Below are 57671 nucleotides of genomic sequence, written 5' to 3'. Positions count from 1 at the left end.
TGCACGCAGAGGTCGTGGTGCTCAAAACCGCGCCCGCTAAGCCGGGAAAAAACGCCTACCGTTTCCTGAACCGTCAACTTATACGCCGCATTGGGCAGAGAATCATTCCGGCAATACTGGGGTTGGTGGTGCTGTTAGCCATTTGGCAGATTGCGGCGCTAAGCAGTAAGGGTTTTCCCACTCCGCTGAAAAGCCTGGCAGCGGCGAAGGTCATTTTTGCCGATCCGTTTTACATTGCCGGGCCTAACGACATGGGGATTGGCTGGAACCTGTTGGCGTCACTGAGGCGCGTGGCCACCGGCTTCGGATTAGCGGCGATGGTGGGTATTCCTGCCGGTTTCCTTATCGGCCGCTTTCATTTTATCGCCAATATGTTTAATCCGATCATTTCGCTGCTGCGCCCGGTGAGTCCGTTGGCGTGGCTGCCTATCGGTCTTCTGTTGTTCCAGCGCGCAGAACCCGCGTCGGCGTGGACCATTTTCATCTGCTCAATCTGGCCGATGATCCTTAATACCGCTGAGGGCGTCAAACGCATCCCGCAAGATTATCTCAACGTGGCACGGGTGCTGAACCTCAGCGAATTCACCGTGATGCGCAAAATTCTTTTCCCGGCGGTATTACCTTACATCCTCACCGGGGTGCGCCTGTCCATCGGTATTGCATGGCTAGTTATCGTCGCGGCAGAAATGCTGACCGGCGGCGTGGGGATTGGTTTCTGGATCTGGAACGAATGGAACAACCTCAATGTGGAAAACATCATTATTGCCATTGTACTCATTGGCGTAGTGGGCATGGTGCTTGAGCAGGGGCTTATGGCTATTGCCCGCCGTTTTAGTTACGACAACCGCTAGGAAAAGCCGGATATGACAAATATAAAATCCATTATTCGCGTTGAAAACGTCAGTCAGAGCTTCAGCACGGCAAAAGGGCCATTTCTGGCACTCGACAATGTGAGTTTTTCTATCGCTGAAGGCGAGACCGTCAGCCTTATCGGTCATTCTGGCTGCGGGAAATCCACCTTACTAAACCTGATAGCCGGGCTAAGTCGTCCGAGTGAGGGGGTGCTGCTTTGCGACAATCGGGAAATTACCGATCCTGGTCCTGAACGCGGCGTGGTCTTTCAGAATCACTCGCTGCTGCCCTGGCTATCGACCTACAACAACGTTGCACTGGCCGTCAACCAGGTCTTTAAGGGGGTGATGAGCAAAAGTGAAATGCATGACTGGATAGTACACAACCTGGAACTGGTGCATATGGGCCACGCGCTGGACAAGCGCCCCGGCGAGATTTCGGGCGGCATGAAGCAGCGGGTAGGTATAGCCCGCGCGTTAGCGATGAAGCCGAAAGTGCTGTTGATGGATGAACCCTTTGGCGCATTAGACGCTTTGACCCGTGCCCATTTGCAGGATGCGGTGATGAATATCCAGATGCGTCTTAAGACAACCATTCTGCTTATCACCCATGACGTCGATGAAGCCGTGCTGCTATCAGATCGGGTCATGATGATGACCAACGGCCCTGCGGCGAAGGTTGGCGAGATTTTACAGGTTGACCTGGTGCGCCCACGCTCCAGGTTAGCGCTGGCGAACGACCCACTATTTCACCAATATCGTCAGCAGGTACTGCAATTCCTGTATGAAAAACATCAGGCGGTCGCCTGACATACCCGGCGGGAAATGTGCGATGGATAAACCCACTTTGATTGTGATTGGCAATGGGATGGCGGGAATAAGGCTGGTTGAAAGGCTGTGCGAGCTGGCCCCTGAACGCTATCGCATTCAGATTATTGGTGATGAGCCGCAGGGAGCCTATAACCGTATCCTGTTAACGCCGGTGCTCTCGGGGGAGAAATCTTTTGCCGAGATCGTCACGCACGAGCCTTCGTGGTATCAGCAGCATAACGTAACGTTTATCGCGGATACGCTGGTGGCAGAAATTTGCCGTGAGGAGCGCACCGTCAGGGCGGGAGATAAAACGCTATCGTACGACCATCTGCTGATTGCCACGGGGTCACTCCCTTTTATGCCACCACTGCCGGGTGACAACTTAGCCGGTATTCATGGTTTTCGTACTCAGCAGGACGTAGAGCGCATTCTTCATCAGCATTATCGCGGGCAGCCGACCGTGGTGATCGGCGGCGGCGTGTTGGGGATTGAAGCCGCAGCAGCGCTGGCGCTGCGCGGCATGGCGGTGACGTTGCTGCACCAGGGAACGTATTTAATGGATCGGCAGCTCGACCCCCAGGCCGCGGAACTGTTGCTTAGCAGCCTGTTGGCACGCGGCATCAACATCTTATTGCAGGCAAAAACCGCCGGATATGTCGGGGATGCGGCAGGCAACGTGCAGGCGGTTAGGTTAGACGATGGACGTGAAATTCGTGCCCAACGGGTGGTGATTGCCGTCGGCGTGCGTCCTAATATCGCGCTGGCCAGGGCCGCCGGATTGCGGTGCGAACGCGGGATCAGGGTTAATGGCGAGATGCAGACTTCCGACCCGTATATTTCGGCCATTGGTGAATGTTGTCAGCTGGGGGAAACGACCTTTGGCCTGCTGGCACCGTGCTGGCAGCAGGCCGGGGCGCTCGCCGCCCGGCTTGCGGGTGTGGTGACCGTTCCTCCTGACGGTGGCATCGTGCCGCTGCGGCTCAAGGTGACCGGCCTCAATTTATTCTGCGCCGGGGAGCTGAATGGCAATGACGACATCCAGATCCACAGCACGTTTGATCCTGTAAACGGCGATTATCGTCGTCTGCTGTTTCGCAAAAACCAGCTGGCGGGCGTGCTGCTGTGGGGAGATATCGGCGATGGCCCGCGCTATTTATCGTCTTTAGGCCCTGGCCACACCGACCCCGCTCGGGTCAGCGTATTTAGCCCTGTTGAAGAGCCAGTCCCCTCACAGCGTCAGCCTGTTACCCCAGAACAGTTACCCATCAAGGTGACGAGGAGTCTCGTAATGTCAAAACCCGTATTAGTGATGGCCGGACACGGTATGGTCGGTCATCATTTCCTCCAGCAGCTGGTCAAACGTGAACTGCATTTGCAGTATCAGGTGATCGTATTTGCAGAAGAAACGTCACCGGCCTACGACCGCGTTCATCTCTCAGAACTGTTCTCCGGGCGCAGTGCCCAATCGCTGTCGATGGTTGAAGACGGCTTCTTTGAGTCGAACGGCATTGAACTGCGGCTGGGGCGCGGCGTCGACCGCGTGGATACCCGACATCGTTTTGTGGTCGACAGGTTCGGCCATCAAACCGCCTATGACCTGCTGGTGCTGGCGACGGGCTCTTATCCGTTTGTTCCCGCCATTCCGGGTAACGATGCCCCGGGCTGCCTGGTATACCGCACGCTCGACGATTTGGCCTCGATTAAAGCCTGCGCTCAACAAGGCAAGGTGGGGGTAGTGGTCGGCGGTGGTCTGCTGGGGCTGGAGGCCGCTAACGCGCTTAAGCATCTTGGATTGCAAACGCACGTTGTTGAATTTGCGCCCCGGCTCATGGGCGTGCAGCTTGATGAGGAGGGGGCAGGCATGCTGCGCCGAAAAATCGAGGCGCTGGGCGTGCAGGTACATACCGGGAAGGAAACGCGGCGCATTGTGGCGGGTGAAACGTCCGGTTACCGGATGGAGTTTGCCGATGGTGGCCATCTTGACACTGACCTGGTGCTGTTCTCGGCGGGGATCCGCCCCAACGACCGGTTGGCTAGAGAGAGCGGGCTGGAGGTCGGGCCTCGCGGCGGTATAGTGATTAACGATCGCTGTCAGACATCCGATCCTGCCGTGTTTGCCATCGGCGAATGCGCGCTGTGGAACGGTCAGACTTTCGGTCTGGTCGCGCCAGGATATCAGATGGCACGCACGCTGGCAGACACCTTATCTGGAAGCGAGGTCACTTTCAGAGGGGCTGATATGAGCACCAAACTGAAGCTGCTGGGCGTCGAGGTCGCCTCGATCGGCGATGCGCACGGTCGTGCTGCCGGCAGCCAAAGCTACAGCTGGAACAATGGCCCGGAAGGCGTGTACAAAAAAATCGTTGTCTCACAGGATCGCAAGCGCTTGCTCGGTGCGGTGCTGGTTGGGGATAGCCGTGAATACAGTGCGCTGCTACAGATGATGCTTAACGATATGCCGCTCCCTGCCAGTCCCGAAGGGTTGATTCTACCTGTCGCGGCAGGCACGGCATCACCGGGCCTGGGGGTTGCCGCGCTGCCGGACGGAGCACAAATATGCTCTTGTCATCATGTCAGCAAGGCCGATATCTGCAATGCGGTGAAGGAAGGTAACGCGGATATGGCGGCGATAAAGGCCTGCACCCAGGCGGCGACCGGCTGTGGTGGCTGCGCGGCGCTGACGAAACAGGTGATGGAGTTCGCGCTCGCCGGACTGGGCGTTGAGGTGAAAAAGGATATCTGCGAGCACTACGCCTATTCACGGCAAGAACTTTATCATCTGGTACGCATCGGCAATATTCGTAGCTGGGAAGAGCTTCTGGGCAAACACGGGCAGGGGCAGGGTTGCGAGATCTGCAAGCCGCTGGTTGGGTCGATCCTCGCCTCATGTTGGAATGAATATCTGCTTAAACCGCAGCACCTGCCGCTACAGGATACTAACGACCGCTATTTTGCCAACATTCAGAAAGACGGAACTTACTCCGTCGTGCCGCGCGTTCCCGCCGGAGAAATTACCCCGGATGGATTAATCGCCATCGGCCGGGTCGCCCGGCGCTACAACCTTTACAGCAAAATCACCGGCGGGCAGCGCGTGGATCTGTTCGGCGCTCGTCTTGAACAGCTGCCGGAAATCTGGCAGCAGCTGGTTGAGGCCGGGTTTGAAACCGGCCACGCCTACGGTAAATCACTGCGGACGGTGAAATCCTGCGTCGGCTCCAGCTGGTGTCGCTACGGCGTACAGGACTCGACCTCGCTGGCGCTGATACTGGAGAACCGTTACAAGGGGCTGCGCGCACCACACAAAATAAAGATGGCGGTCTCTGGATGCACGCGCGAATGCGCCGAGGCACAAAGTAAAGATGTCGGCGTGATAGCGACCGATAAAGGATGGAACCTGTATGTCTGCGGCAACGGTGGGATGAAACCACGTCATGGCGATCTTCTGGCACAGGACATGAGCACCGATGAGGTCATTCGCACGGTCGATCGCTTCCTTATGTTTTACATCCGCACCGCCGATCGACTGCAACGCACCAGCACGTGGAGGGATAATCTGGAAGGCGGCATGGACTATTTGCGTCAGGTGGTGCTGGAAGACAGCCTTCACATCGCCGCCGAACTGGAAAGCGAGATGAACCTGGTCGTCGACACCTACCAGTGTGAGTGGCAAACGACCCTCGCCGACCCCGATCGTCTGGCGTTTTTCAAACCCTTTGTCAACAGCGACCAGCCGGATGAGTCAGTAGTGATGGTGTCAGAGCGGCAGCAGATCCGCCCGGCGACTTATGAGGAACGTCAGGCATTTTCACCGGCGGCAGCGGTACAGCCACAGGATGTTGGTGAAGGTTGGGTAGACGTCTGCGAACTTAGCCGTATCCCCGCAAACGCCGGCGTGGCGGCGCGTCTGGCCGGCCAGCAGATTGCACTGTTTCACCTGCCTGACCACCCTCAGCGGGTATTCGCCCTGAGTAACCATGAGCCTGGCAGCGACGCTAACGTATTAGCACGCGGATTAGTCGGCGATGTAAAAGGCGAGCCGGTGGTCATTTCTCCGCTCTACAAACGGCGCTTTCGCCTGGAGGACGGTTGCAGCATCGATGATGCCGATACCGCATTGCGTGTTTGGCCGGTAAAAATCGACAATGGCCGCGTTTGGGTGGGGAAAGGGCCGGTAGCGAAGGCCGATAATACCGCGACTATCATTCAGACGGTCAGCTTATGAGATGTTATCCAACTGCGGTTTCAACCACCTGCGCTTACTGCGGCGTGGGGTGCGGTGTCAGGATGCAGCCACAGGCTGAAGGCTTCACGGCCAGCGGCGAGATGTCACACCCTGCCAATCTGGGAAAACTGTGCGTTAAAGGCGCAGCCCTGGGGGAAACCCTGAACCTGACCGGGCGTCTGTTGCAGCCAGAAATCCGGCGCGTGCCGGTGAGCTGGTCACAGGCGCTGGATGCCGTGGCGCAGGGGCTACAGGATACCATTCGCCAACATGGCCCGCAGTCCGTTGCCTTCTATGGTTCCGGTCAACTGCTGACGGAAGATTATTATGTCGCTAATAAACTGATGAAAGGATTTATCGGTAGCGGAAACATGGATACCAACTCGCGGCTGTGTATGGCTTCTGCGGTCGTCGGGTATAAACGTGCCTTTGGTGCCGATGCTGTACCTTGCTGCTATCAGGATCTTGATAAGGCCGATTGCGTGATTATCACCGGCTCCAATACCGCCTGGGCGCATCCGGTCGTGTATCAGCGCATCGCTCAGGCGAAAAAAGAGCGGCCGGAGATGCAGATAATCGTTATCGATCCCCGGCACACCGCCACCTGTGATATTGCCGATCTGCATCTTCCGCTGCGCCCCGGCAGCGATGCGGCACTGTTTTGCGGCGCGCTGAATGCCATGAGAGAGCATAACAAAATCGATAGCGATTTTTTGCAGCAGCATACCCAGGGGGCAGAAGACACGCTATCAGCGGCACAACGCTGGACCCTGGCGGCGACCGCAGATTTTTGCGGGCTGTCGGTGGAACGGCTACAGGCTTTTTATCAGATAATTTTGGCATGCGAACGCCTGATCACGCTCTTTTCGATGGGCATTAACCAGTCCAGCTCCGGTGTGGATAAGTGCAATGCAATCATTAATCTCCATCTGGCCAGCGGCAGGATAGGGCGCGAAGGCTGTGGGCCGTTTTCGATAACCGGTCAGCCAAACGCGATGGGGGGAAGGGAAGTTGGAGGACTGGCCAATCAGTTGGCGGCACATATGGGTTTCTTGCCAGAGGACGTTGAGCGCGTGGGCCGTTTTTGGGGGAGCAACCGCGTTGCCACCGCGCCGGGGCTGAATGCCGTGGACATGTTCCGTGCTATCGAAGAAGGGCAAATAAAAGCGATATGGATTATGGGTACTAACCCCGTAGTGTCGCTTCCCGATGCCGACCGCGTGCGCACGGCATTGGCCCGCTGCCCGCTGGTGATTGTCTCCGATATCGTGCGCGATACCGACACCACGCAGGTTGCGCATATTTGCCTGCCCGCGCTGGGATGGGGTGAAAAGAGCGGCACGGTGACAAACTCCGAGCGCTGCATTTCGCGCCAGCGGGCTTTTTTGCCGCCGCCCGGTGAAGCAAAACCGGACTGGTGGATAATCAGTCAGGTCGCGCAGCGTCTTGGATTCGAAGAAGCATTTTCCTATCAGCATCCCGCCGATATTTTTCGCGAACACGCGCGGCTGTCAGGGTATGAAAATGAAGGAACGCGCGCTTTTGATATCAGTGGGCTGGCACAGCTATCCAACCAGCAGTGGCACGAGATGCGCCCGATCCAGTGGCCGGTGAATGCCAACGCGCCGCTGGGAACGTTGCGCCTGTTCAGCGATGGTAAATTCTATCACCCTGACGGCAAGGCACGACTGATCCCCATTACGCCACGGCTGCCGGTAAACCTGCCGACGATATTCTACCCGCTGGTGATGAACACCGGCAGGGTGCGCGATCAGTGGCATACCATGACCCGGACGGGTAAATCAGCACGCCTGATGCAGCACATCAGCGAGCCTTTTTGCCAGTATCATCCTGACGACTGTCCCACTGCGCAGCAGGGCGATGTGCTGCGCGTTTCCTCTGCCTACGGCTGGCTGCTGCTGCGTGCCCAGCCGGACAGCCTGCAAGCGCGCGGGAGTGTCTTTGTGCCGATGCACTGGAATAATCAGTTCAGCCAGCAGGCCCGCGTAGATTCTCTTATCGCCGCCTGCACCGATCCGCTTTCCGGACAGCCGGAGAGTAAGCAGATGCCCGTGCGTATTCAGCGCTGGAATGCGGCGTGGCAGGGCGAGATTTTTTTGCGTGACCAGCATGCCATGCCCCCGGCAACGGCCTACTGGAGCAGGATAACGCAGCAGGGCGTGACGCACTTTACGTTGGCTGACTCAGCAAAACCGACAGACTGGTATGACTGGCTCAACCAACGGTTTGCCATCGAAAAATGGCAGAGTCAGACGGCGCGTTTAGGTGAGCACGGTTTTAACCTGTTGGCATGGAAAAACGGTGAGCTGCAACTGGCCTTTTACGCTCACCGTGACCGGCCAGTACCCGACCGCCAGGCGGTTATCTCGGCATTCTCCAGCCCGCCGGGCGGCGCGCAACGGCGGCTGGCCCTGCTGGGAGGACGCGCAGGGGAAGGGAAAGCGGCCCGTGGCGCGATAATCTGTAGCTGTTTTGCGATAGATGAAATAGCCATCGGCGATGCGGTAAAGCAGGGATGTCACAGCGTGCAACAGCTGGGGGGCAAACTGAAGTGTGGAACTCACTGTGGTTCATGCGTTCCTGAACTAAAAAAACTGATTACCCGACAGCTCAACACGCTGGCGGTGGGAGATAACCGATGAACAGGCTTAAGCAACCTCTGGCAATACCGCAATGGACCCACACTTTTGCGCAAATCATAACCGTGGCAAACCAGAAGGATCCGGTTTGTTATGGTGAAGTCTGGCTGGTTGGGGCCGGGCCGGGAGACGTCGAGCTGTTGACCTTAAAAGCGTTGCGGGTGATCCAACAGGCTGATGTCGTCGTCTTTGACCGGCTGGTATCCGACCCGATTATGGCGCTGGTTCCCAAGAATGCGCAGCGCATTGACGTGGGGAAATCGATGCAAAACCATACGTTAGGGCAGGAGGAAATCAATCAGCTGCTGGTCAGTCTGGCGCAGAGCGGCCATCGCGTGGTGCGTCTTAAAGGAGGCGATCCGTTTATTTTTGGTCGCGGTGGTGAAGAAATGATCCATTGCCAGCAGCATAACGTGGTATGCCATATCGTGCCCGGCATCACTGCGGCAATGGGTTGTGCCGCCGCCAGCGGTATTTCCCTAACACATCGTGGATTGGCGCAGTCGGTGAGATTTATTACCGGCCACAGTGCCCAGGGTGGATCGGAGCCTGACTGGTCAACACTGGTGGAAAGCCGTCAAACGCTGGTGTTTTACATGGGCATTGCCAATATAAGTCAAATTAGCCAGCAGTTAATCGCTCATGGCTTACGTAAAGCGACGCCAGCCGCCGTTATTGAGCGAGGAACTCGTCCCGATCAGCGGACGGTCGCCGGGCGGCTTGATGAGTTAGCGCAGCTGGTGACAGATAATAAGGTGGAAGCCCCGGCATTACTGATTATCGGAGAGGTGGTCAGTATGTACCGGGGAAAGGATGCTGGGGAAAATGCTCACCGGGATAGGCCAACTGTTACGGAGCTATGCTCACTGAGTGAGTAGGGGCCTGAGGGCGATTTTTCAATCGTTAGCTCATCTCCTTATTGAATAAATGATAAATTTTGTTAATATTTAGCCCCTACCGATCGGGGCTGACGCATCTGAGGGCGGTAGCTTATTTAATTCGGAAGTAACCTCAAAAATTCATGTACTTTCCCTGTCGAACAAACCATGTCTTTCGATAACTGCATTTACCGTGCGGTAATCTCAAAAGCTAACTTATGAGACCAGTATGAAAATATTTATTTCACCCTACTCAAACAGAATTATTGATAAGCCAGAAGGAGAGTGTCTTTTATTTATTCAGAGTAAATGGGATGATTACGGGTTTAAAACAACCTATTCTGTATACTATTATGATGTGAATGGAGAAAGAAACACAAACTTTGGAGAGGTTAAAATAATATCCATAGACTCTACAGGTTACGACGAAAATGGATTCCTTACCCTTTCCGGTGAGTTTAAAAAAATCCCAGATAATTGTGCATCACTTGGGCAGTCAGATGAGTTTTACAGCAGGTTTCTAAACAAGTTTGATGATAAAGCAGAAGATATACTGGCACTATGAACGATTTATCGATATATTTTGGTTTAAGAGATCAATTTGAATCATTAGACATTTTCAAAAGCTCTTTAATCAGATTTAGTGATGCCGAGCGAGCCGTAAAGTCAGGGTATTTTATAATCAATAAATCAACTTATACCGGTTCGTTTTCATTTGCATTTCAGAATGGAGATGATGGTATTAAAACAAAATGTAATTTTGATTTCGATAGTCAAAAACCGATTCACTCAAGGGTTAATGTGATAATTGGTGAAAATGGCACAGGGAAAACAACGTATCTGGCCGATCTGGCTCTTAGCATGAGCGGGCGTGAAAATCGAGGTGAGCTCTCACCATCCAGGCCTCCCTTTAGTAAAATAATAGCAGTTTCATTTAGTGCATTCGATACCTTCGAAATCCCCAAAGAAAAAAAAGAGTTTTAGTTATAAATATTGTGGACTCCGAGATAAAGATGGCTTTATGAGTCGGACAAGAATGTTAGAGGTGTATAAAGCCAGCTGTGACAAAATTATAAATAAAGACATGATTTTTCACTGGGAGGAGGCGTTAAGTCATTTTATCAAAAAAGACAAGTTGGATATCATTAAGGGTTATTTTTTCACTGACAAAGTATACTCTAACATAATCAATGATTCGTTCCTAAGCTCGGGGGAAAGCATAATTATATATTCCTTCACTCAAATTATAGCAGAGGCAAATAAGGATTCTTTGATTTTATTTGATGAGCCTGAGCTGCACCTTCACCCACAGGCAATATCAAAGCTAATCCCTGCTATTAATGAGCTTCTGAAGTATCTAGACTCCTATGCCATTATAGCAACCCACTCGCCAATCATACTTCAACAAATACCGTCGAAATACACCAGGGTGTTTGACACAAGCAGTGGGCGGGTGCAGTCAAGGATACTTGAGATAGAAACGCTGGGTGAGAACCTGGACTCTATAACATCAAATGTATTCAGGACTATACAGGAAGAACCGGAATATAAAAAAATATTAAAATCGCTTCACTCACGTTATGGCGCTGACGAAACGAATAAAATTTTTAGTGACAGGCTTGGTCTCGGCGCACAGCTTTACCTTGAGAGTTTAGGAAACAATGAAAAGTAGAAAAACAAATCAATTTAATGACGTATTGATTTTTGAAAGTTGTGTATCCGCCATGAAGGATACATATAAAGGCGTGCCATCTTAAAAAAAAGAAACCCTTAATGGAATCAAAAGTTCAATTTCAAAAAGGTACACTGAATACGAAAGTCTATATGGTAAAAAACAATTAATAAACATTTCCAACTCAACTATCAGTTCGGATGAAAAATCCGCATTAATTTATCTTTTTGACAGTCAAAGCAAAGGTGTTAAAAAATTAAGAGAGGATGTAAGAAAAAACCAGGATGAGCATCTTCAATACATTTGTCCCAATTGCGGCTTACTCCCGTCTGACACAGTTGATCACTACATACCTAAAAATGAACATCCTGACTTTGTTCTGCTCTCAAAAAATTTAATATGGATCTGTGGAACATGTAACGAAAGGAAATTAGAATACTGGAGAGAAGGCGGATGTGGTGGTATTATAAATTTCTACACTGATAAAATACCTAAATTCAGATTTATTAATTGTGAAATAACATTCAGCAATAACAAACCAAAAGCCATTTGGAAGATATTTGAAGACAAGCTGACGCACCACCCTACCATTATAAAGCATTATAAGAGACTGGGGATTATAAAGCTTTATAATGATCATAGCCCAGCAAAACTGAAAGAAATTATTGATGACATATCATCATTTAAAGGGGTTGTGTCTAACGAAGAAGTCAAGACTATATTAATTCGTCAATATATCAGAAGGGTCAAGGATTTTGGTAAAAATGAATGGAAGGCTTCGTTGCTTCGCGCTTTTATCACCAGTGAGTTATATAATAATTATTTATAATTTAATGTCTGCTGAAGCTGTTACCATTCCCGTATAATATCGCCATTCACTTTTAGAAATCTTCAGGCATACTGATAAATTTACCAGGGAGTCGCTATGCTAAAATCACTTTTTGCAGAACCGTATCCCACCGAAGCCGGTTTCACCGATATTATCCTTGCGATACACACTACATTCAGAGCGTTAAATGACTCTTTTGACCACTGCTCTTACCGAAATAAGCAGTATCTATGACCTCAACCTGCATGGGCTGCTCCTTTCAATCACCACAGATGGGGTTACAGGCAAAACAACTTTGGATTTAGAAAAAGGCTCCGGTTGTACAGGCTATTGGAAATTGGATGCGAAAAGAAAAATCGACCGTGTCGTTCTGCGCATTAAACAACAGGACGGTAGCTATCTGGTCTATACAGGTTTATTAACGGCCCAAAAAGCGCTAAAAGCAGTACGCGGAAAATCGTCTTGATGGATCATGTTACGTTGGCCGGAGTTTCCTGGGCGATCCCCAAGCAATTTAACGGCAAAACGGGGAGGGGTGACGTATATTGATTTACCGAAGCAACAATCTCAACACCGCGCATATAGAGAGGGAGTGAAGACAACCTCGATGACTCGTCCTGACCAGTCGCCGTTCGCCAACGAAGTAAGAGAAAACTGTCACCATCGCTGTGTTGTTACGGGTGCCAGCCTGCGTTGTATTACCGAAGCGGCACATCTCACGCCACACTGTGATCGGGGAATTCCCGAAAAAACCAATGGACTTTTGCTGCGCAGGGATATCCACGCACTGTTTGACAGTCACGAATTCGCCATCAATCCAGATACGCTAAGGCTGTACTTCACTAAAGCGGCGAGAGGCTGCCTGAACACGGCTGATTTAACCGTAAGAATTTTGAACAAGGACGCGCTAAAAACCTTTATCAATCCCGAAAATCTCCGTGCCAGGTGGGAAAAGTTCAGGCGTCTTCATCACGCAGAGCTTGCCTGCGAAAGCGGGATGAACAATGCTGATTGAAATTATCGAGTATTTATCAATAACACGAGGCACAACTCAATGAGCTGTCAGCACTGCCAGGAGCTATGTGTTAAATACATTATCAGGACACCGGATCAATTACGAAAGGCCATTCGTGTCGCTAAAGCCGCGCTTAGTGATAAGACGTTGTCCGAAATTCACACGGCCGATAACTGGAACCAATACAGCTTCAATGAGTGCGCTGAAAAGATGGTATGGGGTGACATCGTCGATTATCACTTTGCATGCAATCGTTGCGAAACCCAATTCGTCCTGGGAGCAGAAACCTATCATGGAAGCGGCGGCTATTGGTCACCCGAAAATGAAAAACCTTCTTCGATAATCGATCATTAGCAATAATTGAAGAAATTCAAAAACAGGGTTCGACCACAGGATTGCAAGCTGTTCAACGAAAGCAGTTCACAAAAAGAAGACAACGCTGAGCAGCGAAATGATATGGGGGAGGTCAGTAGTTTGAGCACCGTCTGCGAAAGGTATATCAACTAAGTACTCATAATATGCAATTTAACATAATATACATTATACGCACCAAGATAGCGGTACGTGAAATCTGGCTTTGCTGGCCTTGTCATGACCTTATCTAGACAGCCCCTATCCGGTTCGATATTGAGCCCATACTGGAATACCAAATCACTATGTATGACTTAAAAAGCAGCCTGAACGGCTGCTTTGCGTGAGGCTGTTAGTCTGGTCCGGTTGCCGGGTCACAGTAAATCCCCCCCCAGGGATGCGGACAGCATAGGTAACCTGTATCAGGATCTTTCCAACAACTCGATCCAGCAGCAGTAGACGAAGAAATGGCGACCAAAAGCGCAACCAGCATGAATGAAGCCGCAATGATTTTCATATATCCCTCTATGAATTAAAGTACATTCGGGCGTTGAGTGACATAAACTCTCGACCCTATCAATGATGAAATCTGATGCCTTATCGCTCTGATTTCATCCTCGTGAGCTACCCTTATACCGCTGGCGGTTGTCGCTGCACTCAATAAAATGCAAAATGTCACCTTAATCAAACGCTCACCAGAAAAAGAGATTGCTATGCAACACATTGTTGAAGGTTTCCTGAACTTCCAGAAAGATATTTTCCCGGAGCAAAAAGAGCTGTTCCGCAGCCTTGCCTCTAGCCAGAATCCCAAAGCGCTGTTTATCTCATGTTCAGATAGCCGGCTGGTGCCAGAGCTGGTTACCCAGCAAGACCCGGGACAGCTATTTGTTATCCGTAATGCCGGAAATATCGTGCCTTCCTTTGGCCCTGAACCCGGCGGTGTGTCTGCCACGATCGAGTATGCCGTCGTGGCGCTGGGCGTCAGTGATATCGTGATTTGTGGTCATTCAAACTGCGGTGCCATGAAGGCTATCGCAACCTGCCAGTGCCTGGCCCCCATGCCTGCGGTGGAACACTGGCTGCGCTATGCGGATGCCGCTAAAGCGGTAGTTGAGAAAAAAAACTACGACACTGAAGAAGATAAAGTCAATGCGATGGTGCAGGAAAACGTTATTGCTCAGCTGAACAATATCAAAACGCACCCTTCTGTTGCCGTTGGCCTGCGCAACAACGCGCTGCGTCTGCATGGCTGGGTATATGATATTGAAAGCGGTGCGATCCGTGCGCTGGATAAAGACAGCAAAAAGTTCGTTCTGCTGTCTGATAATCCACAGGTTCATTTCGAGTAATCTTGGTGGCACGGATGCCCCATCTTACGCCATCAACGGTATATTTAAGGTAAACATGCGCCCTGTCTCGCCTAACCGAACTGCTGCTGATGTTTTTTCTTACGTGTCAGATAGTCTTTATCCGCACGTATCAGATCCCAGCTGGCCTTGAAAATAGCGGCAGCTTCGGCTTTCTCTTCGTCAAGCTGAAAAGGCAGGATCTTACGTTGCGCATCATATTTTCTCCCACCAGGATGATTCGCATATCGGCGTGCTCTCGTATACCCCATCTGGATGAATTTGCGCGCCATATCCATGCCGACAAAGTCATCATCATCGCGGTAGGATTCAAATAGCTGCATGATTTTTTTGGCTGAAATGTCAGCCATAGCGGCAGTTTTGAAACGCCAGTAAGGAAGGATCTCACTTTTATAGGGCTCGACGGTTAAAACCCCCTGCTCTCCGCGGCCCACCCGGTACTTTTCAGGATGCTGGCGAAAATCAGTGTTCTCAAAATCCAGCTGGTAATCAAATTCCTTCATCACGGCCTGCTCCTTAGGTGGCATCTCACTTAATCCTGGCACATCAAAAGCGAAAACGTTACCAGATAGAAAGAGGCCTTCTCAACGCTTTCCCGGACGAGTAGCGCCGTATAGGCGGGGAACGTTAAGCCGTTAGGTGGCATTCTGTGCGTTTTTTATATCTGAAGTTGCGTATCAGAAGATATACACTTATTTTATGTAAGGTTTTACAGGTGTTTTAACCCTGTTTTTTTTATGGAATAGCTGAATTAAATAGAAAAAAACATATTTTTTTGACTAATTCGACAATATCTCACATCACTTATTAAATTAAATAAACCACAAAAGCAATTAAAGTAATTGGTCAATAACTAAAAAAGATTGAGATTTCACTTAAGATGTGAAAATAGTTCTTAACTTAAGGGTGAATTGCGTTAAAATATTTTCTCATTTCTTTAACTAATATTGATATTCTATATGTCTAACATCAGAAAAACGATCCCCCTTCTCTCTTTGTCCGCTTTACTGGTTTGCTCCAGCAGCTGGGCTGAAACTCCTGCCACTGAAAAAACGGATGTACTCCTGATTGGTGGCGGCATAATGAGTGCTTCCCTGGGGACCTGGCTTCAGGAATTACAGCCGGGCTGGAAGCAACTGATGGTGGAAAAACTCGACGGCGTGGCGCTGGAATCTTCTAACGGCTGGAATAATGCCGGTACAGGACATTCGGCAAACATGGAACTGAACTACACGCCTCAGCGTGCAGACGGCTCTATTGATTTCAGTAAAGCGCTGGATATTAACGAGCAGTTCATGATTTCCCGCCAGTTCTGGACCTCTCAGGTGAAGCGCGGCATTCTTAACAATCCGCATTCTTTTATTAACTCCACGCCGCATATGAGCTTTGTCTGGGGTGATGACAACGTCAACTACCTCACCAAGCGCTACGAAGCTTTGCAGCAGACTACCCTGTTCCAGGGGATGAAGTTCTCTACCGATCAAAACCAGATCAAGCAATGGTCACCGCTGATCATTGAAGGCCGCGACCCGCAGCAGAAGGTAGCGGCGACCTGGACGCCGGTAGGCACCGATGTGAACTACGGCGAGATCACCCGTCAGCTCATCGGAAGCCTGAAGAAAGACAAAAACTTTACGCTGGAAACCTCTGCCGAAGCCACTGAATTCAAACGTAATGCTGATAACTCATGGCACGTTACTATCTCTGATGTCAAAAGCGGTAAAGAGCACAGCGTTGATGCAAAATACGTGTTTATCGGTGCTGGCGGCGGCGCGTTGAAACTGCTGCAAAAAACCGGTATCCCGGAGGCGGATAACTATGCAGGCTTCCCGGTGGGAGGTTCATTCCTGGTGAGTGAAAACCCTGAAGTGACCAGCCAGCATACGGAAAAAGTGTATGGTCAGGCTTCGGTTGGCGCTCCGCCAATGTCCGTACCGCACCTGGACGCCCGCTTTATTGACGGTAAGCGTGTGGTGCTGTTTGGCCCATTTGCGACCTTCTCAACTAAGTTCTTGAAAAATGGCTCCCTGTTTGATCTACTCAGCACCACGACTGCCAGCAACTTTATGCCGATGACCCATGTTGGCATGGATAACTTTGATCTGGTTAAATATCTGGTTGGCCAGGTCATGCTGACCGATGACGACCGCTTCGCTGCGCTGAAAGAGTACTATCCGAATGCGCGTAAAGAAGACTGGAAACTGATTCAGGCTGGCCAGCGTGTGCAGATCATCAAGAAAGATGCCGACAAGGGCGGCGTGCTGAAACTGGGCACCGAAATTGTTACCGATGAGCAGAAAACCATCGCGGCCCTGCTGGGCGCATCGCCAGGCGCATCAACCGCGGCTCCTATCGCGCTTAATGTCATTAAGAAGCTGTTCCCGCAGGAGTTCAACTCTCCAGAGTGGCAGAGCAAAATCCATGCTATCGTGCCAAGCTATGGCCAGCAGCTGAACGGTAACGTGTCGTTGACCCAGCAAGTTTGGGATGATACCGCCGCCACGCTGCAACTCACCAAGCCACCGGTGATTGACAGCAAAACGGGTAAAGCCATCAACGCACCAGAACAGCATGAAAAACGTGCTGAAAGCGCGCAGCATGATATGGCGCTGTAATATCAGCTGATTTAACGGCAAAAGCCCGGTGATAATCACCGGGCTTTTTTTATGGGAAAAAACGTTGCTGGCCCAATTCAGGCACTAACGGGAGTGATAAGTCGCTATTAGCCGGCCTTGGTGTTTGTTAGCGCAAAGGCGGGTTTGTTTTTGGTGACTGAATAGGCAACGTGGACCGCCTGATCCGCTTCTGTTGTGACGTCGACAGACGGAATACTTACGCGCCCGAGGCCGAACAACGTTTGCACGTAGCCTCCGACCTTATGTTTGCCAGCAGGAACAAACAGCGATTTGCTGTCTCCACGACCCAGCGTTCCCGCCTCTTTATCATCAATAGTCAGGATCACCGTTGAGCCATCATCGGCGCGAGTGATGACGTGCGAGACATCGATCTGCGTTGGCCCTGCGGCAAATTCAGATACGGCAGGAGTGGGTTCGGCGGCGCTGATCTCTACGGCAGCAGGAGCTTCTGCCGCTTTATGGCTACAGCCGGTAAGCGCCAGGGTGACGGCGACAGTGGCGAGAGTCGAACGATACAACATAATGCGGGTATTTCCTCGGCGTGGTTTCAGCCTGATATCATAGCGCCCCAGCCTGATAAAAACAGCGTTTCCCGCTTAGGCTTGTTCCGAATTTACGGCAACTTTACACATTGCTGGGCCAGCCAGAGCTTATTGATGCCGTAACACGAGATATGTTAGCGCGCATAGGGGAAAATTAGCGCATCTTTGTATGTGCTAATTTTCCCCTATATTTATGCCTTACCTGCGGCTGCTAGCAGCGCGTTTTTTGGCGCTTTTCTTAAGAAAATTTGTTGATTGTACGATTTTTATTTTTGAGGGGTTTTTATCGATGCTTTCTGACTTAAGTATTTGAATAAGAATAAGATACTATCTTTTAACGGGCGGCGGTTTATTTCATCAAAAACAGAATACTTTCCTCATGTGGAAAGCCTCTGGATTTAATTTTCTCATCAAAGGTCTCCTCTGAATATTTCTTTTAGGGCCGCCGCATCAGTCAGAATGCGCCGCACAACGGTTTGTAACGACTGAACAGGCTGGCCTTTCCCACGAGCGAATAAGCGATAACGATGGACTGTCCTTGCCCACCTCGGTTCTATGCCCGAAGTAGCGGACTAATTTAGGGTTTGTTTGCTCATTTGGTTTAAGTCGAACGGCACTAAAGTAGCCTGCTATGACCCGTCTGTAACCTTCAAACCCGACTATAAGGCATTTTGCGTGGCAAAAATCTTCTTACGCAGTGGAAATCTTAATGCGCTTCTTGCTCTTGGTGAAAACGGACAACCGGTTTACCTCTCCGCTTTGCAGCTGCGCGAAACCCTGCGCCTGAGAAAACAGTCACAGATTGCTGACTGCCTGGCGATCCCCCAGCTGAACGACGCTGGCGACCGCATCGACTGGTACTCTCCGCTGGCTGGTAAGGTGACCACCTGGGCCGCCGCCAGCAACAGCGCACGCAGCGCCGCACTGAATCAGCTGCTAATTTGCCAGAGTGCTTTTTCGGAGATCGGAAAACGCGCCCTGAACTCGGATAAGCCAAGCCAGAAGCTATTCGGTGCCCTGCTCGCTAAGGCGCTTCAGTTTCCCGATCAAAATTATGTTTATCTTGTCGATGGCAAGCCGGTCATCACCTTTTGGGGCTTTGTCTCATTGGATAAAAAGTTCCGTCAGGATGCTTTCGACTGTTTGACTCCCGATGAGGTTGACCCGCCGCTTGCCCTGTCGCGTCTGGCGCCGGTCACTGCACCAGCGGCAAGTCGTCCTGCCGCTGCTGTTGAACCACAGTTGAGCGCCGCCCCGGCGATCGTCCCTGTGCCAGAGCAGACGAGTGAAAAACGCGAAGTGCCTACTCAACCTGTCGGCGATGCCGCTCCTCCGGCCGCGCCTGTAAAATCCCCCGCCGCAGCCTGGTTGCGCTACGGCTGGCTGGTCCCGGCTGCCGTGTTGATGTTCACGGCTGGCGTACAGCTAAAAGGCTGTGGCGAAAACGATGCCGCGACGGCACCTCCCTCTCAGTCCGTGCAGCCTACCGCGTCAGTCCCCGTCACGCCTGTGATTAGCCTGGCGGAAATAAAACTGCCGCTGGCGGCGGCCACCGTTGCCCCCCCTTCTCAGCCTGTTCGCGTTGCTGAACCCGCGCCGGCTCCCGTGGCGACGGCGGAGGTACGTCCGGCACAGAAAGACGATTTGGTCATGCCGCAAGATTCCATCAAGAATGGTTCGGTCAAGTTCCTCAACGGCAGCTGGCGCGTGAAGGTGCAGATGAAGGTTCCGTTAACCGGTACGCCGCCCATGCTCAGATACCAGCTGCAAAATGGTAAAGGCAGCGCGCGTATGACTCAGGGTGATGGCGTCAGCTGTCGGGTTGAGGTGTTCGCCGGGCTGATGAAGTCGGGTAATCTGGTCATTAACAGCCGTAACAAAGCGCGCTGTAGCGACGGTTCTCGCTATCAGATGCCGGAGCTGGTCTGCAAACAGGATGCGATCGGCGCTGCCGAGTGCAGCGGCCGCTACAACGATGACACGGTGCTGCCAATGACCATGAAGCGTGAGAATAAATAATGATGCTGGCGAAAATGACAGACTTTAAGCCCAATATGACGCTGATACAGGATAGTGGCATTCAGTTTCTCGACTTTGCTTTGACGCCGGACCTGGCCGCAGACTGGCCGGGAAAGTTTGTGCGCCAGACGGCAAACGGCCCGCTGCTTCGGCTTAACTACCATCCGCAAAGCGGCAAGTACCTGTTGCCTCAGGCTGCGGGTACGCCAGAAGAAGTGGTTAAGCCGGAGTTTAGCTTTCCACTGGAGCAGTCGCTGACGCTGCTTAACGGCCAGTGGCTGCCGTTACCCTTTTTCCGTTTTAATCCACCCTGTACCTTTATTGGCGGCCCGGATAACTGGGCACGTGTGCAGATCGTCGCGTTGGATGAGGCGGATGCTGGCGGCAATACGCATCAGGTTGTGCTGGCGTTTGATACCAAAGTCTGGCCCGATGGCGAAGACGAATCGCTGGCGCTTAATGAAAATGACGTGAAGAATGGCGTCAGTTTTTCGCTGGCGCACCACAGCAACGACCTGGCCGAATTTCTCGATCACACCTGGGTGGATGGCTGGCTGCGTGAAGCCTTCAGTGAAAGCGCTTCTCTGCTGGAACAGCGCCCGCAGGTCAATATCAAAACGGCCCTGCGCGAATTTGAGTATCAGGCGCACTATCTGAATATCCTGCATCTTCTCGCCCACCAGCTGCCGCTGCCTGAATTAAAAATCAGCACCGCCACGTTGCAACAACCGGCAATAAGCGTCGATCTGATCCTTGATGTTGGGAACTCGCATACGTGCGGCATCATGGTTGAAGATCATACGGACGATCATCAGGGGCTCAGGCACACCTATGAACTACAGATGCGTAACCTCAGCCATCCGCATCAACTGTATAACGAACTGTTTGAAAGCCGCGTTGAGTTCGCCCAGGCCAGTTTCGGTAAACAAAATTTCTCGCTGGAAAGCGGGCGCGATGATGCGTTTATCTGGCCGTCAATCACGCGCGTAGGCCGCGAAGCCGCTCAGCTGGCGCTACAGCGCCTCGGTACTGAGGGCGCAACCGGCCTCTCCAGTCCGCGCCGCTATCTGTGGGATGAGGAGAGCTATACGCCGGGTTGGCGCTTTAGCCGTATGCCGGGCAAGCTGATGCAGGAATCGCTCGCCATCGCCGCGCCGCTCACCAATTTGATTAACGACGAGGGGCAGCCGCTGTACCGCATCGCGCTGGAGGATCGTCTTCCGGTATTTGCCGCGCATTACAGCCGCAGCTCGCTGATGAGCCTGATGCTGTCCGAACTGTTGGCGCAGGCGCTGCTACAGATGAACAGTCCGTTACAACGTCACAAAATGCTGCACAGCAGCGCGCCGCGCCAGCTGCGCAATATTATCCTCACCCTGCCTTCGGCGATGCCCAAACCCGAACGCGAAATATTCCGTCGCCGTATGCAGGAAGCGATTGCGCTGGTATGGAAAGCGATGGGCTGGCACCCACAGGACGATGATTTTACCCATATGCAGGACCAGGCAAAAAGCAGCGTGCCCGTTCCTCAGGTGCAGATGGAATGGGATGAGGCCACCTGTGGCCAAATGGTGTATCTCTATAACGAAACACAGGTCAACTTTGGCGGTCGTGCGGAGGCTTTCTTTGCCAGCATGGCGCGCCCTGACCGCGCCCGATCGGCCGATGAACCCGCAGGTAAAACGCTGCGCATCGCCTCAATCGATATTGGCGGCGGCACCACCGATTTAGCCATCACCCAGTATCGGCTGGACGACGGCGTGGGTAACAACGTGAAGATTTCACCACGCCTGCTGTTTCGCGAAGGCTTCAAGCTGGCGGGAGATGATATCCTGCTGGACGTGATCCAGCTGTACGTGCTCCCCGCGTTACAGGCCGCGTTTAAACAGGCCGGAATGGTTAATCCGGAAGCCGTGATGACCCGCCTTTTTGGTCATGAAGGCTATATGGACGGTCACTCTACGCTGCGCCAGCAGGTTACGTTGCAGCTGTTTATGCCATTGGGCCAGGCCATCCTTGCCGCCTACGAAAATTTCGATCCGCTCGATATCAATGCAGAAATTGATGCACGTCTGGGGGAATTACTGGCACAGGCACCGACCGAAAAGCTGCTCGATTATATTAATCGAGAAATACAGGGCGAGCTGCCCGGCGATTCGCCGGCGTTTAACATTCTGGACGTTGTGCTGATCGTTCGGCTCAGTAAGCTGCATGCGGAATTCCTGTCGCCGCGCATGAATATCACCCACAGCCTGCGTTCGATGTCTGAAGTCGTGGCCGTTTATGACTGTGACGTGCTGCTGTTAACCGGCCGCCCCTCTCGTTTTCCCGGCGTACAGGCGCTGTTCCGTCATTTGCAGCCGCTGCCGGTTAGCCGTATTTTATCTCTGGATGGCTATCACACTAACGACTGGTATCCGTTTAACAAACAGGGAAAAATCGAAAATCCGAAATCTACCGCGGCGGTTGGGGCAATGCTGTGCCTGCTTTCGCTGGATCTGCGTCTTGGCAACTTTTGGTTTAAGGCCGGTGATTTCCAGCCCTATTCCACCATTCGCTATCTGGGTATGCTTGATGGAACGGGCGCGCTGACGGCAGATAACGTCTGGTACAGCGATATTGATCTCGACCAACAGCATTTTAATCTGGATGTGCGCAGCCGCTTTCAGGTACGTGGCGCGCTAACGCTCGGTTTCCGCCAGCTGGATAATGACCGCTGGCCCGCGTCGCCACTGTATACACTGACGATTATCGACCCGCAGCTGGCACGTAGCGTGGCTGGCGATAAGGTACTGCGTATCAAGCTGGCGGTAAGCCGTCCGTTCGGCGACTTCGGCCCGGAACGTTTTGCGATTGCCGATGCCACTCTGGATGACGGTAGCCAGGTTCCGCTGGAACACCTGCATCTGAAGCTCAATACGCTGGCCGGCAGCGGTTCGGGCACGACGCATTACTGGATTGACAGCGGGAGCGTCTACAAAAAATGAAATCTCTTCATAATATTCTTTCCGCGCAGGTGAATAACCGACGTGATGCCCTTAACAGAGGCATTGGCAAAGCGCTGGAATGGCTGGAGGTCACTCGCCAGCAGTCACGCCGTCTGGATCGCGAAGCAGACCGTCTGGCAATCAAGCTGGTGCGCCAGCACAACCGCGCCAGCGTGCTGACTCGCCAGGCCGAACTTCCTTGCGCCATTGGCCTGTTTGGCCTGGCGCAGGCCGGCAAGTCTTATCTTATTGGCGCGCTGGCAGCCAGCGACAAAGGGCGCGTCGAGTGTGCACTGGGCAACAGCGTACTCGACTACGCCGGACAGCTTAACCCACAGCAGCAAACGGCTAACCTGGTTCTGCGCTTCAGTGGGCAGCAACACGTCGGCGACAGCGGTTGGCCGGTTCAGCTGGAGCTGCTCACCGAATGCGAACTGGTGGCGGTTCTGGCGCTGCAATATCATCAGACTAGCGGTCAACGTGTTGAAGAAAAAGCGGCGCTTGACGAACATCAGCTTGAAGATAAGCTAAAAAACGTGGCGATGTATCGCCAGCCAGAGGGGATCGACGGTATCGACCGTGCTCAAATGGTCGCGCTGTGGGATACCCTTCACCAGAGCTTGCCAACTCGCGCGGCGCTGGAGAGCCACTTCTGGCCGCAGGCGGTCGAGCTGGCCCCGCAGCTGGGCGTGGATGACCGCGCCCGTCTGTTTTCTCTGCTGTGGGGCGAAGATCGCCAGCTCACCGCGCTATACCGCCAGCTGGCGCACGTGTTGCATCATCTTTCCTGCGTGGGTCAGGTGCGTGCTCCGCTGAGCATAGTGGATGAACCCTGTTACAGCCTGCTCTACCGTTCCGGCGTCAGTCAGTTTAACGCCTCGTCAGACCTGACATTACAGGTACAGCCGCGCCACAACGGGCGCGCGCTACCCGCCGTCAGCGTAGCGTTGGCAGAACTCACGCTGTTGAGCCGGGAGATCCTGTTGCCCTTGTACAGCGCGCCGCGTGAAGATTTGTTTAGCGAAGTCGATCTCCTTGATTATCCGGGATTTGACGCATCTGCGGTACTGCCGGACGATGAACAGCATGCCCTGGCGCTGGATTTTTTACAGGCGCGACGTCCGTTCCTGCTTCAGCGCGCCGCACAGCAGCAGGATATCACTCATCTGCTGGTGTGCAGTGCCGCGGCACGGCGAGATGAGATCCGCCCCGTAGGGCGCTTGCTGGACTTCTGGGTTAAACAGACCCAGGGAGAAACCAGTGCACTACGCAACGGGCGCAAGCCGGGGCTAATCTGGGCCATGACACCGTTCGACCAGCGCATTACTCATGGCCATCATTGTGATGCGGCAGTGCAGCGTTTTGTCGGCAATCCGGGCGACGCCTGGGGCGCGATGCTGGCGATGGATGCGAAAGGCGTGCAGCGCATGGCTGGCTACCTGGTCAATGAGGTGCGTCTTGAGGGCAAACTGCAACGCATTGCCAGTCAGCGAACGGAGATCCAGCGTGAGCTAAGAGAAAATCTGCTGGGCCGCTGGTATCAGGCGGCAGAGGGCGAAGATCCGGCGCAGCGGATACGCATTGCTGAAACGCTGCTGAAAGCCTTGCAGACGCGTACAGGCGTCCACGGTGAACTGCTGGAACGGCTGGTTCCGGATCGCGACACCTTGCGTCATCTTTTTCTGCAACGCCAGCATCTTCAACATCGCACCACGGCAGATGAATACAGTCTTAGTGAAGCCGATCCGTTTGGTATCGGCATGACCATCGATCTCCTTAGCGACCAGCCGCTCACGGCGGTGCAAACCAGTTACCAAAGCGCGCCCCAGACAAACCCAGAAGCCGAGTTTGCGCAAACCGTCTATCGCCACTGGATCAACCAGCTGCGCCTGCTGCCGGACCACGGTGCGCTGCTGGAGTTGCTGGGCGTCAGTAAACCGACGCTGGAGATGCTGACCGAGGAGCTGATTACCGCCAGCGTTCGTCTGGAATTGGAAAATGCGCTGATAAAGATGTTGGCCGACGACGACACCCAGGGGTTACCCGCCGAACAGATCGCCGACCGTCAGGTTTCGCGTGCGCTAAGCGTGTTGGGCGATTTTGTTGCCTGGCTTGGTTTTCAGCAGCGGCCAGAGGAGCAGCGCCCCGAAAGCCGGATCAATCGTGGACAGAAAATTTTTGCCAAACCGGAAGCGCAGACCGTGGATCTCGGCCCCGGGCAGCGTTTGAGCCGTCTGGCACTAAAGCCGAACAACCATGCCGCCTTCTATATCTACGACTGGCTGGTAGGCCTGAACGAAACGATTGTGCAGAATGCCGGATATGCAGCCTCTGGCGAAATTAGCGGAGAACAGCGGGAAAAGCTGGCGCAGATATTAGCGTTGATCCGCCAATAGGCGGTGCAGCCCGCTGATGTCAGGCCGCCATTGTCACAGGCCCGTACCGTTTGCGTCACGCTTTTTCGCTGACGCGGACGCTGAACGCCCCCTCAGTTTCCTGCTCCGCCTCTTTCATAACGGCCACAATCCGCGCCAGGTCATTCTGGTGCGGATGTCCGTGCAGATGGCGTAAAGTGATGCGCAGCGGCAACGGTACGCCCGCGGTGAGCGTATCCCAAAGCGCGTCCAGATTGTCGCCAAAAAAAACCAGCTCGAATTTAAGTGCAAACTGGCGGTAGAAGTCGGTGCTGTCCTTTATCCGCCGTAGATCAAAACTTACCTGCAGCATCTTATTTCACCTGCTCGAAATGGCGATAATGGTCTTTTGTGACAAAGATCAGCCCATCGCTTGAGTACAGCATACGATCCGTGCCGCGTCGGCCACACTGATAGTTGACATCGGCTTCAAACCAGCGCCGACCGGCCTTGTCGGGTAATCCACCTTCACGATTGCTAAAGCGGTCACCGCCAATCGCCCTGCCGGGCAATGCGCTGCACAGGTTGCCCTTTGCCGGATCCCAACCCTGACGGCGTGCCTCACCCTTACGGATATAGTAATCAGGCAGCTGCTGATGCTGTTGAAGATAGTCGGCGACCCTTTGCTGCTGGGTCAGTACGCTGATATCCCTGCTTTCTGTACGCACTGCGCCAGTCTGTGTGTGCTGACCAGGACCATTCGCCGTGTGCGCGCCCTGTTTATGGAGTCCGGCATAGCTGGCGATAATCACCAGAATGGCCGCAATAATAAATTTTTTATTCATGTGGGCAGTCTGAAAAATCCTGAATTTCTGCGAATTGAAAAATGGGTCTGGTTAAATCAGATCGGCGGCGCGCAGTTCCGCCTTGAGATAAGCATAGTAGACCGGGGCGGCTATCACGCCTGCGAGACCAAAGGCAGATTCAAACACCAGCATCGCCAACAGAATTTCCCACGTTTTTGCACTGATACGGCTGCCAAAAATACGCGCATTGATAAAGTATTCCAGTTTGTGGATCAAGACCAGATAGATCAGCGCAATCAGCGCGGCTTCAAGAGAGATTGAAAGCCCAATCAGCACGATAACCGTGTTGGATATCAGGTTGCCAATAATCGGCAGCAGCCCGGCGATAAACGTCACCACCACAACGGTTTTAGCAAAGGGGAAATGCAGCCCGAAGAGCGGCAGTATGCCAAACAGAAAAGCCCCGGTCAGAACGGTATTGACCAGAGACACCTTGATCTGGGCAAATACTACATTATGAAAGGCGGCGGCCAGGTTGGTCAGACGGTCAAGCAATGCCTCTTTCAATGGCGCATCCGTGCGTTTGCCGGTGCTGATGCGCAGAGAGATAATGGCCCCCAGCAGCATGCCGATCAGCATAGTGGCAGAGGTATGCGCGGCGTTACGGCCAAAGGTTTGCACCACCACCAGATGCTCACGCAGCCAGCCCATCACCTGATTCTGTAATTCATCAATGTCTGACGGCAGATAGCGGGTAATGACCGGGGAAAGCGTATGCTGAGCATCTTCCAACAGTTTGCTGGCGGTGGCATGAAAAGCGGCAGGATTTTGGAAGTCGTGCAGCAGAAAGCTAATCAGCTTAGTGATGCCCGTCACCAGCGCAAGGATCAGCGCCACGCTGAGGAACATAATGCTGATCCAGCGGGCTATTGGCCCCTTCACCAGACGTTCCACCAGCGGCGTCAGCGCCAGAATAGTTTCGTAGACGATAAAACCCGCGAGGAAACAAGGCAGCAAACGTAGCGGGAAGATGGCAAATAGCGCACAAAATACCAGCAGATAACTGGCTGTCTGACAAAGCATTACACGATCAAAGTTCCTTATGTGCATGACGGATCCTGTCTGTTAGGAATAAATGGAGTCTGTTCAGACAGTATACTCTTTTTTATCAATTTATTGGTCTCAGCTTATCGCGTTGGGCAGCGTAGCCGGAGATGTCAGAGGGGAAATAGATCGCGTTTCGCAAGGGCGAAAGGAAAATGAACCGGGACGAACGTTAAGACACGTCGTCCCCGGAATGTTCAGGCGTGCGCAGAGACCTGAACCTGACGGCGCCATGCACCGGGAGACTGGCCAAACTGGCGTTTAAAACTGCGATTAAACGACTGCTGGGAATCGAAGCCAAAGCTGATTGCCACGTCCAGAATCGGCTCACCACCCCGAGCGAGGCGTTCAGCGGATTTTTTCAGACGGCGCTCGCGGATGTATTCACCCAGCGCATAGCCGGTATGCTGTTTAAACATACGTTGCAGGTGCCATTTTGAGTAGCCCGCACGATCTGCCACCGTATCCAGATCCATCTTCCCTTCAATGTGGTTCTCGATCCACTTAACAAGATCGCTAATAAAATCATCGTGACTCATCGGTGTGACCCTCTGTTGTGTAGGCATACTGGTTTATGCCTGCTGGTTCGGCCGCCCCGCCATTTACCATTCGATTTAAAAAGCAACTTTAACGGGTGCATTTAGTAACGGTATGCCAGTCACGCTTATAATGCAAGTGTTATTGTTACATTAATTGATTTTTCGCTGGCGCTGTTGTTGAAGGTTCGAGGCAGGGAAATAATGGCAAGCGGTCTCCCCTGCACGTGGGGAGACCGTGTTCAGGATATGCAGTTCTGCTGACGATCGGGTTCATGATTGCCGCGCTGTAGAATATCGTGCAGCGCTTCGGCGACGGTACGTTTTGCCAGAACGTCAAGTGAAGCCTGCTCGGCTTCTTTTGCCAGCTCCTTGAAGTACCAGCAGGCGTTGGCGCTGACCACACAGCACGGTTCGACTTCAGGACGTCCTGCCATTAAAGGCTTATCTTCAATCACCGACAGATAAATATCGCACAGTGTAATTTGCTGTGCCGGACGCCCCAGTCGAATAGAACCGCTGCGGCCCAACGTTGAAACAATGATACCGTCACGCGTTAGCGGCACCATCATTTTGCGCACAAAACTTGGATTAGCCTTCAGACCATCTGCAAGAATTTTGCTGGTGCAGCGCAGGCCTTCGCTTTGTGCTCTGGCTATACATAAAACCATTTGCATGGCGGTAGGAAAACGAATATCAAGCATGTTGAGATCCTTGCTTTTTGCTGTTCATTACAGAATGAACCACTGGAATACAAAAGCATTGAAAATCAGTGAACTATAAGAATTACGAGTCGATAATATAACAAATATTGTTGCACTTTAGAAGTGATGCGCTAAGCGATACGGGCTATTGTTCATATCATCTCCAGTAACTACCGTTCATCGCAGGCGTTTGATCAAAAAATTGAGCGCCCGATACGCTCAGCCAGCAGTTCCAACGCCGCCGTGCCGGCCAGCGAATTGCCGGAACCATCCAGCTCTGGAGACCACACGGCGATACTCATCTCTCCAGGCACTACGGCAATAATACCGCCGCCAACGCCCGATTTTCCCGGCATCCCTACCCGCCATGCAAACTCACCGGCACCATCATACATCCCGCTGGTCACCATTAAGGCGTTAATCTGTCGGGTCTGCTTCGGGGTTAGCACCGCCGCTTCCTGGCCAAGGCTGCGCCCATGATTAGCGAGATAAAGAAAGCAGCGCGCCAGTTCAACACAGCTCATCGTCATCGAGCAGTAGTGAAAATAGGTTTGCAATACTTTTGGTACATCGTTGGCAAAGTTACCAAATGATTTCATCAGCCAGGCAATGGCCGCATTACGCGCGGAGTGGTCAAATTCAGAACGCGCCACGTGACGGTCGTAATTGATTTCCGGCTGCTGCGTCAGGCTACGAACCACTTCCAGCATACGCTGACGCGGTGCGGTAAGACGCGTTTCCAACATATCGCACACCACCAGCGCCCCTGCGTTAATAAACGGATTGCGCGGTTTCCCCTGCTCCAGTTCAAGCTGTAACAGGGAGTTAAACGGTTGGCCAGACGGCTCTTTTCCTACCCGCTGCCACAGTTCGCTTTCGTGGTAACGCGTCATGGCCAGCGTCAGTGAGAGTACTTTTGAAATAGACTGTATGGAAAAACGTTCTTCTGCATCTCCCGCCTGATAAACGGTGCCATCCAGGGTGCAGACGGCTATTCCCAGTCGCTCAGCAGGAACATCAGCCAGGGCTGGAATATAGTTTGCGACCTTGCCCTGCCCGATTAATGGCCGTGCCTGCCGGAGAATATCTTCCAACAATGTATTATCCAGAGCGCTCACTGTGACCCTTCCTGTTTTAGCAGATGTTGATCTCTCATTTTCGGCGCAATTCTGCCGCCTTGCTGCCATTACGTCAAATGCTGCGCATAGTCGATAAAGAGGCGTTTGTCACGGTCAGATATAACCCTTATTACTTATATTCCGATTTACAAAATTATTGATTTTTTTATTTCATCTCACCAATAAATAAAAGACAATATGCGGGAATTATTCTCAAAATCTGCCTTAGGGCTAATCTTATCTCAACACAGCGCTGACTTTTCATGCAAACAACTCCTGTTTCTCGTAAAACCGCATGGCTACGCGTGCTGATGCTCGCTATTGCCGCTTTTATATTCAACACCACTGAATTTGTGCCGGTGGGCCTGTTGTCGGACATTGGCAGCAGCTTCTCCATGCAGACGGCGCAGGTGGGGCTGATGCTGACCATTTACGCCTGGGTCGTGGCGCTGATGTCACTGCCCATGATGCTGCTGACGCGCAATGTCGAGCGGCGTATGCTGCTGATGATAATATTTGTGATGTTCGTTGCCAGCCATGCGCTCTCGTCCGTGGCGTGGGACTTCACCACTCTGCTGATCTCACGTATTGGCATTGCGTTATCCCATGCTATTTTCTGGTCGATCACCGCCTCACTGGCGATCCGCGTGGCGCCCCAGGGTAAAAAGACCCAGGCACTGAGCATGATGGCGACCGGTACGGCGCTGGCAATGGTGCTCGGACTGCCCATCGGGCGTATGATCGGACAGCTGCTTGGCTGGCGGATCACCTTTGCGGTGATTGGCGCGGTCGCGTTTGTCACCATGCTGCTGCTACTGAAGCTGTTACCCAAGTTGCCGAGCGAACACACCGGCTCGCTGAAAAGCGTGCCTATGCTGTTCCGCCGCCCGGCGCTGGTGGCGCTGTATCTGCTTATTGCCATTACCGTCACCGCTCATTATACCGCCTACAGCTATATTGAGCCGTTTATTCAAAGCGTTGCGGGTCTTAGCGGCGGCTTCACCACTTTCCTGCTGCTGATTTTCGGCGCGGCGGGTATCGTCGGCAGCGTGCTGTTCAGCATCTATGGTAATAAGTTCCCTGCAACCTTTTTGCTTGCGGCAATTGGCCTGATCACCCTGTCGATGATGTGCCTGTACGTCTCGGCGACACATACGCTGGCGGTTTCCACACTCTGCGTGATATGGGGAATTGCGGTCATGGTGATGGGCCTGGCGGTTCAGGTGCGCGTGCTGGCGCTCGCCCCGGATGCCACTGACGTGGCGATGTCACTGCTGTCTGGTATTTACAATATCGGTATTGGTGCCGGAGCGCTGCTCGGTGGCCAGGTGAGCCTGCATCTCAATATGGCCAGCGTGGGCTATGTCGGCGGCGCGATTGGGATACTTTCCCTGTTGTGGTGTGCGTGGAGTATGAAGCGTCATCCGCAGCTGCGCCTGAACGGATAGTGGGTTAAGACCCCGGCTCTTGATCGCATCAGGAGCCGGGACAACGGTTTGTACCTACGCAGCGTGAAAGTATCTCTTTACTTTAAGCTGTCTGAATTTCTTCATCACGTTAACAACCCGCGCACGGCTCACGCTTCTGTCGAAAAAATCTTATCTATGAATAAAGGTTCAAACCCAAGTTTGTGATAAACACTCAGTCCGTCATCGGATGCTTCGAGGAAACAGTGATGCGCGCCTGCTCCTTTTGCCACGGACAGCGCGTAGTTTATAAGATGTGTTGCATACCCCTTCCCTTGATGCTCGGGTAAGGTTCCCACATCATCGATCCTCGCAATGCCCTTATTTAGCGACAGGGTCATGGAAGCGACGATTTTCTCATTTTCATACAGGCTGTAATGGGAGAAGTTAATATTCTTCTTTGAGGCGTTTTCATGTCTGGCTGCATAGCTTGAACACGCCTCATGCGTCGATTCAAATGCGCTTACCAATGGGCTAATCCAGTCGCTTAAACAATCGTCATGCGCCCCGATCGTGGTTGAAACATCTGAACTAACCGCTTTATCAATCTCGAATGTGTCTAAATCTAAAACCATTGAAACGGATTTGTCGCTCTGCACAAAGCCCATAGCATTGAGCACATCCATCACTTGAGCGCAGCATAAATCTTGCGCAATGATAACGTCAAAAGAGAGATCGTATTGTTCGAAAAACTGACGTCCCCTGACGAGAACATCATCAATATTCTCTGCCTCTTTCCTGAGGTAAATAAAGTTTAGCCCAGCGTCGCCGGTCATATAGGCCCTGCATCCCTCATTCAGAACAACGCATTTTACCGCGATGCCTTCAAAGAAATAGTTTTCGGCCTGGTGGTACATATCTGTCAGTGTGGCACTCATTTTACACCCTGTCTTTCCATAAATAATCCGTATCATTTTTGAGTGTCGGGTTCGCTTCCTGCTTTTTGTGACTGGCTACAATCGTTCATTATCGAAACCGCCTCGTCTGACAGCATAACAAATGACAGGATACGGGCGTAGTCGTACTGATAAGGAACGACATCCTACCCCAATCAGTGGCACAGCTGTCGGAAATGAGTCAGCTGTTCAGGCGAGCAGCAGTCCGTGTAGCGCTAACGTTGAATAATTAAGGGATCGTTTATCGTGGCCGCCATTCTGGAAATAGTCTATGGGTGAGAATTCGCGGGCGTTTTATTCTATATATATATAAAGGTGCGTGGATAATATTTTAGGTCTGATGAAAAAAAGTTGAACATTAGATACCTACAGCGATTTTTTTTGCGAATTCAGACTTACCACTATTTCTTGAATTTGCGGCCCCCGTGCGGGCCGCAAAGGACGATTATTTTATGTCGACCTGATAAAAAACGTGTTTGCCAAATGGGTCAACCTGATAGCCACTGACCTCTTTACGCACCGGTTCAAAGATTGTCGAGTGGGCTATCATCACCGCCGGAGCCTGATCGTGCATGATCTGCTGCGCCTCACGATAAAGAGTGACGCGCCGTTGCCTGTCCTGCTCGCTGCGCGCCTGGCTAATCAGACGCTCAAACGGCGCATAGCACCACCTGGCCGCATTAGATCCACCGTTCGCCGCCGTGCAGCTGAACAGCGGGCTGAAGAAGTTATCCGGATCGCCCGTAGCGGTCGTCCAGCCCATCAACGCCGCCTGGTGTTCACCCTGTTTGATGCGTGAGAGATACTCGCCCCACTCAAAGCTGACGATATTGGCTTTTATGCCCACCTTCGCCCAGTCCTCCTGAATCATCTCCGCCATGCGGCGTGCGTTCGGATTGTAGGGGCGCTGCACGGGCATTGCCCACAGATCTACCGTGGTTCCAGGGGCTACGCCCGCCTCTTTCAGCAGCGCTTTCGCCTGTTCCGGCGCATAGTCATAGTCCTTCAGGTCGTTATCCGCACTCCACTCGCCGGGGGGAAGCAGATTTTTCGCGGCAACGCCGGTTCCCTGGAACACCGCCTCAATAATCGCCGGCTTATTGATCGCCATACTCAAGGCCTGACGCACCCTGACATTATCCAGCGGTGCTTTTTGGCTGTTGAAAGCCAGATAGCCGGTATTAAGGCCGGCCTTCTCCATCACGGTAATATTGGGGTTCGCACGGAGCCGGGGCAGATCGGCCGGGTTTGGGAACGGTATAACCTGACATTCATTTTTCTCCAGCCTGGCGGCGCGTACGGATGCGTCCGGCGTGATGCTGTAAATCAATCGATCCAGCTTCGCCTTGCCCTGCCAGTACTGTGGGAAAGCGCGGAACAGGATCCGTGAGTCCTTCTGATACTGCACCAGTTCGAAAGGCCCGGTGCCAATCGGCTCACGATCTACCTTTTCCGGCGTGCCGGCTTTTAACATAGCGCTGGCATACTCCGCTGACAGGACAGAGGCGAAATACCAGCCGAGATCGGCAAGAAACGGTGCCTCCGCATGTGCGAGGGTAAAACGTACGGTATGCTCATCCACCTTTTCTATCTTTTGCAACAGCTGGCCAAACTCAAGACTGTTGAAGTTTGCGTAGGTGCCGTTCGATACCCGATGATACGGATTAGCCGGGTCCTTCTGACGCATAAATGAAAAGATAACGTCATCGGCGTTAAAATCACGCGAGGGCTGAAAATATTTGTTGCTATGAAACTTAACGTCGTTGCGCAGATAAAAGGTATAGATTTTGCCGTCCGGGCTGATATCCCAGCGCTCCGCCAGACTGGGGATAAGCTGGGTGGTGCCAGGCTTAAAGTCGACCAGCCGGTTGTAAATGGGCACCGCGCTGGCGTCAACGCTTGTACCGGAAGTATAGAGCTGCGGATTGAAGTTTTCCGGGGAACCTTCCGAGCAGTACACCAGCGTTTTCGCCAACGCAGCGCTGGTTATACTCAACGTCAGTGCCGCCAGCAACGCATGTAATCGCGTTTTTTTGTTCATCTTTATCCTCGCTTTTATTTGACATTATTCGCGGGCTGCGTAAACCATTGAAGGTCGAATTCCCGATCGCGATCGAGCGCCTGACGCCAGTCAGCCTGTCACAAGGTCAGGCTGACCAAATAGCGAGAGGAATGAATAACCCAGTTTGCCACATTACCGTACTGTTTTAGTCTGCGACAAATAAGGAACCGTTATGACCGACCTCCTGGCCCGCCAGTTGACCCAACGTTTTTATCGCTACCTTGCCGTTAGCAGCCAAAGTGATGCTGCGTCAGCAACATTGCCCAGCACGCCGGGTCAATATGAAATGGCGCAACTGCTGGCGAAAGAGTTGCAGCAGTTTGGCATGGAGGATGTGGTGATTGACGAATACGCTACCGTCACCGCGGTGAAACCCGGTACTTGCCCCGGCGCGCCGCGTATCGGGTTTATTACCCATATCGATACGGTCGATGTCGGACTTTCACCGCATATTCACCCGCAGATCCTGCGCTATGAGGGTAAAGATTTGTGCCTGAACGCCACGGAAAATATCTGGTTGCGTCAGCAGGAACATCCTGAAATTAACGCCTATCAGGGCCAGGATATTATTTTTAGCGACGGCACCAGCGTGCTGGGTGCGGATAATAAGGCGGCGGTGACGGTGGTGATGACGCTGATGGAAAATCTGTCCACTCGGCAGGCGCACGGCGATATCGTGGTGGCGTTTGTACCGGACGAGGAGATTGGGCTGCGCGGTGCAAAGGCGCTGGATCTAAAGGCCCGCTTTGATGTCGACTTTGCCTACACCATTGACTGCTGTGAGTTGGGAGAAGTTGTCTTTGAAAACTTTAATGCGGCAGCGGCGGAAATTACCCTGACCGGGGTGCCTGCTCACCCGATGTCGGGTAAAGGCGTGCTGGTTAATCCGCTGCTGATGGCCTGCGACTTTATCAGTCACTTTGACCGCCGCCAGACGCCGGAGCATACCGCCGGACGAGAGGGATACATCTGGTTTAACGATATTCAGGCCAATGCCAGTACGGCCCATCTTAAAGCCAGCATTCGCGATTTCGATCTCACACAATTCGCCCATCGCAAACGGCAAATTGAGGAGGTGGCAAATAAAATACGGCTGGCCTATTCAACCGGTAAGATAGAAGTAAAAATCAGCGATATTTATAGCAATATCAGCAATGCTATCGGTGAGGATCGGCGACCGGTTGAGCTGATAATTGACGCCATGTCGCAGCTGGGCATTGAACCCAAGGTCATACCGATGCGTGGCGGCACCGACGGCGCGGCACTGTCAGCCAAAGGGCTCTTCACACCGAACTTTTTTACCGGGGCGCATAACTTCCACTCAAAATTCGAGTTTCTGCCTATCTCTTCCTTTATAAAATCTTATCAGCTGGCAGAAAGAATCTGCCTGCTGGCCGCGGAAAAAACCTGAAGCCTTAGCTATAGAAAGCAAGTAGCCTGCTTTGAGCAGGCTACTCATACCGTCAGAGACATCAACCCACGACATTACCCGTATAGATGTCTGTAGGGCGATCGGGGCCGCGGTAGCGTGATACGCCTAAATAGGTCACCCCATCAACCTCTGATTTAGCGCATATGTTAAGTTTCTCTCCGGGAGAGATCAAAATATGGTCGGTGAGGAGGCTGGTTCCCGCTATTTTCTTCCTAATTTCTTTACCATAAACAATAACGATATATTTGTTTCTTTTGCTCTTTCTAATGTACTTATCGGCCAACCACTCTTTTGCGTTATTAAAAATCGCGGATGAGCTGGCAAAGCCTTTATCCAACACGATATTTCCAACAGTCAGTAATTCTATTCTCGCTGCTGGCATTGTCATTACACGATAGGAAAATCCTTCATAATCTTTTAGTTTTTCGTATTCGTTCATGAGCTCGGCCACTTGACTCGAATAGTCGCCCTTTGCATATCTTAAATACTGGTTAATGCCCTCATTACCCGCCTCGGTAAAGTCTGCCAATGCCGGGCTGTCTGTCATTTCCTGAGACAGGTACTCAAGCGTATCAACGGCGCGTTGTAATTCTTCTGCTGTTGGATTTTTGCCCAGTCGGACTTTTTCAGTTATACGTTCGAGTTCATTTTTAATGCTCTGATCTTCTCTTAATGAGGTGAGATGTATCGATTCAGAGAGATCTACACTTTTCACACTATTACGGCTAAAACAGCTTTTGGTTAAAGAGGCACCTCGCTTCAATCGGAAGAAACAGTCATTATGCTTATCGTATGCCAGTCTATCTTGATTTCTCTCGAAGGGAATAAGTCGGTCGTTCGCCAGAAGAAAGCGTTTTCCAAATGCCTGCCCGGTTTCGGGGTTAAAAAGCGTGTAAGTGATCTTCCCGTCGACCATTCCAGAAGACATGATGGGAACTTTCAGGTTTGAAAAAGGCAGTAACGCCACTTTAGTCATGCCTGTTGAAAATGAAGGGAGCTGCGTAAACTCTTTTGAGGTGAGAATTTTCCTGGCAAGGTATGCCGTCTTTTCATCTTTACTTAATCGAACGATGAGTTTCTCAATATAACTTTTGCTCAGCCCGGTCAAAAAATCAATTCCCGGATCGAGCGCTTTAAGCGCTTGTAAACTCAGTGCCGACAGTTCGGCGGTTGTCGGGAGGGTGATAACATTGAGCCCCGATCGTATTCCTGACTTAAGCGAGTACTTGCCATAAATCGAAATGCCTTGACGCAGGCCACCGACGACTCCGACTGCAAACCTTGCGCTTAAACTTGCCGCCTTGATAAAAACGGACATAAAGCTAAAGGCGTCTATCAGGCACGAGGGTATGGCCTTGAGCGCATCCTTCTCAAGGACTCCTTCAATACAGTTATAAAAAGGGATGAAGTTTTTTACAATACTCCATATTTTTTGCAAATCTGACCGATCGTTACCCGACTGAAAAAGAGCACTATAAAGATGGTTGCTGTGGATACTGCCTAAATAACCGACCAATTTTTTCGCTTTATCTGCGCCAACTATCAGTTCTTTTGTGTCAGAAGCAATAGCATAGATAAATTTGACTGCGTATGCGTATATTTTATTACCCAGGACTCTGTAGCCCTCACCAAATTTTTGGTAGCTAAGCAGGTCGTTAGCGATATATTTATTGATATCTCTGTCTACACAAAAAAAACGATAGGCGCTATCGCCGGCATCATACGTTCTTTTTAACGCGTAAATCCTCTCTTCACTCTCCCGCTTTACCGCTACCAGATCGGTATTTTTTACCAACACGCGAATATCATCGTGGAGAGGCAAACCGCGTAGATCACGAGAATCCATGAAGGATCTCATACTGAAGTTTACAGCGTGTATTGATGCAGCCGGCGAAAAGAGGAATTTCTTCTCATTTTCTGGCAGAGTGGCCAGTGCGCATTGAACGAGAATAGTATCAATATGATAGAATTTTTCAGCTACATTTGATGTCAGTTGCAAATACTCATCATTAAGGTTATCTGGCGCTCCCTGGCAGGGTTTAGCCCAGCCATTAAGATAATTCTGCACTGCATAATATTTTGGGTCTCTGCCGCGCCTTAAGTCAAGACGATCGGTTTCTTGAATATCAGGATATTGAGGTATTCCATTTTCGCCACATTGGGAAACGATCTTATCGGCCAGTTTCTCTTTGCTTAACCACTGGCTGACGGCATTCTGATAGTTTTCATACTTCAGTTTTATATTTTTATGCAGTTCACCAGTCGTCATCCTGTATTGGGCATAGCGATCGATGGCTTTCAGACTGATGCTGCGGATGTGCCTTTTTCGATTAATCGCATCCGGCTTAAATAAGGCTAAAAAGAACAGCGAAGGCGCACGAAAAAACGGAATCTGATCTTCCTTAACACCCTCTGCAGCGGCCATTTCCCACATTTTTTCCCCTATAAAAATAGCATCTTGCTTAAAATAGTGTTCTAACCCCAGACCATCAAGAATTCGTGACCCGGTGTAGAGTGAGGCGAAATCAAAATCGGCCAGAGAGGTCAGTTTACAGGCGCTTTCTTCGTATCTAAGAAATGGCATCTCCTTTTTCAAGAAGGATAGCCACATGCTGATAAAGTCCTTGCGCTTTTCATTCGGGATTTTATTCATATTCAGCAGATTATTCTCATGCAGCCGCATGGGTGATAATAAAATATGGATATCATCAACGTTAAAACGTTCCGGGTATTCGTCCGCCGCAATATGTGAGGCGATATATTCATCGAGGGATACGCTCAGAACATTCGAAAAAATCCAATGACGTACGGTGGACTCTGCCTGAAATATAGACATAACATCCTGTTCCATCCCCCCGTAGAGTTCTACAGCATCAAGGATCTCTCTGGCTAACAATTCTGTTTCAGAAACGCGGCCAGGCGTATTTTCTGAATCTCTGGCAAACAGATACCCCGCAACGGTTGATACCAGCAGTTCTTTACTGGCGTGATCGGTCAGCAGAATGTTTTCCCGACGAAAAAATTGAATAACTTTCTCATTGGCTTTCCTGGTTGTTTTGGGAAGGTGGAAACGATGTTTGTGCTGATTATTTCCCACCGTATCCGTTTGGTTTAATATCAATGTAGTCTGCCTGCCCGATGATAAGGCGTCTGCGCCGGGAAATTTTAGCGGGTCGAACTGGATAAATAACCGTTCGGCATATTTCAGCATTCCCGATAATGAATTCAGGTCACCTGCCCCAGAGTTTTTTTTGCTGGCTGATGCTTGCACGCCTGACGATAGATTGTTTCTTGCTGCTTGTCGTATTGTATCTGGCGGCCCCGGCGGACTCACTGCGCGACCGTTTTTCCCTGAAAGTGTGGTCACGTGCGCGTGCGCGTCGCATCGCATCGGGTATTAAAATGTGTACGGGTAACAACGGCCAGCCCGTTTTTGCGTTGGCTGATTTGCTTTTCGACAGTATGACAATTTTGCAAAACTGAGATGCCGCTTGCTCTTTTCAGCCACGTCACCGCGGCCGCATGAGCGCTGGCCGCGGGTCTATTTCCCGGCGGTAGTGCGACCTGCCGTAGGTTGTCTATTGTGACCCCGGTATAGAACTCGGGATTTGCCGTTGAATTTGCTGAAAATGCACTGATAAACCGGTTTGTGCCGTTGCCTGCTTTAGCTGGAATATGGGTAACTTCTATCTGAGTATCGATGGTAAAGCCCGGCTTCCAGCCGGTTGTGCACAGCGACCGGGCCAAATTGTCGAGAGCAGTCCAGTAAACGCGAGTCCTTACCAGTAGGTTGGCCATAAAGCCAGGCACTCTCAATAATCCGCGCTGCGGGAGATCGGCATCGTTCACCCAGTGCCGGGCGACAACGGCGCTTAGCGCAAGCATGGTGTACAGCGTTCCAGCCAGGCTGCTGCTATCTTCAACAGACAGTGGATCGGCTTCCCACGGTTCAGCATAGCCCGCTATCGTATGACGAATAAAAGATGCCAGGTGGGAGATGATGTTGATGTTATCGGGAAGACAGGCAGACGCCAATCCGAGTGCCTGTAATACCGCAATATCAATGTCTTTTCTTTCAACGGCGGCGATATATATGCTCTGCGCTGCGCTCAATATATTGATAGGCAGCCCCGGCAGCAATTTTCCAAGTCCAACCGAAAGTATTTCTGTTTGCTTCGCATCAGCCAAGATCCTGGAGAGCTGACTAAAACAGCGGTAGAAATCTTCACTAAGCGGAGTCTGATATGCTTCTGTGTTATCACATGATACTGGAGGCCATTGGTCCTCGGCATCAAACCATTCTTGCTGAATTTCCACAAGTTCTCTGGCATCGAACCAGATGTCTGACTCCGAATCTGATGCTATTTCAACCTGTCTCGCCACCTGGCTGGCGTATTGAGAATATCTCGTTAAGATGATTCCTTGCATAATTCATATCCACCATGGATTTAATAAGAGACCATGTTGTACTAAATATAAGAGGGAGTTTCTTTCAATAAAGGGGATAATCGGGGTGATACGTATTACCAGCCAGGACCGGATAACGTATAATTATTATTTCCGCCATATTAAATATTATTGAGACTAGCCAGATATTGTGATCACTTAAATGTTTCTGGCAACGACCCCTCACTTTCTATCGTTTGGCCAGAGCATCAATAGAAAAGCATTCGTTCACATTAATACATTTTCTATTCTACCCGCGTGGCTATGCTACTGCGCCATCGTATTGGTAGACATTTTTTTTAGAATAGCCGCTCCTTATGACGCTGAAAACGCCGGATATATCATCATGCAATTTATTCCGTTTGGATAATGTTGTCAGAGGCAGATACCGGAGAGGCTCAGTATAAGAAACGGGCGCGGTTTTGTTTCGTCACCCGTATAAACAGCCAGCCACGAAGCGAGGCTGGTAAGCTGGCTAAGTCAGATTGATTAGAAGGCTACCCAGTCGTCACCTGACCCAGCAGCACCTTTCGCCGCCGCTGGCTTAGCAACGGCTGGCGTTGACCTCAATGCAGATTCAGAACTTTCAGGCAGACGGAATCTGGAAACTGACAGAGTCAGTTCAACGGTCTGGCGTTCTAACGCGCTGGCGGCCGAGGAGACTTCTTCAACCAGTGAGGCATTTTGCTGGGTGACGCTATCCATTTCTGAAACCGCCGTCGCCACCTGATCGATACCCTTGCTTTGTTCCTCCGAGGCGCAGGAGATTTGCTTCATAATCTCTGTGACCTCATTCACCGATTGCACGATATCCTTCATGTTGCTACCCGCCTGGGCCACCAGTTTTGAGCCGTTATTTACGCGCGATACTGAATCGGCGATCAGGGTCTCAATCTCCTTCGCCGCGCCCGCACTGCGCTGGGCGAGACTGCGCACCTCACTGGCCACCACGGCGAAACCACGCCCCTGTTCACCGGCACGCGCGGCTTCTACCGCGGCATTCAGTGCCAGGATATTGGTCTGAAACGCAATGCTGTTTATAACGGAGGTAATATCGGCAATTTTCTTCGAACTGTCAGAGATCCCTTCCATCGTTGTGATCACGTTTGTCACCAGATCGCCGCCCTTTCCTGCCGTCAGGGAGGCATTATCCGCCAGCGTACTGGCCTGACGGGCGTGATCGGCGTTAAGTTTTACCGTTGCCGTTAATTGTTCCATGCTGGCGGCGGTCTGCTCCAGCGCGGATGCCTGCTGTTCGGTACGCGATGAGAGATCGTTGTTGCCAGACGAGATCTCAGCCGCACCACGATGAATATTATCGGTTCCGCTGCGAATGGAGCTGACGGCTTCGCGCAGACTGTCCTGCATTTCCCGCACCAGTGGCACCAAACGGCCGACGCAATTGCGGTTTAAATCATGTAAAGGATGGGTGAGATCGCCTTCGGTAATCAGGCGGAAATGTTCACGCAGGTTATTCAGTGGTCGAACCAGCATTGCGACTAAATAGCGGTCGGTTAACAGCAAAATAGCAATCCCGAGCACCATGGCCAGCATCAGTACGGTCTTGGTGGTGCTGATAAGGTGCTCGCCGTTTATCCGCGTTTGATCGAGTTTAGCCGCCGCAGCGGTGTTGAATTTCTCCACGCTTGCGCCAAATTCGCGGCTCAAGGCCGGGGTGACGGTACGGGCATGAAGGCGGTAGTCGTCAAGCGCGGGCTGCTGTGCCAGCCGCACCTGGGGAATGACGCCCTCTTCCAGCAGCTTCTGCCAGCGTTCCGTTGCCGCTGTGGCATACTGCCTATCCAACGGGCCTGGCGTATGCGCCTTAAACTCCGCCAGCAGTGCGGTCATATTTTCCAAAGATTGCTTTGCCGCATCCATATCCTGCGGCTTTTTAGAATCTGTTGCGCGAGCCAGGCGGGTAATCACGCGGAAATACTGGTCGTTGCCTTTACTCAGGATGGTCATCTGGTCGATCAGCTCACGCCCCACCGCATCCCCTTTGCTAAGCTGGCTTAGTGAGCTAAGGCTGTATATGCCCACCGCCCCCCACATGAAACAGAAGATCCCCAAAATCCACAGCAGAATAGCGCGGATCGTGTAGTTTTTTAGAAAATTCATAATTGCTCCTGGCCTGGTGAAGCCGTCAATAATGCTTTGTTATTTTTAGTCTTTCAGAAGCTGTTATCGGCAGACCGCTGGGGAACAGTGAATTATTTAGCAAACAAAAAAGACGAAGGCGTCACCAGGCAAGCGCATTCTTGAAAAAAATTCTTTTATTTTAGCGTCTTAAATGAACAAATGTTTTCATGAGCAGGCGGAATAACTGCATCCTGCGGCGCATAAAACGTTTCTCTAGCGTGATTTCCGCGCTACCGCCACGACCAAACCGCAGGGTCACGTCGCGGTCGGTCTGCCAGACGGGCCAGGCCATTTCGCCTTTGATACTGCGAGATAGCGGCGTTATATCGCGAGCAAAGTTGAACCAGTATTCACTGACGCGACCGGCGAAGGCACTATCGCCCAAGGTAAACGGCCGCTCATTATCTACCGCCGTCAGCTGCCCCAGCGTGTTAAGTACATAGGGAATTTCATTACCGTGCCGGGTGCCATGAAGGTAAATATCGCGGGCGTTTTCAGAAACGTAATCGAAGTAGTAGCGCCAGCCGGGCACGCCAATGCGCAGCTGGGCGCGACTGACAATATAGCCGAGGGTGGTAAAGGCCATATCGCGAGCGACCCGTCGCCCCAGCTCGGCATCGTCCTTAATACCGCGATACAACCATGTGATCAGCCGCAGTCCAAGCGGATGTTTTCTACGCATTTCTGCGATCGCCTGTGCCGCATTGACGCCGAAATATTCTAATACGCTGGCTTCATCACTGTTGCTACCTATCATTAGCGGCAATGGATGCTGGGCGGCAGAGGCGAATACGCTCAGCATCGGCTGCGGCAACACCCGATCGCCGGAAATAGCCACCGGCCCGCAGCTCATGCTGCTATCAAGTGCCCAGAACGCCTCAGCGGGAAGTTGACGCAACTGCTCCGCTGTCGCATCCGGTAGATTGAAGTGGCGCGCCAGCCTTTGTCCTTTATCCAGCGCGCCGGCGCGCGTCACGTCAGGGAGCGTGTAGGCACTCTGCACAATACCTTTATGAAATAACCCGTCTGCCAGCGGTGAGGCACACAGTGAAAGCACGCTACGTGCACCTGAAGATTCGCCCATCAGGGTGATATTCCGTGCATTCCCACCAAAGGCATGGATATTGCGCTGTACCCATTGCAGGGCGGCTATTTGATCGAGCAGAGCGAAGTTATTGATCGGTAGCCCTTCAGGATACTCGCTATCCAGCGCCGGATGGGCAAAAAAGCCGAGTTGGCCAAGACGATAATTAAGAGTGACAACCACCGCGCCGCGTCGGGCTAACGGCATGCCGCCGTAGGGAGTCAGGCCACCCGATCCGATGGCGTAACCACCGCCGTGGATCCACACCATCACCGGGAGGGGTTCTTCGGGGGCAACGTCCGGCGTCCAGACGTTGAGATAAAGGCAGTCTTCACTTAACTTGCCAGGATCACCCCCGCCCATTGCCAGACAGTCATCGCGGTTTTGCCAGCTGGCGGCTCCCCACGCAGTGGCGTCCTTTTCCCCAGTCCAGGGGGTAACCGGCCGAGGGGCTTTCCAGCGCAAAGCGCCCGTTGGCGGGGCCGCATAGGGGATGCCCTTGAAAACAAATATATCCTTATCCATTGTTCCGCGCAGCAGGCCTTCGGCGGTCATAACACGTAATAGTCGATCGTTTCTCATTTGCTTGTCTACATCGGCATAAGTGGATTATCAGCGGAATTCCTTACCAAAAGGAAGGATATACGGCGCACGCCAGCGGCTTTGTTATGGCTGCAAGCAGCTTTACCTCAAGCCCGTTCGCGCTGAAAACCGAAGCGATACTTGGCGATCAGCATCAGCGTGGTCAGTACCGCTGGAATAGCGAGAAATGAGAACACATCGGTTATGCTCCAGCCCAATGACAACATTTGCGCACCGGCAAAGGCACTTAAAATGGCCCCTACGCGGCCCACGCCGTGCATCCAGCTGGAGCCGGTAGCGCGCGCGTGCGTCGGATAATAACTGGCAGAAAGCGCATTCATTCCGGTATTGGCACCATTCAGACAGAACCCGCTGCAAAAGGCGATGATACTCAGCGTCATTGTGTCTGCTGGCGCATAGCCAATACACACGGTCGCTATCGCTCCGCTAAAATAGATAGCGGCCAACGCGAGATTCGCATTGAAACGGTCCATCATCCAGCCGGCGAACAGAGAGCCCACGGTTCCCCCCGCCTGATAGATAGCGGTAACCAGTGCCGCCTGACTGACGGTCAACCCGACGTCTTTAACCAGCGACGGTAGCCAGGAGCCAATCAGATAAACCAGAAACAGCCCCATAAAATAGCTCCCCCATAGCATGATACTGCCGAAGAAATAGCGGCGTGAGAGCACGACCTTGATCGCCCCTTCTCCCGCCGCCAGTTCATTACGGCTAAACACCGCGGATTGGCAGACGGTGCCCGGATGCATTTTTTCAACAATCTGGCGGATCTGCGAGGCTGGTGCATTGCGGGCTATCATAAAGCGCACGGATTCTGGCAAATAGCGCAGCAACAGCGGCACCAGCAGCAGCGGTAAAACGCCGCCGACCACCAGCAGTGCATGCCAGCCCAGGTTGGGGATCAGCCACGATGCCGCAAAGCCGCCGCTGGCGGCTCCAAAGGTGAAACCACAGAAGACCACGGTAATAAGAAATGCGCGTTTACGTTCCGGGGAGTATTCGGCAACCAGAGTGCCGACGTTAGGCATAGCCGCACCCAGCCCCAGGCCGGTCAGGAATCGCAGTATCATCATCTGATCAAGATTCTGTGAGAATGCGGTCGCCAGCGTGCACAGGCCGAAAAAGAACACGCTAAAGATAATGATAACGCGGCGACCAAAACGGTCGGCCAGCGGCCCGGCAAACATGGCGCCGAGAGCGAGGCCGATCAGCGCGGCGCTGATAACCGCGCCCAGCTGATGGTTGGTGACTCCCCACGTACTTTTAAGCGCAGGGGCAATAAAGCCCATCAGGGCGATGTCCATTCCGTCCATAGCCACAACGGCAAAGCTTAAGGCGATGATTCTTTTCTGATAGCGGCTCAGCGCCTGTTGGTTAATTAACGCTCGGATATCAATGGCTGCGGTACTGTCCACTTCGCACTCCATAACAGGCCAGTGTTGTCTCGCTCAGCTTGGCCGATGAGCGAGACTGACGAGAAAATTAGCCGCCATCATAACGGATTGTTATCGATTTCTCTTGAAAAAATAGCCGCATAAGGTTTGATAATAAAAATTATCTCAGTGGGAATATCCCTGGTGACAGCGCCCAACCCTTCACGTAGTGAAGACCCTGAAGCCCTCTATTTGATTAGAATCATGAACGTATTAAAGAGTGATAATTTTCTCAGTAATTTTTGATTTACGCAGCCCACGACAGAAAAGATATGAAAGGATAAATGCCAGGGTAGAATAAATGATGATGTGGAGATAGGTATTTATTTCACCAGTCGCTCTCAATATCATATTATGAATGAACTCGCTGTGCACCTCCACAACAAATATATTATGAACGAGATAGATCCCCAGCACGCTTTTGCTAATGTCATCAATTATCGGGGGGTAACTATTCATGTTGATATTCATCATAAACAGAAAAGTGCAAAGCGATGAGGTTTGCAGAAGTATATTGTAGAATTTGCCATAGAAGAAGGCGATACCCGTGCAGGACGAAATGATTGACAGCACAGAGAATGAAACAACCGCTAAAACTAACAGCATGATATGTGGAAACGAAAAGGATTCTACCTTCGGTCGGGTTAAACCCAGATACCCTCCCACCAGGAAACTGATTAGGCCTTCGGTCTGAAAAGGTAGCAAGAGATTGTCTGGGATGGATTTAAATGAGAACGCATAATCCGTCAGCGCATTGACCAGGGTCAGGTTGGACACGAAAACCATGATAATGAGCATTTTCATTATCCCTTCTGCATTGGCTTCCCTGAAAACGCAGCGAATGAATGGCGTTAAGATATAAAGCCCGATGATTGAGAATATAAACCAGAGGTGCGTGGCATCGGAAAGATGATGACTGACGTTAAAATATGTAAGAAAGCTGACATCATCAACCGCCGTGAAGCGACTGATGAAGAAAGCATCATAGAGATAGTAAAAGCACAGCCAAAAAAGCAGTACGCTTAATATCCCTTTTATTTTACCAAGGATATAGCCAACCTGATTTTCACGCGTGTTATTAAGCAGGAAGTAGCCACTACACATAAAGAAAAGTACGACACCCAGCTGGCCTGACTGCCTGAAAAAATATAAATAAACATCATTACCATTGTTGGATAAGAAAAACAGAGTGACGTGGGAGAGTACTACGAAAAAGATAGAAATTATCTTTAGTAAATCTATGCTTAATACACGCATTCCTTTGCCTTTTGATAGGTGGTAGAAAATAGTTAAAAATCCAACACACGCTCGTGGGTATTTTTAAGATATTTCCACAGAATAAAAATAGATGAAAGGTTTTGTACGCTTTGCTGGCACGGGTAATGTATTTCACCATGCAATAGCAAAGCCCCTTTAGCACGTGAAGTATAAGCTTTTATTATGTTTTGATGATGTTATTTTATATTCTGTACGTGATTTTTTTTATTTTCCCACCGGCGACAACCAGCCGCACTTAAGGCTACGGGCTTTACACACCTGCAATTCATTTATTAGCGGTTATTTTCGCCATAAACACAGTGATGCCGTCAGCGACAGCGCCTGGCATGCCGTTCACGATTTTCCAGACGGGCAGATTCGCTTTTGCGCAAGCCAACATAGCAGGCACCGCTGCCACCATCTGAGTTCTGTGCGTAGCAAAAAGCCTGTACTTCAGCAAACTGAGGCAACCAACGCATCAGATAGCTACGTATAATATTGGCATGGGCGCGATCGTTTCTCCCTTTGCCATGAACGATCAGCACATTACGTAGATTATGGCGTGCGGCCTGTAGCATAAAAAGATAAAGCGCCTGACGGCACTGTTCTACCGGCTGTCGAACCAGGTTGAGGGTTGCCTGAACCGTATATTTTCCCTGCCGAAGTTTATCCAGTACCCCCTGCTGAATGCCTTCTGCCCTGTATTCAAGAGGGATGGTCAGTGGAACAATGTCCAGATGCCCGCAGGTAAGAGGATTATCCAGCTGGTCATCCTGAATGCGCGATACTTTAACGACAGGAGGCTTATGCCACAGGGTACTGGCGCTGTCTTTCAATGGTTTGACATCCCCCATTGCCTCTCTAAACAGATTTTGTTCCGTCATCTCGTGCCTCCGGTCAATAGACGCAAGCTGCGTAGTTAAGTGTCTGGCTTAATGCCAGAGTTTAGCAAAAAACGGTCTCGGTTCACGCGCCAGCATTAGCACGATCGCTGATAACTGTAGATTTAAGTGATATTAAACACTGAAAAAATAAACTCTTATAATGAAAAGTATCGCTAGACTTATTTTTATACGAGTGTTAAGGAATGGCCTATAGATGATAGCAACCCTATTTTTTATGTGCTTATCGGCCAACAAATGTTCCTTTTAGTCATTAAAAAATGTAAATTGACGAGAGTCAATTTTCATCGAGCGTAGATTATGACCCCGCAAAAGCGAATTCTCACCAAACGCATACAATCGGGCGGATGCGCCATACACTGCCAGGATTGCAGCATCAGTCAGCTTTGTATTCCCTTCACGCTTAACGAACACGAGCTGGATCAGCTCGACAATATCATCGAGCGCAAAAAGCCCATACAAAAGGGCCAGACGCTGTTTAAAGCGGGTGATGAACTGAAGTCTTTATATGCCATCCGTTCAGGAACAATCAAAAGCTTCACCATTACTGAACAGGGTGACGAGCAGATCACCGGGTTCCATCTTGCGGGCGATCTGGTTGGTTTTGATGCCATCAGCGGCAGTCAGCACCCTGGTTTTGCCCAAGCTTTAGAAACCGCGATGGTCTGCGAGATCCCTTTTGAAACCCTGGATGACCTCTCAGGAAAAATGCCCAGTCTGCGTCAGCAAATGATGCGCCTGATGAGCGGCGAGATTAAGGACGATCAGGACATGATCCTGCTCTTGTCGAAAAAGAATGCGGAAGAGCGTCTGGCGGCCTTTATCTACGGTCTCTCACAGCGTTTTGGCCAGCGCGGTTTCTCACAGCGTGAGTTTCGACTCACGATGACGCGTAGCGATATCGGTAATTATCTCGGCCTTACCGTGGAAACGATTAGCCGTCTGCTGGGCCGTTTTCAAAAAAGCGGTATGCTGGCCGTTAAAGGGAAATATATCACCGTCGAAGATCATGAGACCCTGGCTCACCTGGCAGGTCATTGCCGCGCAATAGCCTGATCGCTGCCGGATCGGTATTTGTTAGTATATTGATCCGGCGGCAACTTTTCTCTTTCACCCTTTATCGTCATTAGACTATCTTTAAGCTAATACGCCCTGCTTGAGGAGAAACGTTATGGCCCTGTATCACAATATTCTGGTGGTAATCGATCCCGAGCAGGATGACCAGCCTGCACTTCGGCGCGCTGTTTATCTTAATCAACGTCTTGGCGGCAAGATCACCTGCTTCCTACCCATCTATGACTTCTCCTATGAGATGACGACCCTGCTCTCGCCTGATGAACGCATCACCATGCGCAAAGGCGTCGTAAGTCAACGCACGGAATGGATACGCGAGCAGGCACGCGCCTATCTAGCTGCCGGCGTGCAGATAAATATCAAGGTCGTCTGGCACAATCGTCCTTTTGAAGCGGTTATTCAGGAAGTGCTGAACAATCATCATGACCTGGTGATAAAAATGGCTCATCAGCACGATCGCCTTCAGGCGGTGGTATTTACCCCAACCGATTGGCATCTGTTACGCAAATGTCCTTGTCCGGTCTGGATGGTTAAAGACCAGCCCTGGCCGGTAGAGGGGAAAGCGCTGGTGGCGGTGAATCTTGCCAGTGAAGAACCGCATCACGACCCGCTGAACGCCAAACTGGTAAAAGAAACGCTGGCACTTGCCGAGCGCATAAATCATACCGAAGTGCACCTTGTGGGCGCTTACCCGGTCACCCCGATTAATATCGCCATTGAGCTGCCGGATTTCGACCCCAGCGTTTATAACGATGCTATCCGTGGTCAGCATTTGCTGGCCATGAAAGCGCTGCGTCAGCCCTTCTCTATCGATGCCAGTCTCACCCACGTCGAAAAAGGCCTGCCGGAAGAGGTTATTCCAGATCTGGCTGAATATCTTGATGCTGGCGTTGTGGTTTTGGGAACTATTGGGCGAACCGGACTTTCTGCGGCGTTTCTCGGCAACACCGCAGAGCAGGTCATCGATAGACTACGCTGCGACCTGCTGGCGATTAAACCAGATGGGTTTGTCTCGCCGGTTACCGTGGATGACGACGAGCACGACTAATTTCTCCCAGCGTTACTGAAAGGCGGCATTTTAATCAACCCAGCCGCCTTTGTGACACTATTAGTCAAGAATTGCGCCTGCTAATAGAGTTTAAGGCATTATTCCGTTAACAAAGAGAATAAAAGCCGCTAGAATTACACCTCTTTTTTATTCTGTTATGGATTACAGAGTGTTTTCGTTTTCCCGACTGTCGCAGCGCCGCTTGCCCGCATTAATCGCCATTATGGCGATATTGATGCTATTTATCGCGCCCGACGTGTCGACTTTTCTTGAGCAACGGCGCAGCGCAGAACATTATGAGATAACTGCGGAACATCCCCCAAGTGGCTTAAACAAAATGGCACAGCACGGCATGATGGATGATATGCCGATGCCCGCAGGTCATAACCACTGCAACACGACACCACCCGTAACGTCCGACAATACACAGCATCACAAGCGTATCAGCGGCACTGTGGTGGATCATTTCGCCTGTGGCTATTGCCAGCTTCTGGTACATTTACCGCTGTTGCTGGCAATTTTTATCGTTATTATCCGCCTGTTACTGCTGTCGACAATCACTCCACCTCCGCTTAAGTTTTCCCCTTATCACTTTACGTTCTTCCCCGGACTTTCCCAGCCGCGCGCACCACCTGTCATTTAATTTACGCAACAGATAAAAGATATTTTGAGTTTTTCATGAATGAAACCGCTCAATAACTGATATGCGCAATGCGCAGGATGCGTCACGAATAAAATAAATTAATGGTTGCCTGATAGCGAATATCAATCTCGCGGGCGCGACCCGATCTATTTTTCACTCGCAGCCATCTGCGTATAGCAATATTGACAGATAAAGTACGTAAGGATTTAACCATGCAATACCGCCCTTTTCGCTTATCGGTTTTAAGCGTTGCGATGATGACCGCCAGCCATGTATCGGCGACGCAATCAACCTCTGGTAATCAAGATCCGGTGATGGTCGTTTCCGCCCAGCTCACCTCGCCACTGACGTCAGTCACGTCAACCAAAACAACGGACCCGTCTGCCAGTGATGCCTCCGAACATTTAAAGACAATGCCTGGATTTTCCCAAATTCGTAACGGCGGCACGAATGGCGATCCGGTACTGCGCGGCATGTTTGGCTCACGCCTGCGTATCCTTACGGATGGCGGTGAAATATTAGGGGCCTGCCCTGGCCGTATGGATGCGCCCAGCTCATACATTTCCCCGGAAAGTTTCGACCTGCTGAGCATTGTTAAAGGCCCGCAAACCGTATTGTGGGGGCCAGGGAACTCGGCCGGCACCGTGCGCTTCGACCGCGCGCCCACGCATTTTGAGCAGGCCGACGTCAAAGGCGATGTCGGTCTGCATACGGCTTCCCATCGCCGCTGGGATGAAAACGCTAATTTCACAATGGGCAATGAAGACGGCTATTTGCGGCTGATGGGCAATAAATCTCGCGCCGGTGACTACAAAGACGGCAGTGGTGCCCGCATCCCTTCGCGCTGGGATAAGTGGAACGCCGATATGGCACTGGGGTGGACGCCGGACAACGATACGCTGCTGGAACTGACGGCGGGCACCGGCGATGGTGAAGCGAGCTACGCCGGCCGGGCGATGGATGGAGCGCAGTTCAAGCGTCAAAGTCTGGGAGCCAGCTTCGAAAAATCAAATATTGGTGAGGTATTCGATAAGTTTGAAGCTAAAATCCATTACAATTACGCCAATCATGTGATGGACAATCACAGCCTGCGCGACCCGCAGGCCATGATGCAAGGGATGAGCGTTGTGCCCAAAAAAACCTCACGGCGTGATACGCGGTCGGTCAATGGCCGAATGATGGGGACTTGGCTCTGGTCTGACGTTGAACTTCAGGGCGGTATGGATATGCAAACCAGCAGCTACCGCAAGTATGCCGTTGACCAGTGGGTGAAAGATGCCCGCTTCCATAATGTTGGCGTGTTTAGTGAACTGAGTTGGGCGGCGAACGATCAAAATAAGCTGGTCACCGGGGCGCGTATTGACAGGACCTGGGTGGATAACTTTACCTCTACCGGTCAGGCGACCAGAAACGATATCATGCCAGCCGGATTTGTCCGACTGGAACATACGCTGGAGAACCTGCCGGTGATGCTGTATGCCGGGTTTGGATACACCGAACGTTTTCCTGACTTCTGGGAGCTGTTTTCCAAAACTACGGCTGCCGATGGCCACTCCAGCACGTTCGATTCGGTAGCCCCTGAAAAGACCCGTCAACTGGATATTGGGGCAAAATACAGCGGTGAAAAATTTGACGGCTGGGTTTCCGCTTACGCGGGTCGCGTAAGCGATTTCATTCTGTTTAATTACGATGAGGCCAACGGCGGCACTAAGCGAGTCAGCAATGTTGCTGCCGCTATTATGGGCGGCGAAGCAGGCCTGAACTATAAACTGACCGATAACCTGAATGCCGATGCCAGCCTGGCCTACTCATGGGGTCAGAACAGCTCTGATAAACGTCCGCTGCCGCAGATGCCACCGCTGGATAGCCGGCTTGGCCTGACGTGGCATGAAGGCAACTGGAGCACCACCGGCCTGCTGCGTTTAGTGAGCCATCAGCACCGGGTGGCAATCAACAACGGTAACGTCGTGGGCAAAGATTTTGGCCGCAGTAACGGATTTGCTATCTTCTCTGGCAATGCAGCCTACGCGTTGACCGACGACATCAAGGTCAGTGCCGGAGTGGATAACATCTTTAACCGTACTTACAGCGAACATTTGAACCTGGCGGGCAATAGTGCCTTTGGTTATTCCGGGGTCAGCCCGGTCAATGAGCCCGGCCGCACCTGGTGGGCGAAAGTCAACGCTAAATTCTGATAAAACGTACAGGAGTACAAATCATGGCAATGTTTCCCCCCGGCAAAAAGCGCCGGAATTTCTTTATCGCCCAGCTCTGCGTGCTGATTTGCACCGCGCTGGTGATGACTAAAGCGATCATTGGTGGCGCGATAAACGAATACAATATGCCCTTCTCTACCTGGCCGGTTGAGTTGTATGTCTCTGAGTTCTTTATGATCCTGATCTACAGCTCGGTATTCACCCTGCTGCTGTCCATTCCGCTTTGGTATTTCTTTATCGGCGAACAGCCTTCGGAAAGTCAGTCCTGATCGGCATGTGAGAGGCGTCATGGCTCGAAGCATACCCGCATAACGCGCGATTAGCGTTAACCGGCCCGGTTTATACCGGGCCGGTCTTGTCTGTCTGTCTCCGCCGGGTAAACGGCCATAAGCTTGCGATAGTCGATTTAAACTCCTGTAAAATTGTCCGCGCAAAGTCAATTCTCCTGCGGACAGCGCCCCATCCAAAAGTCCTTTCATATTAAAACGCGCCTTCCCTTATAAAATGCCTTTGAGAAAATCCATGCCAGCGGCGTCTGCCTGCTCTGACGCAGGAAAAGAAGTCGCATGATGAGGTGAATCGCAGGCAAAATCCCTACAAAATCGCTGAGACAGGGAACATTATTACATGTAATAATCAACGGCTAATAGGTCACACATCAAGATGTCCAGCAGGTTTATGTCCTCATTTCTTGCGTAAGGCGAAGGATTAATTTTATGAAGCTGAAATACACTATTCTGGCATCAGCGCTGCTATCGATCACAGCATTGTCCGCCCAGGCAGCACAGGAACTGACACCGGAAAAAGCAGCATCGTTGAAACCGTTCGACAGGATCACCCTCAGTGGGCGTTTCGTCGCCATCTACGAAGCAAGCGATGCAGTATCAAAGCGTGCGGATGCGCTGGGCGCTGACTCCTATTATATACAGGGCATCAATGATACCAACGGGAACGGCGGTAACTGGAATGTCACCGCCGATCTGTATCATACCGATGCCCCTGCGGCCCCAAAGAACAAAGACCGCATCATCAATGGTGTGCGTGAGCTAACCAAAGAAGAAGCCTATGCGCTCGAGCCATACGATACCGTGAGCGCAAGTGGCTTTTTCCGCAGCCAGCCTGACGTCAATGACGCCATTACCCGCTCGGCGAAAAGAAAAGGGGCGGCGTCCTTCTTCATTATTCGTCAAATTGACACAAATAGCGGCGGCAACCAGATTATCACTGCCTATATCTATAAATCGGACGCGCCTCAACGTAAGGTTCAGTCGCCAAACCTTGTGCCTGCCGACTCTGAAGCCGGTAAAGCGGCCCTCGCGGCCGGCGGCGCTGCGGCGAAAAAGGTTGAAATTCCCGGAGTTGCTTCTGCCGAAACGCCAAGCAGCAAGGTAGGACGTTTCTTCGAAACCCAAAGCTCAACCGGCAAGCGTTACACTGTCACTTTGCCGAATGGTAAGAGCGTGCAGGAAGTGAATATTGTCACGGCAGCCCAAATGCAGCCTTTTGACAGCATCACCTTCACCGGCCACTACAGTACCCCTACTGAGGTGTCAGAAGAGGTTGGACGCCGGGCAATTGCTAAAGGTGCCAAGTACTACCACGTTACCCGTCAGTGGTCGAATCAGAGCGGCGGCAATTTGACCGTTTCTGCCGATCTGTTCAAGTAATCCTGGCCCTCGGGGGAGATAACCCATCTCCCCCTTTGAATAATTCCCGCCCGTTTTTGCATAGTAAGTCATTGCATCCTGCCTCCTCTCTCCGTAAAATCGCCCGCCAATTTAGAGGTTTCTTTGTTTATTGTTGCCTTACCGACTAAGTTAAACCTGCACTCATCTTATTAACTGGCATTTTATTCTGAATCTGGGGTATTTTTTGGACAAAAAGTTAGGCCTGAGCGCGCTTACGGCGCTGGTACTGAGTTCGATGCTGGGAGCCGGGGTGTTCAGTCTGCCGCAAAATATGGCCGCAGTCGCCAGCCCGGCAGCGCTGCTGATTGGTTGGGCGATTACCGGCGTGGGGATCGTGCTGCTGGCGCTGGCCATGCTGCTGTTGAGCAGGCTCAAACCTGAACTTGACGGCGGGATTTTTAGTTATGCCCAGGCGGGCTTTGGTGAATTAATTGGTTTCTGTTCTGCCTGGGGATACTGGTTATGTGCGGTGATCGCCAATGTTTCCTATCTGGTGATCGTTTTTTCCGCCATGAGTTTTTTCACCGACTCTCCAGAAAAGGTGATATTGGGGAACGGTAGCACCTGGCAGTCGATGCTTGGGGCTTCCCTGCTATTGTGGCTGGTGCACGCATTGGTGCTGCGCGGCGTGCAGACTGCGGCCAGTATCAATCTGGTGGCAACACTGGGTAAACTTTTGCCGCTGGGGCTGTTTGTCGTGCTGGCGATTGCCGCTTTCCAATTTGAACGTTTCCACTTTGATTTTACCGGCCTTTCGCTAGGCAAACCGGTGTGGCAGCAGGTAAAGGACACCATGCTGATCACATTATGGGTGTTCATTGGTGTTGAGGGCGCGGTGGTAGTGTCTTCGCGCGCGCGCGATAAACGTGATATTGGCCGCGCCACGCTGATGGCCGTCATCGCCGCACTGGGTGTCTATCTGCTGGTCACCCTGCTGTCACTGGGCATCGTTCCCAGGGCCGAGCTGGCAGAAATGCGCAACCCCTCGATGGCAGGACTTATGACAACCCTGATTGGCCCCTGGGGGGATCTGGCGATCGTTGCCGGGCTGATTGTTTCCGTATGCGGCGCGTACCTGAGCTGGACGATTATGGCCGCTGAAGTTCCCCTGATTGCTGCAAAACACGGCGCTTTTCCGCGCAGCCTGAGCCGCCAAAACGATCGCGGTGCACCGGCGGCCTCATTATGGTTGACCAACGGCTGCGTTCAGGTCTGTTTGATCCTGATTTGGCTGACCGGCTCCGACTACAGCACGTTGCTGACCATCGCTTCTGAAATGATCCTGGTGCCCTATTTACTGGTGGGTGCGTATCTTTTTAAATTAGCGCGCGGATTAAAAAAACCAACGGTAACGCTGGTGTCGATTGGGGCCAGCGCTTATGGTTTGTGGTTGCTGTATGCCTCTGGGCCGCTGCATCTGCTGCTTTCGGTCGTGCTGTATGTACCGGGAATACTGCTGTTTCTTTATGCACGGCGAGGTGGTAAAGCAAGCCAACCGCTTCATCTGGCAGAAAAGACCCTGATGGCTATGCTTATGCTGGCAGCAATACCCGCGATGTGGATGTTGATCGGTGAATAATTAATGGGCGACCGGCAGGATGCTGACGCTAAGACGGTCGTCATGCTGCTCAATATCGAGCGGCCTGGCGTATTCATGACGAATGCCGTCCAGCTGCTGTTCTGAAAGGAAATAAGGCAGCAGGATATCAAATTGTTCTATCTGCTGTTGGCATGCAAGGGTGATGAGTCGTGCGATATTAATTTCATCGCTGACTTGGGTAGAGATGATTTGGAGCGCCAGCGCTTTCAGCTGTTCAGCGGAAGGCTGCGGCATGTTGGCGGGCTTTCTGGTGATCATACCGAAAAAAGGAATAACGCCGTAAATGGCATCAACAAAGCGCCATTGTTTCTTGCATGAGGCGGAAAGGAAATCTATATAGTTCAAGCAGATGGGCGAACTACAGTCAGCTGAAGCCTGTTTCTTGTCCAACGCTGTTGTCTCCTTATAAATTTGCCTTAACAATTCCGGCGTTTATGATGACATAACCGCCCTCGATTATACCAGACATACTCTAAATAATTAGGCCTGCGTCACGCAATAAGCGAAGAGTGTACCTGCATGGGTCAATGCAGATACATAATTTATGCCAACACATAGTCGTGGAGTGCGGGAAAGGATAAGCTAGCGTATTACCAACCCAGACATTTGGCTCTATGAACAAAATTGTTTTCGTCGAAGACGACAAAGATGTTGGCGAACTGATTGCTGCCTATCTCGGCCGGCACGATATTGATGTCATCGTTGAAAACCGGGGTGACAGGGCTGAAGCCACTATCGCTGCCACTAACCCGGACCTGGTGATGTTGGATATCATGCTGCCGGGTAAAGATGGCATGACGCTTTGTCGTGACCTGAGCAGCAGCGATGCCTGGCAAGGCCCGATCGTGCTGCTGACCTCACTTGACAGCGATATGAATCATATTCTGTCGCTGGAGATGGGGGCTAACGACTACATTCTCAAAACCACGCCACCCGCCGTTCTTCTGGCGCGCCTTCGCCTGCATTTGCGCCAGTCTCGGGCTGGCAACCAGTCTGACGAGATTTCACCAGGCATCGCCGGGCAAAAAGCCCTCCGCTTTGGTACTTTGAGTATTGATCCGATCAACCGTCAGGTGACGCTTTCAGATGAAACGGTGGCCCTTTCCACGGCAGATTTTGACCTTCTGTGGGAACTCGCCACCCATGCAGGCTCGATTCTCAACCGCGATGCTCTTCTGAAGACTCTGCGCGGGGTCAGCTACGATGGCATGGATCGCAGTATTGATGTCGCTATTTCGCGCCTGCGTAAAAAGCTGCTTGATAGCGCGACCGAGCCCTACCGCATCAAAACGATCCGAAACAAAGGCTATCTGTTTGCACCCCATGCCTGGGATGCGTCATGAAAAAGCTGTTTATTCAGTTTTACCTGCTGTTGTTCGTGTGCTTTCTGGTGATGGCGATGCTGGTCGGATTGGTTTACAAATTTACCGCCGAGCGTGCCGGCCGTGAGTCAATGAATGACCTGATGAAAAGCTCACTTTATCTGATGCGCAGTGAGCTACGCGAAATCCCGCCGCGTGACTGGAACAAAACCATTGATAATCTCGATTTGAACCTTTCATTCAAATTGCATATTGAACCAATGAGCAAGTATCAGCTCGATCCAAACACCCTGCGCCGACTGCGTTCAGGAGAAATTGTCGCGCTGGATGACGAATACACGTTTCTGCAGCATATCCCACGCAGCCACTATGTGCTCGCAGTTGGCCCTATTCCCTACCTGTTCTTCCTGCATGAGATGCGCATCCTTGATATTGCGCTACTGGCAATCATCGGTATTTCTCTCGCCTTTCCGGTGTTTATCTGGATGCGTCCACACTGGCAAGACATGCTCAAGCTGGAAAACGCCGCACAGCGGCTGGGCCAGGGCCATCTGGATGAGCGAATACATTTCGACAACGCTTCCAGCCTGTTGCGTCTCGGCGTGGCGTTCAATCAGATGGCGGATAACATTAATACGCTGGTTGCCAGTAAAAAACAGCTGATTGACGGCATCGCCCATGAGCTGCGTACTCCCCTGGTGCGCCTGCGTTACCGGCTGGAGATGAGTGACAATCTGACAGAGTCGGAGTCAGCGGCGCTCAATCGCGACATTGGTCAACTGGAGTCGCTGATTGAAGAACTGCTTACCTATGCGCGTCTCGACCGCCCCGAAGTCAGTCTGAACCTGCAAAGTCTCGATCTCGCCCTGTGGCTCCACGAGCGGTTGCATGAT

General features: G+C 51.7%; 45 protein-coding genes (2 of these 45 cut by a window edge). 27 read left to right on the top strand and 18 right to left on the bottom strand.

The window, feature by feature from the left end:
- The 12 genes from ntrB to ETA_RS09665 form a co-directional block, all read left to right on the top strand.
- Positions 1-851 carry the 3' portion of a nitrate ABC transporter permease gene (gene ntrB / locus ETA_RS09720; protein ID WP_012441456.1) on the top strand. It extends 13 nt beyond the left edge of the window, so only the last 851 of its 864 coding nucleotides appear in the window; its start codon lies beyond the left edge, outside the window; the stop codon is at positions 849-851.
- 12 nt (positions 852-863) lie between these two features.
- Entirely contained in the window at positions 864-1661 is a 798-nt protein-coding gene (locus ETA_RS09715) for an ABC transporter ATP-binding protein (protein WP_012441455.1), read from the top strand.
- Positions 1662-1683: 22 nt separating this feature from the next.
- Entirely contained in the window at positions 1684-5886 is a 4203-nt protein-coding gene (gene nirB, locus ETA_RS09710) for a nitrite reductase large subunit NirB (RefSeq protein ID WP_012441454.1), read from the top strand.
- Positions 5883-8549: a nitrate reductase gene (locus tag ETA_RS09705; protein ID WP_012441453.1), complete on the top strand. Its 2667-nt coding sequence runs from the start codon at positions 5883-5885 to the stop codon at positions 8547-8549. The genes nirB and ETA_RS09705 overlap by 4 nt, the downstream gene beginning before the upstream one ends.
- A complete protein-coding gene (gene cobA, locus ETA_RS09700) occupies positions 8546-9424 on the top strand; it encodes a uroporphyrinogen-III C-methyltransferase (RefSeq protein WP_012441452.1) in 879 nt (292 codons plus the stop codon). The genes ETA_RS09705 and cobA overlap by 4 nt, the downstream gene beginning before the upstream one ends.
- 229 nt (positions 9425-9653) lie before the next feature.
- Complete coding sequence (locus tag ETA_RS09695) at positions 9654-9989, top strand: hypothetical protein (RefSeq protein WP_042958900.1); 336 nt, start codon at positions 9654-9656, stop codon at positions 9987-9989.
- Entirely contained in the window at positions 9986-10408 is a 423-nt protein-coding gene (locus tag ETA_RS09690) for a hypothetical protein (RefSeq protein ID WP_042958899.1), read from the top strand. Before ETA_RS09695 ends, ETA_RS09690 begins: the two co-directional genes overlap by 4 nt.
- A 37-nt stretch (positions 10409-10445) precedes the next feature.
- Entirely contained in the window at positions 10446-11096 is a 651-nt protein-coding gene (locus ETA_RS09685) for an AAA family ATPase (protein WP_042958897.1), read from the top strand.
- Positions 11097-12112: 1016 nt separating this feature from the next.
- Positions 12113-12391 carry a hypothetical protein gene (locus tag ETA_RS09680; RefSeq protein WP_042958896.1) on the top strand — a complete coding sequence of 93 codons (279 nt, stop codon included), beginning with the start codon at positions 12113-12115 and terminating at the stop codon, positions 12389-12391.
- Between the two features lie 141 nt (positions 12392-12532).
- Positions 12533-12940, top strand: coding sequence for an HNH endonuclease signature motif containing protein (locus ETA_RS09675; protein WP_049778753.1), 408 nt, complete (start codon positions 12533-12535; stop codon positions 12938-12940).
- Positions 12941-12979: 39 nt separating this feature from the next.
- On the top strand, positions 12980-13294 hold the full coding sequence (locus ETA_RS20410) for a hypothetical protein (RefSeq protein WP_042958895.1): 315 nt from the start codon (positions 12980-12982) through the stop codon (positions 13292-13294).
- A 710-nt stretch (positions 13295-14004) separates the two neighbouring features.
- Positions 14005-14640: a carbonic anhydrase gene (locus tag ETA_RS09665; RefSeq protein ID WP_012441448.1), complete on the top strand. Its 636-nt coding sequence runs from the start codon at positions 14005-14007 to the stop codon at positions 14638-14640.
- Positions 14641-14711: 71 nt separating this feature from the next.
- On the opposite strand, the gene ETA_RS09660 is transcribed toward ETA_RS09665, so the two are convergent.
- Complete coding sequence (locus ETA_RS09660; protein WP_012441447.1) at positions 14712-15161, bottom strand: DUF4385 domain-containing protein; 450 nt, start codon at positions 15159-15161, stop codon at positions 14712-14714.
- A gap of 456 nt (positions 15162-15617) precedes the next feature.
- On the opposite strand from ETA_RS09660, the gene mqo reads away from it, so the two are divergent.
- Entirely contained in the window at positions 15618-17273 is a 1656-nt protein-coding gene (gene mqo / locus ETA_RS09655; RefSeq protein ID WP_012441446.1) for a malate dehydrogenase (quinone), read from the top strand.
- 107 nt (positions 17274-17380) lie between these two features.
- Here mqo and ETA_RS09650 read toward each other — a convergent pair whose 3' ends face one another.
- Positions 17381-17815, bottom strand: coding sequence for a hypothetical protein (locus tag ETA_RS09650; RefSeq protein ID WP_012441445.1), 435 nt, complete (start codon positions 17813-17815; stop codon positions 17381-17383).
- 696 nt (positions 17816-18511) lie between these two features.
- Between ETA_RS09650 and ETA_RS09645 the strand changes: the two genes are divergently transcribed.
- Genes ETA_RS09645 through ETA_RS09635 form a run of 3 tightly spaced genes read left to right on the top strand, consistent with a single transcriptional unit; the run spans position 18512 to position 25238 of the window.
- On the top strand, positions 18512-19855 hold the full coding sequence (locus ETA_RS09645; RefSeq protein ID WP_012441444.1) for an SrfA family protein: 1344 nt from the start codon (positions 18512-18514) through the stop codon (positions 19853-19855).
- A 2-nt stretch (positions 19856-19857) separates the two neighbouring features.
- Positions 19858-22842, top strand: coding sequence for a virulence factor SrfB (locus tag ETA_RS09640; RefSeq protein WP_012441443.1), 2985 nt, complete (start codon positions 19858-19860; stop codon positions 22840-22842).
- A complete protein-coding gene (locus ETA_RS09635; RefSeq protein WP_012441442.1) occupies positions 22839-25238 on the top strand; it encodes a virulence factor SrfC family protein in 2400 nt (799 codons plus the stop codon). The genes ETA_RS09640 and ETA_RS09635 overlap by 4 nt, the downstream gene beginning before the upstream one ends.
- Before the next feature lie 55 nt (positions 25239-25293).
- On the opposite strand, the gene ETA_RS09630 is transcribed toward ETA_RS09635, so the two are convergent.
- The 6 genes from ETA_RS09630 to glsB form a co-directional block, all read right to left on the bottom strand.
- A complete protein-coding gene (locus tag ETA_RS09630) occupies positions 25294-25569 on the bottom strand; it encodes a barstar family protein (protein ID WP_012441441.1) in 276 nt (91 codons plus the stop codon).
- A 1-nt stretch (position 25570) separates the two neighbouring features.
- Positions 25571-26041, bottom strand: a complete 471-nt coding sequence (locus ETA_RS09625) for a ribonuclease domain-containing protein (protein ID WP_012441440.1) — start codon at positions 26039-26041, stop codon at positions 25571-25573.
- A 51-nt stretch (positions 26042-26092) separates the two neighbouring features.
- Positions 26093-27112, bottom strand: a complete 1020-nt coding sequence (locus tag ETA_RS09620) for an AI-2E family transporter (protein WP_012441439.1) — start codon at positions 27110-27112, stop codon at positions 26093-26095.
- Between the two features lie 191 nt (positions 27113-27303).
- Positions 27304-27645 (bottom strand): helix-turn-helix domain-containing protein, encoded by a 342-nt coding sequence (locus tag ETA_RS09615; protein WP_042958894.1) that lies wholly within the window; start codon positions 27643-27645, stop codon positions 27304-27306.
- A gap of 239 nt (positions 27646-27884) precedes the next feature.
- On the bottom strand, positions 27885-28346 hold the full coding sequence (locus ETA_RS09610) for an RrF2 family transcriptional regulator (protein WP_042958891.1): 462 nt from the start codon (positions 28344-28346) through the stop codon (positions 27885-27887).
- Positions 28347-28540: 194 nt separating this feature from the next.
- The gene (gene glsB, locus ETA_RS09605) at positions 28541-29464 is read right to left on the bottom strand and encodes a glutaminase B (RefSeq protein WP_012441437.1); all 924 of its coding nucleotides are present in this window, start codon (positions 29462-29464) and stop codon (positions 28541-28543) included.
- A 263-nt stretch (positions 29465-29727) separates the two neighbouring features.
- On the opposite strand from glsB, the gene ETA_RS09600 reads away from it, so the two are divergent.
- Positions 29728-30912 carry a sugar transporter gene (locus ETA_RS09600; protein WP_012441436.1) on the top strand — a complete coding sequence of 395 codons (1185 nt, stop codon included), beginning with the start codon at positions 29728-29730 and terminating at the stop codon, positions 30910-30912.
- 128 nt (positions 30913-31040) lie between these two features.
- On the opposite strand, the gene ETA_RS09595 is transcribed toward ETA_RS09600, so the two are convergent.
- Both ETA_RS09595 and ETA_RS09590 read right to left on the bottom strand, forming a co-directional pair.
- The gene (locus ETA_RS09595; RefSeq protein WP_012441435.1) at positions 31041-31808 is read right to left on the bottom strand and encodes a GNAT family N-acetyltransferase; all 768 of its coding nucleotides are present in this window, start codon (positions 31806-31808) and stop codon (positions 31041-31043) included.
- A 463-nt stretch (positions 31809-32271) separates the two neighbouring features.
- Positions 32272-33867 (bottom strand): ABC transporter substrate-binding protein, encoded by a 1596-nt coding sequence (locus tag ETA_RS09590; protein WP_012441434.1) that lies wholly within the window; start codon positions 33865-33867, stop codon positions 32272-32274.
- Positions 33868-34060: 193 nt separating this feature from the next.
- On the opposite strand from ETA_RS09590, the gene pepT reads away from it, so the two are divergent.
- Positions 34061-35299: a peptidase T gene (gene pepT / locus ETA_RS09585; protein ID WP_012441433.1), complete on the top strand. Its 1239-nt coding sequence runs from the start codon at positions 34061-34063 to the stop codon at positions 35297-35299.
- 61 nt (positions 35300-35360) lie between these two features.
- Here pepT and ETA_RS09580 read toward each other — a convergent pair whose 3' ends face one another.
- From ETA_RS09580 to smrA, 7 genes are all read right to left on the bottom strand, one after another.
- Positions 35361-38687, bottom strand: coding sequence for a hypothetical protein (locus ETA_RS09580; RefSeq protein ID WP_157861794.1), 3327 nt, complete (start codon positions 38685-38687; stop codon positions 35361-35363).
- Complete coding sequence (locus tag ETA_RS09575; RefSeq protein ID WP_012441431.1) at positions 38684-39748, bottom strand: hypothetical protein; 1065 nt, start codon at positions 39746-39748, stop codon at positions 38684-38686. Before ETA_RS09575 ends, ETA_RS09580 begins: the two co-directional genes overlap by 4 nt.
- A gap of 507 nt (positions 39749-40255) precedes the next feature.
- Positions 40256-41887: a methyl-accepting chemotaxis protein gene (locus ETA_RS09570; protein WP_012441430.1), complete on the bottom strand. Its 1632-nt coding sequence runs from the start codon at positions 41885-41887 to the stop codon at positions 40256-40258.
- 160 nt (positions 41888-42047) lie between these two features.
- A complete protein-coding gene (locus ETA_RS09565) occupies positions 42048-43574 on the bottom strand; it encodes a carboxylesterase/lipase family protein (RefSeq protein ID WP_012441429.1) in 1527 nt (508 codons plus the stop codon).
- 107 nt (positions 43575-43681) lie between these two features.
- The gene (locus ETA_RS09560; RefSeq protein WP_042958886.1) at positions 43682-45010 is read right to left on the bottom strand and encodes an MFS transporter; all 1329 of its coding nucleotides are present in this window, start codon (positions 45008-45010) and stop codon (positions 43682-43684) included.
- Positions 45011-45241: 231 nt separating this feature from the next.
- Entirely contained in the window at positions 45242-46285 is a 1044-nt protein-coding gene (locus tag ETA_RS09555) for an acyltransferase (protein WP_012441427.1), read from the bottom strand.
- Between the two features lie 329 nt (positions 46286-46614).
- Positions 46615-47169 carry a DNA endonuclease SmrA gene (gene smrA / locus ETA_RS09550; RefSeq protein ID WP_012441426.1) on the bottom strand — a complete coding sequence of 185 codons (555 nt, stop codon included), beginning with the start codon at positions 47167-47169 and terminating at the stop codon, positions 46615-46617.
- Between the two features lie 318 nt (positions 47170-47487).
- Between smrA and ETA_RS09545 the strand changes: the two genes are divergently transcribed.
- The 7 genes from ETA_RS09545 (at position 47488) to ETA_RS09515 (ending at position 55435) form a co-directional block, all read left to right on the top strand.
- On the top strand, positions 47488-48243 hold the full coding sequence (locus tag ETA_RS09545) for an FNR family transcription factor (RefSeq protein WP_012441425.1): 756 nt from the start codon (positions 47488-47490) through the stop codon (positions 48241-48243).
- A gap of 115 nt (positions 48244-48358) precedes the next feature.
- The gene (gene uspE, locus ETA_RS09540) at positions 48359-49309 is read left to right on the top strand and encodes a universal stress protein UspE (protein ID WP_012441424.1); all 951 of its coding nucleotides are present in this window, start codon (positions 48359-48361) and stop codon (positions 49307-49309) included.
- Between the two features lie 157 nt (positions 49310-49466).
- Positions 49467-49952, top strand: a complete 486-nt coding sequence (locus ETA_RS09535) for a DUF2946 domain-containing protein (protein WP_012441423.1) — start codon at positions 49467-49469, stop codon at positions 49950-49952.
- A gap of 212 nt (positions 49953-50164) precedes the next feature.
- Positions 50165-52147: a TonB-dependent copper receptor gene (locus ETA_RS09530; protein WP_042958884.1), complete on the top strand. Its 1983-nt coding sequence runs from the start codon at positions 50165-50167 to the stop codon at positions 52145-52147.
- Between the two features lie 23 nt (positions 52148-52170).
- Positions 52171-52437 (top strand): DUF2534 family protein, encoded by a 267-nt coding sequence (locus ETA_RS09525; RefSeq protein ID WP_012441421.1) that lies wholly within the window; start codon positions 52171-52173, stop codon positions 52435-52437.
- A 447-nt stretch (positions 52438-52884) separates the two neighbouring features.
- Entirely contained in the window at positions 52885-53835 is a 951-nt protein-coding gene (ydgH, locus tag ETA_RS09520) for a DUF1471 family protein YdgH (protein ID WP_012441420.1), read from the top strand.
- Between the two features lie 205 nt (positions 53836-54040).
- Positions 54041-55435 carry an amino acid permease gene (locus ETA_RS09515; protein ID WP_012441419.1) on the top strand — a complete coding sequence of 465 codons (1395 nt, stop codon included), beginning with the start codon at positions 54041-54043 and terminating at the stop codon, positions 55433-55435.
- Here ETA_RS09515 and ETA_RS09510 read toward each other — a convergent pair whose 3' ends face one another.
- Positions 55436-55846, bottom strand: coding sequence for a hypothetical protein (locus ETA_RS09510; protein WP_042958882.1), 411 nt, complete (start codon positions 55844-55846; stop codon positions 55436-55438).
- Positions 55847-56070: 224 nt separating this feature from the next.
- Here ETA_RS09510 and rstA point away from each other — a divergent pair, with 224 nt between their 5' ends.
- Together rstA and rstB are read left to right on the top strand one after the other, a co-directional pair.
- A complete protein-coding gene (gene rstA / locus ETA_RS09505; protein ID WP_012441417.1) occupies positions 56071-56799 on the top strand; it encodes a two-component system response regulator RstA in 729 nt (242 codons plus the stop codon).
- Positions 56796-57671, top strand: the 5' portion of a protein-coding gene (gene rstB, locus ETA_RS09500; protein ID WP_012441416.1) for a two-component system sensor histidine kinase RstB. Its footprint extends 405 nt past the window's final position; 876 of the gene's 1281 nt are visible here — the first part of the coding sequence; the start codon lies at positions 56796-56798; its stop codon lies off the right edge, out of view. The genes rstA and rstB overlap by 4 nt, the downstream gene beginning before the upstream one ends.

It is taken from the genome of Erwinia tasmaniensis Et1/99 (assembly GCF_000026185.1).
Lineage (GTDB): Bacteria > Pseudomonadota > Gammaproteobacteria > Enterobacterales > Enterobacteriaceae > Erwinia > Erwinia tasmaniensis.
Note: the sequence above shows the minus strand (reverse complement) of the source record. Positions and strands in the feature narration are given on the sequence as shown.

Coding starts and splice junctions, on each gene's coding strand:
- ETA_RS09715 (WP_012441455.1), top strand. CDS start 864: ATGACAAATATAAAATCCATTATTCGCGTTGAAAACGTCAGTCAGAGC.
- nirB (WP_012441454.1), top strand. CDS start 1,684: ATGGATAAACCCACTTTGATTGTGATTGGCAATGGGATGGCGGGAATA.
- ETA_RS09705 (WP_012441453.1), top strand. CDS start 5,883: ATGAGATGTTATCCAACTGCGGTTTCAACCACCTGCGCTTACTGCGGC.
- cobA (WP_012441452.1), top strand. CDS start 8,546: ATGAACAGGCTTAAGCAACCTCTGGCAATACCGCAATGGACCCACACT.
- ETA_RS09695 (WP_042958900.1), top strand. CDS start 9,654: ATGAAAATATTTATTTCACCCTACTCAAACAGAATTATTGATAAGCCA.
- ETA_RS09690 (WP_042958899.1), top strand. CDS start 9,986: ATGAACGATTTATCGATATATTTTGGTTTAAGAGATCAATTTGAATCA.
- ETA_RS09685 (WP_042958897.1), top strand. CDS start 10,446: ATGAGTCGGACAAGAATGTTAGAGGTGTATAAAGCCAGCTGTGACAAA.
- ETA_RS09680 (WP_042958896.1), top strand. CDS start 12,113: ATGACTCTTTTGACCACTGCTCTTACCGAAATAAGCAGTATCTATGAC.
- ETA_RS09675 (WP_049778753.1), top strand. CDS start 12,533: ATGACTCGTCCTGACCAGTCGCCGTTCGCCAACGAAGTAAGAGAAAAC.
- ETA_RS20410 (WP_042958895.1), top strand. CDS start 12,980: ATGAGCTGTCAGCACTGCCAGGAGCTATGTGTTAAATACATTATCAGG.
- ETA_RS09665 (WP_012441448.1), top strand. CDS start 14,005: ATGCAACACATTGTTGAAGGTTTCCTGAACTTCCAGAAAGATATTTTC.
- ETA_RS09660 (WP_012441447.1), bottom strand. CDS start 15,161: ATGAAGGAATTTGATTACCAGCTGGATTTTGAGAACACTGATTTTCGC.
- mqo (WP_012441446.1), top strand. CDS start 15,618: ATGTCTAACATCAGAAAAACGATCCCCCTTCTCTCTTTGTCCGCTTTA.
- ETA_RS09650 (WP_012441445.1), bottom strand. CDS start 17,815: ATGTTGTATCGTTCGACTCTCGCCACTGTCGCCGTCACCCTGGCGCTT.
- ETA_RS09640 (WP_012441443.1), top strand. CDS start 19,858: ATGCTGGCGAAAATGACAGACTTTAAGCCCAATATGACGCTGATACAG.
- ETA_RS09635 (WP_012441442.1), top strand. CDS start 22,839: ATGAAATCTCTTCATAATATTCTTTCCGCGCAGGTGAATAACCGACGT.
- ETA_RS09630 (WP_012441441.1), bottom strand. CDS start 25,569: ATGCTGCAGGTAAGTTTTGATCTACGGCGGATAAAGGACAGCACCGAC.
- ETA_RS09625 (WP_012441440.1), bottom strand. CDS start 26,041: ATGAATAAAAAATTTATTATTGCGGCCATTCTGGTGATTATCGCCAGC.
- ETA_RS09620 (WP_012441439.1), bottom strand. CDS start 27,112: ATGCACATAAGGAACTTTGATCGTGTAATGCTTTGTCAGACAGCCAGT.
- ETA_RS09615 (WP_042958894.1), bottom strand. CDS start 27,645: ATGAGTCACGATGATTTTATTAGCGATCTTGTTAAGTGGATCGAGAAC.
- ETA_RS09610 (WP_042958891.1), bottom strand. CDS start 28,346: ATGCTTGATATTCGTTTTCCTACCGCCATGCAAATGGTTTTATGTATA.
- ETA_RS09600 (WP_012441436.1), top strand. CDS start 29,728: ATGCAAACAACTCCTGTTTCTCGTAAAACCGCATGGCTACGCGTGCTG.
- ETA_RS09595 (WP_012441435.1), bottom strand. CDS start 31,808: ATGAGTGCCACACTGACAGATATGTACCACCAGGCCGAAAACTATTTC.
- ETA_RS09590 (WP_012441434.1), bottom strand. CDS start 33,867: ATGAACAAAAAAACGCGATTACATGCGTTGCTGGCGGCACTGACGTTG.
- pepT (WP_012441433.1), top strand. CDS start 34,061: ATGACCGACCTCCTGGCCCGCCAGTTGACCCAACGTTTTTATCGCTAC.
- ETA_RS09575 (WP_012441431.1), bottom strand. CDS start 39,748: ATGCAAGGAATCATCTTAACGAGATATTCTCAATACGCCAGCCAGGTG.
- ETA_RS09570 (WP_012441430.1), bottom strand. CDS start 41,887: ATGAATTTTCTAAAAAACTACACGATCCGCGCTATTCTGCTGTGGATT.
- ETA_RS09565 (WP_012441429.1), bottom strand. CDS start 43,574: ATGAGAAACGATCGACTATTACGTGTTATGACCGCCGAAGGCCTGCTG.
- ETA_RS09555 (WP_012441427.1), bottom strand. CDS start 46,285: ATGCGTGTATTAAGCATAGATTTACTAAAGATAATTTCTATCTTTTTC.
- smrA (WP_012441426.1), bottom strand. CDS start 47,169: ATGACGGAACAAAATCTGTTTAGAGAGGCAATGGGGGATGTCAAACCA.
- ETA_RS09545 (WP_012441425.1), top strand. CDS start 47,488: ATGACCCCGCAAAAGCGAATTCTCACCAAACGCATACAATCGGGCGGA.
- uspE (WP_012441424.1), top strand. CDS start 48,359: ATGGCCCTGTATCACAATATTCTGGTGGTAATCGATCCCGAGCAGGAT.
- ETA_RS09535 (WP_012441423.1), top strand. CDS start 49,467: ATGGATTACAGAGTGTTTTCGTTTTCCCGACTGTCGCAGCGCCGCTTG.
- ETA_RS09530 (WP_042958884.1), top strand. CDS start 50,165: ATGCAATACCGCCCTTTTCGCTTATCGGTTTTAAGCGTTGCGATGATG.
- ETA_RS09525 (WP_012441421.1), top strand. CDS start 52,171: ATGGCAATGTTTCCCCCCGGCAAAAAGCGCCGGAATTTCTTTATCGCC.
- ydgH (WP_012441420.1), top strand. CDS start 52,885: ATGAAGCTGAAATACACTATTCTGGCATCAGCGCTGCTATCGATCACA.
- rstA (WP_012441417.1), top strand. CDS start 56,071: ATGAACAAAATTGTTTTCGTCGAAGACGACAAAGATGTTGGCGAACTG.